Annotated in this window: 60 protein-coding genes and 1 pseudogene (2 of these 61 only partly in view); 55 read left to right on the forward strand and 6 right to left on the reverse strand. The window is 52.0% G+C overall.

Annotation, left to right across the window (positions count from 1 at the left end; all coding sequences use genetic code 11):
- Positions 1-98 precede the first annotated feature (98 nt).
- The 15 genes and pseudogenes from NFS35_RS22270 to NFS35_RS22335 all read left to right on the forward strand — a co-directional run bounded on the left by NFS35_RS22270 (position 99) and on the right by NFS35_RS22335 (position 7,970).
- Entirely contained in the window at positions 99-1,310 is a 1,212-nt protein-coding gene (locus tag NFS35_RS22270) for an FtsX-like permease family protein (protein ID WP_251209262.1), read from the forward strand.
- Between the two features lie 5 nt (positions 1,311-1,315).
- Positions 1,316-1,450 (forward strand): hypothetical protein, encoded by a 135-nt coding sequence (locus tag NFS35_RS29120; protein ID WP_275564726.1) that lies wholly within the window; start codon positions 1,316-1,318, stop codon positions 1,448-1,450.
- A gap of 22 nt (positions 1,451-1,472) precedes the next feature.
- Complete coding sequence (locus NFS35_RS22275; protein ID WP_251209263.1) at positions 1,473-1,676, forward strand: M56 family metallopeptidase; 204 nt, start codon at positions 1,473-1,475, stop codon at positions 1,674-1,676.
- Positions 1,677-1,699: 23 nt separating this feature from the next.
- Positions 1,700-1,900: pseudogene (locus NFS35_RS22280) on the forward strand (terminase TerL endonuclease subunit); the annotation flags it as partial.
- A 356-nt stretch (positions 1,901-2,256) separates the two neighbouring features.
- Positions 2,257-2,544 carry a DUF1905 domain-containing protein gene (locus NFS35_RS22285; protein WP_251209326.1) on the forward strand — a complete coding sequence of 96 codons (288 nt, stop codon included), beginning with the start codon at positions 2,257-2,259 and terminating at the stop codon, positions 2,542-2,544.
- Positions 2,545-2,558: 14 nt separating this feature from the next.
- The gene (locus NFS35_RS22290) at positions 2,559-2,969 is read left to right on the forward strand and encodes an iron chaperone (RefSeq protein ID WP_251209264.1); all 411 of its coding nucleotides are present in this window, start codon (positions 2,559-2,561) and stop codon (positions 2,967-2,969) included.
- Positions 2,970-2,997: 28 nt separating this feature from the next.
- Positions 2,998-3,171 (forward strand): DUF5655 domain-containing protein, encoded by a 174-nt coding sequence (locus tag NFS35_RS29760; protein ID WP_251209265.1) that lies wholly within the window; start codon positions 2,998-3,000, stop codon positions 3,169-3,171.
- 546 nt (positions 3,172-3,717) lie between these two features.
- Complete coding sequence (locus NFS35_RS22300) at positions 3,718-4,263, forward strand: RNA polymerase sigma factor (RefSeq protein ID WP_251209266.1); 546 nt, start codon at positions 3,718-3,720, stop codon at positions 4,261-4,263.
- 4 nt (positions 4,264-4,267) lie between these two features.
- Entirely contained in the window at positions 4,268-5,230 is a 963-nt protein-coding gene (locus NFS35_RS22305; RefSeq protein ID WP_251209267.1) for an RsiV family protein, read from the forward strand.
- A gap of 370 nt (positions 5,231-5,600) precedes the next feature.
- The gene (locus NFS35_RS22310; RefSeq protein WP_251209268.1) at positions 5,601-5,771 is read left to right on the forward strand and encodes a hypothetical protein; all 171 of its coding nucleotides are present in this window, start codon (positions 5,601-5,603) and stop codon (positions 5,769-5,771) included.
- Positions 5,768-6,034 carry an NADH pyrophosphatase zinc ribbon domain-containing protein gene (locus NFS35_RS22315; protein ID WP_251209269.1) on the forward strand — a complete coding sequence of 89 codons (267 nt, stop codon included), beginning with the start codon at positions 5,768-5,770 and terminating at the stop codon, positions 6,032-6,034. The genes NFS35_RS22310 and NFS35_RS22315 overlap by 4 nt, the downstream gene beginning before the upstream one ends.
- Positions 6,035-6,161: 127 nt before the next feature.
- Entirely contained in the window at positions 6,162-6,449 is a 288-nt protein-coding gene (locus NFS35_RS22320) for a DUF3879 family protein (RefSeq protein ID WP_251209270.1), read from the forward strand.
- Position 6,450: 1 nt separating this feature from the next.
- Positions 6,451-6,978, forward strand: coding sequence for a hypothetical protein (locus NFS35_RS22325; protein ID WP_251209271.1), 528 nt, complete (start codon positions 6,451-6,453; stop codon positions 6,976-6,978).
- A 61-nt stretch (positions 6,979-7,039) separates the two neighbouring features.
- Positions 7,040-7,393 (forward strand): hypothetical protein, encoded by a 354-nt coding sequence (locus NFS35_RS22330; RefSeq protein ID WP_251209272.1) that lies wholly within the window; start codon positions 7,040-7,042, stop codon positions 7,391-7,393.
- A 367-nt stretch (positions 7,394-7,760) separates the two neighbouring features.
- Positions 7,761-7,970 (forward strand): L-2-amino-thiazoline-4-carboxylic acid hydrolase, encoded by a 210-nt coding sequence (locus tag NFS35_RS22335; RefSeq protein ID WP_330640415.1) that lies wholly within the window; start codon positions 7,761-7,763, stop codon positions 7,968-7,970.
- A 7-nt stretch (positions 7,971-7,977) separates the two neighbouring features.
- On the opposite strand, the gene NFS35_RS22340 is transcribed toward NFS35_RS22335, so the two are convergent.
- A complete protein-coding gene (locus NFS35_RS22340; protein ID WP_251209274.1) occupies positions 7,978-9,057 on the reverse strand; it encodes a subtype B tannase in 1,080 nt (359 codons plus the stop codon).
- Between the two features lie 156 nt (positions 9,058-9,213).
- Between NFS35_RS22340 and NFS35_RS29125 the strand changes: the two genes are divergently transcribed.
- Entirely contained in the window at positions 9,214-9,339 is a 126-nt protein-coding gene (locus NFS35_RS29125; RefSeq protein ID WP_275564727.1) for a hypothetical protein, read from the forward strand.
- A complete protein-coding gene (locus NFS35_RS22345) occupies positions 9,336-11,363 on the forward strand; it encodes an ATP-dependent helicase (protein ID WP_251209275.1) in 2,028 nt (675 codons plus the stop codon). Before NFS35_RS29125 ends, NFS35_RS22345 begins: the two co-directional genes overlap by 4 nt.
- Positions 11,364-11,403: 40 nt before the next feature.
- Here the strand turns inward: NFS35_RS22345 and NFS35_RS22350 are convergent, their stop codons facing one another.
- From NFS35_RS22350 to NFS35_RS22360, 3 genes are all read right to left on the reverse strand, one after another.
- Complete coding sequence (locus tag NFS35_RS22350; RefSeq protein WP_251209276.1) at positions 11,404-11,640, reverse strand: hypothetical protein; 237 nt, start codon at positions 11,638-11,640, stop codon at positions 11,404-11,406.
- A gap of 96 nt (positions 11,641-11,736) precedes the next feature.
- Positions 11,737-12,075 (reverse strand): MGMT family protein, encoded by a 339-nt coding sequence (locus NFS35_RS22355; protein ID WP_251209277.1) that lies wholly within the window; start codon positions 12,073-12,075, stop codon positions 11,737-11,739.
- A 21-nt stretch (positions 12,076-12,096) separates the two neighbouring features.
- Positions 12,097-12,609 (reverse strand): AAA family ATPase, encoded by a 513-nt coding sequence (locus tag NFS35_RS22360; protein WP_251209278.1) that lies wholly within the window; start codon positions 12,607-12,609, stop codon positions 12,097-12,099.
- Between the two features lie 141 nt (positions 12,610-12,750).
- Between NFS35_RS22360 and NFS35_RS22365 the strand changes: the two genes are divergently transcribed.
- From NFS35_RS22365 to NFS35_RS22420, 12 genes are all read left to right on the forward strand, one after another.
- A complete protein-coding gene (locus tag NFS35_RS22365) occupies positions 12,751-13,824 on the forward strand; it encodes an MFS transporter (RefSeq protein ID WP_251209279.1) in 1,074 nt (357 codons plus the stop codon).
- A complete protein-coding gene (locus NFS35_RS22370) occupies positions 13,821-14,315 on the forward strand; it encodes a hypothetical protein (RefSeq protein ID WP_251209280.1) in 495 nt (164 codons plus the stop codon). Before NFS35_RS22365 ends, NFS35_RS22370 begins: the two co-directional genes overlap by 4 nt.
- A gap of 26 nt (positions 14,316-14,341) precedes the next feature.
- Positions 14,342-15,157 carry a hypothetical protein gene (locus NFS35_RS22375; RefSeq protein ID WP_251209281.1) on the forward strand — a complete coding sequence of 272 codons (816 nt, stop codon included), beginning with the start codon at positions 14,342-14,344 and terminating at the stop codon, positions 15,155-15,157.
- Between the two features lie 170 nt (positions 15,158-15,327).
- Complete coding sequence (locus NFS35_RS22380; protein ID WP_251209282.1) at positions 15,328-15,540, forward strand: aspartate dehydrogenase; 213 nt, start codon at positions 15,328-15,330, stop codon at positions 15,538-15,540.
- Positions 15,541-15,565: 25 nt separating this feature from the next.
- The gene (locus NFS35_RS22385) at positions 15,566-15,979 is read left to right on the forward strand and encodes a hypothetical protein (protein WP_251209283.1); all 414 of its coding nucleotides are present in this window, start codon (positions 15,566-15,568) and stop codon (positions 15,977-15,979) included.
- A 21-nt stretch (positions 15,980-16,000) separates the two neighbouring features.
- Positions 16,001-17,155 (forward strand): exonuclease SbcCD subunit D, encoded by a 1,155-nt coding sequence (locus NFS35_RS22390; RefSeq protein WP_251209284.1) that lies wholly within the window; start codon positions 16,001-16,003, stop codon positions 17,153-17,155.
- Positions 17,152-21,573: an AAA family ATPase gene (locus tag NFS35_RS22395; protein WP_251209285.1), complete on the forward strand. Its 4,422-nt coding sequence runs from the start codon at positions 17,152-17,154 to the stop codon at positions 21,571-21,573. The genes NFS35_RS22390 and NFS35_RS22395 overlap by 4 nt, the downstream gene beginning before the upstream one ends.
- A gap of 135 nt (positions 21,574-21,708) precedes the next feature.
- The gene (locus tag NFS35_RS22400) at positions 21,709-22,029 is read left to right on the forward strand and encodes a PadR family transcriptional regulator (RefSeq protein ID WP_251209286.1); all 321 of its coding nucleotides are present in this window, start codon (positions 21,709-21,711) and stop codon (positions 22,027-22,029) included.
- The gene (locus NFS35_RS22405) at positions 22,023-22,745 is read left to right on the forward strand and encodes a DUF2812 domain-containing protein (protein ID WP_251209287.1); all 723 of its coding nucleotides are present in this window, start codon (positions 22,023-22,025) and stop codon (positions 22,743-22,745) included. The genes NFS35_RS22400 and NFS35_RS22405 overlap by 7 nt, the downstream gene beginning before the upstream one ends.
- Positions 22,746-22,860: 115 nt before the next feature.
- Entirely contained in the window at positions 22,861-23,013 is a 153-nt protein-coding gene (locus tag NFS35_RS22410; RefSeq protein WP_251209288.1) for a hypothetical protein, read from the forward strand.
- Positions 22,997-23,983: an NYN domain-containing protein gene (locus NFS35_RS22415; protein WP_251209289.1), complete on the forward strand. Its 987-nt coding sequence runs from the start codon at positions 22,997-22,999 to the stop codon at positions 23,981-23,983. Before NFS35_RS22410 ends, NFS35_RS22415 begins: the two co-directional genes overlap by 17 nt.
- A 29-nt stretch (positions 23,984-24,012) precedes the next feature.
- Positions 24,013-25,362, forward strand: a complete 1,350-nt coding sequence (locus tag NFS35_RS22420; protein ID WP_251209327.1) for a replication-associated recombination protein A — start codon at positions 24,013-24,015, stop codon at positions 25,360-25,362.
- 219 nt (positions 25,363-25,581) lie between these two features.
- On the opposite strand, the gene NFS35_RS22425 is transcribed toward NFS35_RS22420, so the two are convergent.
- Positions 25,582-26,100, reverse strand: coding sequence for a DUF4364 family protein (locus NFS35_RS22425; RefSeq protein WP_251209290.1), 519 nt, complete (start codon positions 26,098-26,100; stop codon positions 25,582-25,584).
- 56 nt (positions 26,101-26,156) lie between these two features.
- Positions 26,157-27,311, reverse strand: coding sequence for an NAD(P)-dependent malic enzyme (locus NFS35_RS22430; RefSeq protein WP_251209291.1), 1,155 nt, complete (start codon positions 27,309-27,311; stop codon positions 26,157-26,159).
- Between the two features lie 348 nt (positions 27,312-27,659).
- Between NFS35_RS22430 and rho the strand changes: the two genes are divergently transcribed.
- Complete coding sequence (gene rho / locus NFS35_RS22435; protein WP_251209292.1) at positions 27,660-29,351, forward strand: transcription termination factor Rho; 1,692 nt, start codon at positions 27,660-27,662, stop codon at positions 29,349-29,351.
- A gap of 169 nt (positions 29,352-29,520) precedes the next feature.
- Positions 29,521-29,721: a 50S ribosomal protein L31 gene (rpmE, locus tag NFS35_RS22440; protein WP_251209293.1), complete on the forward strand. Its 201-nt coding sequence runs from the start codon at positions 29,521-29,523 to the stop codon at positions 29,719-29,721.
- A 190-nt stretch (positions 29,722-29,911) separates the two neighbouring features.
- Positions 29,912-30,877: a DUF1385 domain-containing protein gene (locus NFS35_RS22445; RefSeq protein ID WP_251209294.1), complete on the forward strand. Its 966-nt coding sequence runs from the start codon at positions 29,912-29,914 to the stop codon at positions 30,875-30,877.
- Positions 30,874-31,797 (forward strand): peptide chain release factor N(5)-glutamine methyltransferase, encoded by a 924-nt coding sequence (prmC, locus tag NFS35_RS22450; RefSeq protein ID WP_251209295.1) that lies wholly within the window; start codon positions 30,874-30,876, stop codon positions 31,795-31,797. Before NFS35_RS22445 ends, prmC begins: the two co-directional genes overlap by 4 nt.
- A 134-nt stretch (positions 31,798-31,931) precedes the next feature.
- Complete coding sequence (gene prfA / locus NFS35_RS22455; RefSeq protein ID WP_251209296.1) at positions 31,932-33,008, forward strand: peptide chain release factor 1; 1,077 nt, start codon at positions 31,932-31,934, stop codon at positions 33,006-33,008.
- A gap of 108 nt (positions 33,009-33,116) precedes the next feature.
- The gene (locus NFS35_RS22460; protein WP_251209297.1) at positions 33,117-34,022 is read left to right on the forward strand and encodes a hypothetical protein; all 906 of its coding nucleotides are present in this window, start codon (positions 33,117-33,119) and stop codon (positions 34,020-34,022) included.
- A 485-nt stretch (positions 34,023-34,507) separates the two neighbouring features.
- A complete protein-coding gene (locus tag NFS35_RS22465) occupies positions 34,508-36,865 on the forward strand; it encodes an ABC transporter ATP-binding protein (protein ID WP_251209298.1) in 2,358 nt (785 codons plus the stop codon).
- 137 nt (positions 36,866-37,002) lie between these two features.
- A complete protein-coding gene (locus NFS35_RS22470; RefSeq protein ID WP_251209299.1) occupies positions 37,003-37,653 on the forward strand; it encodes a DUF1854 domain-containing protein in 651 nt (216 codons plus the stop codon).
- Between the two features lie 18 nt (positions 37,654-37,671).
- On the forward strand, positions 37,672-39,894 hold the full coding sequence (locus NFS35_RS22475; RefSeq protein WP_251209300.1) for an ABC transporter ATP-binding protein: 2,223 nt from the start codon (positions 37,672-37,674) through the stop codon (positions 39,892-39,894).
- A 341-nt stretch (positions 39,895-40,235) separates the two neighbouring features.
- A complete protein-coding gene (locus NFS35_RS22480; protein ID WP_251209301.1) occupies positions 40,236-41,303 on the forward strand; it encodes a glycoside hydrolase family 172 protein in 1,068 nt (355 codons plus the stop codon).
- An 86-nt stretch (positions 41,304-41,389) separates the two neighbouring features.
- A complete protein-coding gene (locus NFS35_RS22485; protein WP_251209302.1) occupies positions 41,390-42,835 on the forward strand; it encodes a TldD/PmbA family protein in 1,446 nt (481 codons plus the stop codon).
- A gap of 40 nt (positions 42,836-42,875) precedes the next feature.
- Positions 42,876-44,180 (forward strand): metallopeptidase TldD-related protein, encoded by a 1,305-nt coding sequence (locus tag NFS35_RS22490; RefSeq protein ID WP_251209303.1) that lies wholly within the window; start codon positions 42,876-42,878, stop codon positions 44,178-44,180.
- Positions 44,181-44,262: 82 nt separating this feature from the next.
- Positions 44,263-45,015, forward strand: coding sequence for a response regulator transcription factor (locus NFS35_RS22495; RefSeq protein ID WP_251209304.1), 753 nt, complete (start codon positions 44,263-44,265; stop codon positions 45,013-45,015).
- A gap of 103 nt (positions 45,016-45,118) precedes the next feature.
- Positions 45,119-46,102 carry an ABC transporter ATP-binding protein gene (locus tag NFS35_RS22500; protein ID WP_251209305.1) on the forward strand — a complete coding sequence of 328 codons (984 nt, stop codon included), beginning with the start codon at positions 45,119-45,121 and terminating at the stop codon, positions 46,100-46,102.
- The gene (locus NFS35_RS22505) at positions 46,095-46,943 is read left to right on the forward strand and encodes an ABC transporter permease (RefSeq protein WP_251209306.1); all 849 of its coding nucleotides are present in this window, start codon (positions 46,095-46,097) and stop codon (positions 46,941-46,943) included. Before NFS35_RS22500 ends, NFS35_RS22505 begins: the two co-directional genes overlap by 8 nt.
- Positions 46,944-46,959: 16 nt before the next feature.
- Positions 46,960-47,850: a sensor histidine kinase gene (locus NFS35_RS22510; RefSeq protein WP_251209307.1), complete on the forward strand. Its 891-nt coding sequence runs from the start codon at positions 46,960-46,962 to the stop codon at positions 47,848-47,850.
- Positions 47,851-47,985: 135 nt separating this feature from the next.
- Positions 47,986-48,162, forward strand: a complete 177-nt coding sequence (gene rpsU / locus NFS35_RS22515; RefSeq protein WP_004222305.1) for a 30S ribosomal protein S21 — start codon at positions 47,986-47,988, stop codon at positions 48,160-48,162.
- Positions 48,163-48,299: 137 nt separating this feature from the next.
- Complete coding sequence (locus tag NFS35_RS22520; protein WP_251209308.1) at positions 48,300-49,460, forward strand: D-alanyl-D-alanine carboxypeptidase family protein; 1,161 nt, start codon at positions 48,300-48,302, stop codon at positions 49,458-49,460.
- 103 nt (positions 49,461-49,563) lie between these two features.
- A complete protein-coding gene (locus tag NFS35_RS22525) occupies positions 49,564-50,439 on the forward strand; it encodes a metallophosphoesterase (protein ID WP_251209309.1) in 876 nt (291 codons plus the stop codon).
- Between the two features lie 71 nt (positions 50,440-50,510).
- On the forward strand, positions 50,511-51,263 hold the full coding sequence (locus NFS35_RS22530) for a segregation and condensation protein A (RefSeq protein WP_251209310.1): 753 nt from the start codon (positions 50,511-50,513) through the stop codon (positions 51,261-51,263).
- Positions 51,264-51,369: 106 nt separating this feature from the next.
- On the forward strand, positions 51,370-51,939 hold the full coding sequence (gene scpB / locus NFS35_RS22535; RefSeq protein WP_251209311.1) for an SMC-Scp complex subunit ScpB: 570 nt from the start codon (positions 51,370-51,372) through the stop codon (positions 51,937-51,939).
- A gap of 84 nt (positions 51,940-52,023) precedes the next feature.
- Positions 52,024-53,364 (forward strand): D-alanyl-D-alanine carboxypeptidase family protein, encoded by a 1,341-nt coding sequence (locus NFS35_RS22540; protein WP_251209312.1) that lies wholly within the window; start codon positions 52,024-52,026, stop codon positions 53,362-53,364.
- Positions 53,365-53,449: 85 nt separating this feature from the next.
- Entirely contained in the window at positions 53,450-53,857 is a 408-nt protein-coding gene (gene zapA / locus NFS35_RS22545; RefSeq protein ID WP_251209313.1) for a cell division protein ZapA, read from the forward strand.
- A 64-nt stretch (positions 53,858-53,921) separates the two neighbouring features.
- Positions 53,922-56,258 (forward strand): peptidase U32 family protein, encoded by a 2,337-nt coding sequence (locus tag NFS35_RS22550; RefSeq protein ID WP_251209314.1) that lies wholly within the window; start codon positions 53,922-53,924, stop codon positions 56,256-56,258.
- 48 nt (positions 56,259-56,306) lie between these two features.
- Positions 56,307-57,671, forward strand: the 5' portion of a protein-coding gene (locus NFS35_RS22555; protein WP_251209315.1) for an FtsW/RodA/SpoVE family cell cycle protein. It continues 24 nt past the right edge of the window; the window shows 1,365 of its 1,389 coding nt (coding positions 1-1,365); the start codon lies at positions 56,307-56,309; its stop codon lies off the right edge, out of view.
- On the forward strand, positions 57,634-57,671 hold the 5' portion of the coding sequence (locus NFS35_RS22560) for a peptidoglycan D,D-transpeptidase FtsI family protein (protein ID WP_251209316.1). 1,459 nt of this gene lie beyond the right edge of the window; the window shows 38 of its 1,497 coding nt (coding positions 1-38); its start codon is at positions 57,634-57,636; its stop codon lies off the right edge, out of view. Before NFS35_RS22555 ends, NFS35_RS22560 begins: the two co-directional genes overlap by 62 nt.

Genomic DNA, 57,671 nt, shown 5'->3' on the forward strand with positions numbered 1-57,671 from the left:
GTGGAAGCCGGGCATCCTTTTTCGCCATCTTTCCCGCAGTATGCCTTATGCTGCTGGTGCTAACTTAATGACATTGACGGGCAAATAGTAACGTTTATTTGAGGGGGCTGAACACATTCCTCGTCCGTCAGGTTGGCAGTAAAATCCGCACGAATTACTTTATCATGACGATTGTCTGCGGATTGCTCACAGTGACAATCTGCGCTGTATCGGTTGGCGTAAGCACCGCGCTTGCCATGAATGAACTGTCCGGGTCTGCCACACCCTATGACTTGAATGTGCTGTCAAATGTCAGCGTGGACGGCGACAGCAGCATTTTGGAATATCTCGCATCCAAAGATGCCGACTTATCCGGCTATGCGGAGAATATGGAGCAGATCAGCATTTATGAAGCAGATTTTACTTATGGCAGTCTGTTTGAAGGTCAGAATGTGGAGCTGTGGCCCATTGACGAAGGGATTTCAGACAGCGGTGTTTCTGTACTTGCTGTTTCGGATTTTAACCGCGCCCTTAAAATGCAGGGAAAAGAACCTGTGGCATTGACAGAAAATCAATACCTGCTGAACTGTAATTACAAGGGCACTTTTCAGTATGTGGAAAAAGCATTGGAAAGCCATGCAGCTTTCGTGCTGGCAGGAATTCCTTTGCAAAGGGCATCGGACACGGTTTTAGAGGAAACCTACTTTATGACCTCTGTCGGGAACAATGACCGGGGGACGCTGATTGTCCCGGATGCGGTTGTTCACAGTCTTACGAAAGATGTAAATGTGCTTTTGGTGCAATACCGGCCAGATGCTGATTCGGACGCGGTTTTGCAGAAAATGATCCCGATTGGGCTGGATGATGCCCACGGCTACCGATATGCGGAAAAGAACATGATGTATGATATGTTCTATGGATTGAATGCGCTGGTTTCATTCCTCTGCTGCTATATCGGCCTGATATTTTTGCTGATCTGCGCCGCGTTGCTGGCTTTGAAACAGCTTACGGAAACAACCGATAACATTTACCGTTATGGTCTGCTCCAAAAGCTTGGGGCAAAGAAGGAACAGATCAACCGCGCCCTGCTGTCCCAGACAGCAATCTTCTTTGCGGCTCCGCTTGCAGTGGCGGGTATTTTTTCTGCCGTCCTGATGGGAAAAGCAATGGAAATCGCAGAGGAATTTATGAACATCCATATCTCAACAAACTTAGGCTTCACAGTTGTACTGTTCCTTGTGGTATATGGGAGCTACTTTCTTGCCACTTATCTGTCCTGCAAACGGATGGTAGTAGAACATCAGAATCAGAATAAACGAATGGAGGAATAAAGAATATGCCGGAAAATATTAAATGGGATGCTGTATTTCAAAGCATCGTTGATACATGGCTGCCGCTGTTTGGTGTCATTATCGCAGTTATTGTTATTACTGTGGTAGTCCGTATCATCAAGAAAAAACATAAAAAATGAAAAAGCCGGAATCCGCCGCACTATGGTAATCATACGCCATATGCGGCGGTCTGCCTTTTGCGTTACGGACATGAATGTCACGCCGCTTACCGTGGGACTGTTTGCACCGAAAATCGTCATCCCAAAGGTAATGCCGGAGAGCTACAGCAGGGAGGAATTAAGGTCTGTCATTCAGCATGAGCGGACACATATCCGGTTAGGGCATTTGTGGTTCGGGCTTGCATAACCGTTTTTCACAGTTTTGTTGACCACGGAGGGAATCCGGTTCTTCGGCGGATGATGGACAATATCTTTATCCGGACGGACAAGGCAAGGAATGTCAAGCCGGATAAGGAGAAGTCCACGGAGAAGATTGACGGCGCGGTGGCGGTCATGGCGCTTGACCAGGCAACCAGGCATGGCTGGAGTATGGGGAGCTTGTATGACGAGAGGAAGATTTTGAGCTTTTAATGTGGGTGGTTTTCTGGTATACTAAACAGTATAAATTTAGAGTTGGAGGGCAGTAATGAAGCGGGGAAGAATTATTGTGCTCACAGGATCACCGGGAAAACCACAACGTCAGCTATCATTGCAAGAATTTCTTTTATCGCTTATGTGACATCGGATGCACTGGATCTGGTGAAGCTGTACCTGGAGCAGGGAATATCCGTGCGGTTCAGGAAGAAGGGGCATGGGATTATCTGTACGTATTGCAACAGGCACGGAATATTCAAGACGATGGTATGACCTTAAGCCTGAACGGATTTTTTGGGAGTCAGGTGTATTCCAGGTATACTGTAGGAAACAGGCTGGGCGGGGTGAAAGCAGTGGATGGTAAAGTGTATGAATATGAGTCCCTGATCTATGAAGCCGGGGAGACCGGCGGCGCTTATGTTCTTTTTCCTTATGATATCAGGAAAGAGTTTGGGCGGGGACGGGTGAAAGTGCATGCCACGTTTGACGGGGAGCCGTATGATGGCAGCATTGTAAATATGGGGGTAAGGAACGCTGACGGGAGCGTCTGCTATATCATAGGCGTGCGGAAAGAGATTCGCTCCCGGATAGGGAAACAGCCGGGGGACAGTGTCCTGGTGAAAGTCAGGGAACGGGAATAACGGAGGGATGGACGGTGTGGACATGTCCGAAATGCGGGCGTACTTTTAAGAGACAGGAACAGGGGCATTACTGCGGGAAAGCGCCGGAGACGGTTGAGGAATATATCGCGGCACAGCCGGAAGAAGTACGGCCGTATCTGAAAGAAGTAAGGGACGCGCTGCGTACGGCGCTGCCAGAGGCGGAGGAACAGATCTCATGGAGCATGCCGGCTTATTGGAAGGGGCATAACATCATCCAGTTCGCCGGGTTTAAGAACCATGTGGGGTTGTATCCGGGGCCGGAGGCTGTCCGGGAATTTGCTGAACGGCTGAAAGACTATAAGACCTGCAAGGGGACCATACAGCTTCCGTACAGCAGGGCGGTTCCGGCAGGATTGATTTCCGATATTGCAGGATGGTGTTATGAGACAGGGAACCATCCGTAAAATAAGGAATATTCGAAAGGCGCAGGGAATGGACCAGGATGTATTATATTTTTTTGACAGGAAGCCGGAAGCGCTGCCGCTGTATGAGGCTTTTGAAGAAAAAGTCTTGTCCGGGGTGGACGGCGTGAAAGTAAAGGTACAGAAAACGCAGATTGCTTTTTCCAACAGACATAATTTTGCTTATCCTTTGGCAACCGCATAACTGCTTTACCCTCTGAATTGCTGATGCCTTTGTTGCATTCCCCGGACATAGTTCTAACCAGTATTCCGGTCTGTATTTGTCTTGTTGAAAAATACAATTAATTCCCTCTATATTTTTTACACGTTCATAAAGGGGGTGTAATTCATTTTTTGGAGCAATAAATGTAAAGTAGCAGGTTTCCCCTTCATACAATTTATCTTCTGTATCAACCATATGGATACGCCTGTCCGCAGAATGGTTTTGCAGATAAGCCTGAAAACCTTCATTCGTTCTTCCTGCCAGGCATAATCTTACTTCATTCGGGCCAAAATAACAGTTCATCCTTTCCGCAATCAAAATATCCATACAATGCTGATGTGGAATTCCGCCGCTATTGCAGTTAAAAATGATTTCTTCTGTCTTACGCATTTTCCAATCATAATAGAGCATAAAAAGTTCTCCAGATTTCCATCGAAACCGGTTGACATAGATTTTTTGCACAGAATGAAACTATTATCCTGTATGAGATATCTAATATAACAGAAAGGCACGAAGGAGGTGAACAGAATGCGTTTTTTCCCTGAAAAAAGAGACTGGACGAACAGAAAGCTGATAGAAGAGATAATCCTGAAAAAATATAATCAATACTACCGCCTGGCATACAGTTATGTACACAATGAGGCGGATGCCGGCGACATTGTGCAGAATGGCGCATACAAAGCATTGAGGAATGGACATACCCTGAAGTATACTGAATATGCGGAGACCTGGGTATACAGAATCATGCTCAATGAATGTCTTCGCTATGTCAAACAGGCCAGGCTTCTCTCTTATGAAGCGATTCAGGAAGAAAATGGGATGGAGGCAGGCTATCAGGAAGATGATTACGTTAATATAGATTTGCAGAGGGCCCTGGATACACTTCCTGATAAGGATAAGGCGATTGTCATATTAAAATATTTTGAGGACAAGACCTTGGAAGAAATATCAGAGATACTTGGCGAAAACATCAATACAGTCAAGAGCAGACTATACCGCAGCATGAAAAAACTGAGAAGCGTTCTTTCGGACAGGCCGGGCAGCGATATGCAGAACCAGGAAGCAAGGAGGTGACAGCATGATTTATAATTTTTCTGAAATGAAAAAGCAGAATGAACAAATGGAAGAGGAACTTCAGGCATTGAAGCAAAATTACCAGAGCCCCCGGATGTCGGAAAGGCAGCTGGCTGGACTTCGGAAAAAGATGGAGGAAGCAAATATGGCAAACAGAAAAGACAGGAGCAAAAAACGAGTGGCAAAGCTTGCGGCAACGGCTGCCGTGCTTGCAGGAGCAGTCATGATCCTGCCCAATACATCAGCAGCCATAGCCCATGCAATGGAGCAGATACCGTTAATCGGGCAGCTCGTGGAGGTTGTCACTTTCCGGAATTATGAGTATGAAACAGACAGGAATATGGCGGATATAGAAGTACCGGAACTGAAGATACCAGAGATGAAGATTGATGAACTGGCAGCGGACGCCGCGGTCAAGGAGAACCTGGAGCGTTCCACCGAAGAGATAAATGAGGAGATTCAGAAGATTACAGATGAGCTGGTGGAGAACTTTGAAGCCAATTTGGAATATGAGGAGGGCTATCAGGATGTCATCGTGAAGAGCGAAATCCTGGCGACCGGAGCGGACTATTTTACGCTGAAGCTGATCTGCTATCAGGGAGCGGGCAGCGGGTATCAATGGAATTATTATTATACCATTGATTTGAATACGGGAGAGCGTCTGCAGCTGAAAGATATTTTTAAAGAGGGAGCGGATTATATTACGCCGATTAGCGAGAATATCAAAGAGCAGATGCAGGCGCAGATGGACGCGGATGAACAGGTATATTATTGGCTGAATGATGAAATCGAAGAATGGAATTTTAAGGCCATCACCGAAGAAACCTCATTTTTTATAAATGAAAAGGGGAATGTGGTGATTGGCTTCGATGAGGGAGAAGTCGCTCCCATGTATATGGGGACGGTGGAGTTTGAGATTCCTGCGGAGGTGTTGCAGGATATACGGAAATATAAACCGATTATTTGATGCAAAGGGCATGAACAGAATATCGGGAAAACCGCTGAAAACAAGGGGTTCCGGCACATAGGGTGTTGCCGGAATCCCTTGTTTGACTTTGGAGTCGTGCCAGGGCAGTATGGAAGCGGTGATTGCGAAAGGCCACAGTGGTCGCAAGTCTGACCCCTCTGTGGTTGGTTTGACACGAAGGTCATTGTGAACATATGCGGCAGCACCGTGGCGGATTATCTGGAAGTGGTGGAACGGCTGCGCTCTCGCTGATCAACACCATCACGGGCATGAGGATTATGGGAACCGGACGGAGGAAACGGAGACTGAAAAACTGTATGAATTAAGGACGCTGATCGGCAGCCTTGACATAGACACCTATTTTGCAACGATGGGCGCATCGGACTGCATCAACGTGGAGGGGCATCTGCCGAAGGACAGGGAACGGATGGTCAAGTGGCTGGATGAGGTCATCGGCGCCGTGGATGAAAAGAAGCTGCGCAGATACCTGCTTTTTCTCTTTCCGCGGAGAGTATGTGCTTTTGCGGGATATGGGGGATGAGTGCAGGAGTGGCTTTCTTTGCCGGGGCCACGGCCCTGCACTTAAGCCGCTGGTATGAAGGGAACAGGTATTGCGGCAGGTGCGGCGGGAGGATGGAAAGGAAGTCCGGGCAGAGGGCGCTTGCCTGCCCGGAATGCGGGAACACGGTATATCCCGGCATCGCCCCGGCGGTAATGGTGGCGGTCGCGGATGGGAACAGGCTTGCTCTTGGGACAGATTGCGGGCTGTTCTATATTTCCTTATTTTGCTGCCGATTGTTTTAGACTTTTGTATACAATAATCTATAAAAATATGGAAATTTGCCGATAAAATTTGTAAAGACTTTGAAATACGAACGTATCTGCCGGTATGTTCGGCATTAAGAATGAAGCGTAGAGGGAGGTAAAGGATATGCTTATAAGCAGGGACTTCAGTAACAGGTTCCAGCAGATATCGGGAATGCCCATAAACAGCAATGGCGGTAAGGATATGATGAAAAGGGCAGGCATTGATACGAACAGCAAACAGTATCAGGCAGTAATGAAAAGTATGTCGGCGGCGTGTTCCGGTGTCGGGTACACAAATGTCCAGGCAATCAAAAACAGAATGAGCCGTTATGATAAGGATGGCGCCTATATCAGTCCTGTTACGGGTTTGGCAGGTCTATGGCATTCTGGCAAAACAGAGAGGGGCGATTGAAATGGATATAACAGGAATAGCAAAAAGCCATCAGGCAAACAGCACCGCAACAGGAAAGGCATCATCCGGGAGGGGATGGAAGCTGTCTGACTCCCTCCGGAAGAGGATAACGGAATACGCCAGAGAAGATGCGGCACAGAACGTCTATATGGGGAATAAGTTCCTCGCCCTGCGGAAAAGCGAGGTCGCCAAAGTGGCGCCGGACAGGGCGGCGCTGATGGGGAAGGTCAGTCAGGAAATGGCGGACATGAAAACGATACGGGAGGCTGACAGGCGGTGGCTGTGCCTCCTGTTCGGGGAGCCGTATGGGACAAGGTTCCAATCAGATGGTATGGGCTCTGCCGTCCATGTGTATGACAGGAACGGCGACGAGGTACTGACCTACACGGCGGGCGTGGGCTGGCATGAGAAGGAATCGAAGGCGGAGACGCAGGTTCACGGGGCTTTGAAGGCTGCCTACTATGATGCGTTCCGGGCGGCAAGGCAGGATGCTGTGGAAGCGCAGGACGGCTTTGACGCGAGGGCGTGAGATAACACGTAAAGATTAGCTGGTATTGTTCCGGCAGACCGGGGAACAGGGAGAGAAGATTATGAAAAAGGTATGGGGTTTGGGAATTGTCATTTTGACAGCAGTTATATTTTGTGCCTGTGGCGGGCAAGAACTGGCGGACATAAGCACCGCAGAGGGTGACGGATATATGGCAATCATATGGGAGGAAAGGACGTATGTGCCGTTCTGCGCAGTTTCCAAGAATGACTGTGGGACGCTGATCGGCTATGTCAATGGGGATACGGGCGACAGGGTATGTGAATACAAGGATTATCCGTCAAATGAATGGATTGCAAATTACCTTACAGTGGATGGTGGCGCGCTCCTGTATAAAGAGGTAAATGTCACTAATATTCCAGATGGACTACAGTCAGAATATAAGTGGAATGATTAAGAATTTATGAGGACACCAATGAGAAATAGAAGCAGTGCGGCATGAAGGGAGAGGCGTTTATTGGGAGATACCTATATGACGGATTTTTGATATCGGCATAACGCGGTTCAGGATCATAGTAGAACCGAAATGCCCGCACTGCGGCGAAGTGGTACGAGTGTACTGGAAACCAAAGGAGAAGAAAAAATATACATAGATAAAAAGAACGGCGGGAGGATGGAAATTCCATTGTACACAAAGCTGAATAAGTACCGTGCGAGCGGGACCGCATTGCGTCGGGTCACGGATGGCCGGAGTAAGGCAACGCCCTGTTCGACAGCCCTTTCAACTGGAACACGGAAGTAATCCTGGGCCGTGACGAGGACGAATATACAATCATCGCCGCTGCGGCCTGTGCGCCCTGGGAGGACAGGAGGGGCTGTCCCATCTGGTGCCGCATATGTGCATGCTGGATATCCAGTCGGCGGAATGGACGAGCGGCGTACTGCACCGCACCAGGACGCTGGTTTCCGGCGGCGACTGCTGTGACTTCCATCTCTGTAAAAAGGGTTCCAAATGGGACAGGGAGCGCCGCTGACGCCCCCTTATCTGCAGATGCCGTCAATCCATGCAAACAGCGCGTCTAAATCATAGTCGCCGCTGTGAGGCAATCCCCATGGCAAACAGAAATCCACGTCATACCCTTTGTTTTCCAATAGCGTAGCCAGGATAACAGGTATGGCCAGTGAAGTATCCCTGTCAAATGCCCCATGGCGGATGCGCCAGTGCTTTGCAGTGTCCGCTTCTCCGATATAGTTTAGGGGATTCAGCAACCTGATAATCTGCGCATCAGCTAATTCGCCCCCGACCTCACTGTTTTTCTGTGCAAAAGCGGTAAAGTGCTTTGCCCGGATCTCTTCTGTGCCAAATTCCTCATTTTCCGGACTGCTCAAATCCAGTGCGTCAAAAGACGGCACAGGTTTCATGCGGGTAATGGTCTTCACAAAGCCGTCCCAATCCAATGCAGTCGCCTTGCCGTCCTCAATGGTCAGGCAGGGCTGCTCCTCGACTTCGCTTCCCTTCACGGCAAGCGTGCGCAGACGGTTGGCAGAATCATGAGTATCCAGCTCTTTTTGGGCCGATTTCAGGATATGGCTGCGTACATGCTCCCGGAAGCTGCCCTCACCATTTTCGTCTAATGTCAGAAGGTTTCCCGCACGGTCAGTCAAATGCAGGCCATTCAGATAGGCCGGAAAAAGCTTTTTCAGTTCTTTGGACAAGGCTATCTGCTTTTCCGTGAGCTGCCCGGTCATCGTTGTCCTGCGGACTTTGCCATCCACTTTCGCGAAGGTGGGGATATTGTATTCATTGCATCCTGAAAACAGCCATTCATAAGCTGCGTCTGCATGTTCGAGATTGTGGATCGGACAATAGCAGCTGGCGGCAAAGATGTCATCCCTCTCATCAGCGGCGCCGATTGCGGCAAGGTAAGGAACGTAATCAGGGCTGTTTCCGGTGGCCCCGGCCAGGGCGGACAAAGCGCCGCCCGCACTGGTGCCATTCGTGACGATCCGCTCCACATCACCGGGCACGATGCCCTTATTATGGCGCAAATACCGCACGACTGCTTTCATATCCACGATCAGGGCCGATCCGGCCGCTTTCCATGGGGCTTGGGATATCATTGAAAAGTGATTCCTTGTCTGGATGTTTTGGCCATGCTGTATACGGACTGGTTTCGGAGACGAGCTGATTCTGACATTCCCTGACGCCCCGGTTTTTTTACTGTAGTGATTACAATACCCGGGGTTCGGGCGCAGAACCATAGCCAACCGGAGCAGATGGATTTTCACCGGGATGGGAACATGATGCTGCGGATTCTGAAGATTGCGGTTCCAAACGAGATGAAAAATACCCTAAAACAGATTGAACGGAGCGTCAGGCTCCCGGAAAACGAGAGAATATGACATACGAAGAATTCTGCCAAAAATTTCATATCCACCTGACCAGTCAGCAGACAGAAGCCGTCCGCTCCATAGAGGGGCCAATCTTACTGCTGGCTGTTCCCGGCAGCGGGAAGACCACAGTTCTGGTAACCCGGCTGGGATATCTGGTGCACTGCGCGGGGATTGCGCCTGAAAATATTCTGACACTGACCTATACCGTGGCCGCCACCCATGATATGGCGGCCCGGTTCGCGTCATATTTTGGAAAGGAATTAGGCTGCCGGATGGAATTTCGCACCATCAACGGAATCTGCGCCAAAATAATTGACTACTACAGTCAATTAATAGGAAAGAAATCTTTTGACCTGGTGACAGAAGATAAGCTCATCGCAGGGCTTCTTTCCGCCATCTACCTGAGAGTAGAGGGCAGCTATGCCACAGAGGGCGATTTAAAGGGAATCAGGACTTTGATAACCTATATCAAGAACAGGATGCCAGGCAGCAGCGAAATCAACGAACTGGATAAGGAGGCCGATTGCCGGATATCGGAGATTTACAGGATTTATCGTGAGGAACTGCGCGGCCGGGGGCTGATGGACTATGACGACCAGATGCTCTACGCCCATAATATCCTCTCAAAAAGTCCCGAGACTTTGGGGTATTTCCGCAGGAGATATCCCTATATCTGTGTAGATGAGGCACAGGATACATCCAAGATCCAGCATGCAATCATCCGGCTGCTCGCCGGAGGGCGGCAGAATCTGTTCATGGTGGGGGACGAGGATCAGAGCATCTATGGATTCCGGGCGGCTTATCCTCAGGCCCTGCTTTCCTTTGAGCAGAATCATCCAGGGGCGACAGTGCTCCTGATGGAGGAGAATTTCCGCTCCAATGCACTGATTGTGGAGGCTGCGGACTATTTTATACAGAAGAACACCCTGCGCCATGAAAAGCATATGAGAGCAGCCAGGGAGGCCGGAGCGGATATAAGGGAAATCCCTTTGACCAGCCGCGGCGCCCAGTATGCCTATCTTGCGAAAGTGGCGGAAGAGTGCCGGATACAGACAGCAGTCCTGTACCGGGACAATGAAAGCGCACTGCCTCTTCTGGATCTGCTGGAGCGGCGGGAGATTCCCTACCGGATCCGGAATACGGACATGGTCTTTTTCACCCACAGAGTGGTGCAGGACATTCAGAACATCATTCTTTTTGCCCTGAATCCTAAGGATACGGAAAGGTTCCTGCAGATTTATTACAAGCTTTCCACCTATATCAACAAGCAGGCGGCGCTGCGTATCTGTGAAATCAGCGCCGAAAAAGACATGGCTGTGCCGGAGGCGGCTGTCCGTTTCGGCCATCTGGAGGAAAAGACAGAATACAGCTGCAGAGCGGTCTGGCTGCACTTACGGCGGCTTCCTCTGGACCAGGCAGAGCAGGGCCTGGACAGAATCGCCCAGGATATGGGGTACCGGGATTATCTGAAGCGCGCAGGCATCAGCGACAGCAAACTGTTCATTTTAAAGGCCATCGCGCGCCATGAGGACAGTTTACAGGGACTGCTGGAACGGCTGGCAGTGCTTCGCAGGACGATTGAGGAAAAAAAGTACGATGCGCAGTGCAGCTTCATCCTGTCAACCATTCATGCCAGCAAAGGCCTGGAATATGACAGGGTTTATCTCATGGATGTGGCAGACGGTATCTTTCCCGAGACCGTGCCGGAGCGTATGGAAAATATGGAGGAAAAAGAACGGCAGAATTATGAAGAAGAACGCCGTCTGTTTTACGTGGCCATTACCAGGGCAAAAGACATGCTTTCTGTCTTCCATCTGAACAGGAAATCGGTTTTCCGTACAGAATTGTTCTCCCAGATGAAATATATGAAATTCTGTGACGCCATAGGAGAGGGCCTGATTGTAAGGCATAAAAAATTTGGAGAGGGCGTCATCGTGGAAGCCGGGCAGACCCAGGTCCTCATCCAGTTCGGCAATAGACAGAGACGGCTTGATTTGAAGACGCTCTATGAAAATGACCTGCTGGTTCTGTAGGATGGCATAAAAAACGCGGGAATCTTAACTGTTCAGCAGTTTAAAACATTGAACCCATCATACCGATCAGCTGATCCCTCTGTACGGCATCCTCTGAACCTTTGACCCTGGAGGCCATGCCGTCCAGTTCCACCTTGCTGGCGGCAGCGCGCATGAGTTTTTCCTGAAATTCTCTTTTTTCTTCTTCCGCTTTCCGTGCCCTTCTCTCGGCTCTGGCCCGGTTCTGCAGGCGCAGATTGCTTTCCATGGTATACAGCATCTGAGTCATGTCAGTCATAGATTTACCTCCCAAACGTCAATGGTTTCCTGTTGCATATAATATCGGCTGCCTTTCCTCTTTCCTTAAGCGCGGAGAGAACCGAAAGCCTGCCGATTACTCCAAAACCGCATCCTCGAAAGTATTGTCCCATCCATAGCGTTTCAAATCCACTTTCCAGCCCTGGTCTGTCCGTTTTACCTCCACGCCCTCCGACTCCAGAAGAAGCTTCTGCAGGTCAGGAGTGTCAAAATAGGCGGCTCCGGCAAGCAGGCCCTTCGCGCTGACCACACGGTGGGCCGGGATATCCTCACCGGCAAGCCCGCATTTCAGGCCATAGCCCACCTGTCTGGCATTCTTTGGTTTTCCGCATAGCAGGGCAATCTGCCCATATGTGGCCACTTTGCCTTGAGGGATGCGCCTGCAGGCGATGGCCATTTTCTGATAAAAATCCATTGATGTCCCTCTTTTTATATGCTACAAATCAATCTCGACCTGGTATTCGTCATCAATCAGGATGTAATCATTGCCGTATTTTTTGCACATTTCCAGATTGCGGGCATTTTCCTCCACGAATGTGGTCTCATTGTACCAGGAATCATCCAGACGCTTTTCGATGACAGAGGCATACTTTCTGATATCGTCAAAATGGTTCCGGATATACCTTTCGGTCATGACGAGACAATAGTACCGGATTTCTTTCAGGTAATCTTCCTCAAAATCATTTTTCCAGTCACAGGGAATATAACAGCCTTCCACGATAAGGTTCTGGCTGTTTTCAATGGCGGTCTTTGCCATCTCCCTGACAACCGGCCACAGATAGGGTACCAGTTCATCGTCATCCGATGGAGTCAGATTGGTATAACCGCTTCTGATAAGGCCCATCTTCAGATGGTCAATAGACAGATAGGGGTATTGATATTTCTCCAGAAGCTTCTGGGCCAGCGCGGTCTTTCCCGTATGGGACGTGCCTGTAATCAGAATGATCATTTTTTCGCTCCTTGTACTATTATGATAACATTTTACCACAGATTTACCTTTTTGTGGTAAAATGATGGAAAAGAAACAGAACTATTTTGCGGCGATTTCGTTTCCTTATTATAAAGGACAAAATCGGAGGGAGGCCGGATTATGACAGCAATCTATTCGGTTTTACATTTGCTGGTGGACGGCATGTGCGCACTGGCCATGTTCGGCAGATTCCTTCCCCGGGGGAATGGACATCTTTACATATTGCTGTACAATTTCTGCGCGTTTTCGCTGCAGATGCCTTTCGGAGTGGCTCTGGATGCGCTGTGCGGGAGCGGAAAAGAGCGGCGTGGGGAAGTTCCTTTTCTGTTCGCGGCGGCAGGAGTGCTCTGTACGATTTCGGGAGTTTTCACACATCCTGTGGTTCTGGGGATTGGGAATGCGCTGTTCCATGTGGGCGGCGGTGTGGGAACGATACGGGAGGACGCGGCGAAAGGCCAAAAGGGCAGATGGCTGGGCATCTTTGTGGCACCGGGCGCTCTGGGGCTTTATCTGGGCACCTTATCAGGTAAAAATGGTTCCTGGAATCTGTGGATTCCCGGCACAGGTATTTTGATGCTGATGCTATGTGCCCGGGCAGTATATCAGTTGAAACGGCGGGACAGACACAGCCGGAAGGGCAGTCTCCGGGAAAGCAGCCTGCAGGAAAATGGCAATGGGGAAGAGGCCGACGGAGGGCAGGCTTCAAAGGGAATCGCAGCCGTGGCGGCCTGCTGCATGGCAGTGGTCATACTGCGTTCCTATGTGGGAATGGCGGTTGCTTTTCCCTGGAAAACGGGAATCCTGGCGGGCACATTGGCAGTTCTCGCCGTAGCAGGAGGAAAGATAGCGGGAGGATTTACAGCCGCGCGCTATGGGCTCCCTGGGACTACGGTAATCTCCCTGGGGCTGGCGGGAATCTGCTTTCTGCTTTCTTCTTCCTGGCTCCCGGGACTGGCAGCGCTGTTTTTGTTCAATATGACCATGCCGATTACCCTGTACTGGATGGTATGCAGTGTGCCCGAAATGCCAGGCTTTGCCTTTGGGTTCCTGACATTTGCGCTGTTTCTGGGGTTCCTGCCCGCGTATTTTGGGCTGATTCCGGCGGCAGGAGGCAATCTTGCGGGATGTGCGGGCAGCATAGTGTCCCTGCTGGCGCTGGCTGCGGGATATCGGCTGACAGGGAGGGACAGATGAAGACTTATCTGGTGAGGATGTTCGGCATTTCGCTGGCACTGACCATATTCGCGGAACTGATAGTGGCATTTCTGATACGATGGTTCATGAAACATATGGGAAAGGGCAGACGGAATGCGAAAGATACTTCCGTCGGTTCCGGCAGCCCGCAGCAGGGCGGGATAGTCCTGGGCAGCAAGAGGCATCTGGCTCTTCTGGTGGTGCTGGTGAATCTGCTGACGAATCCGCTGGCCGTGCTGCTGTGCTGGCTGGGCCGGATATATCTGCCGCCGTTTCTTTCCTTTCCGCTGCAGCTCGCGGTGGAAATGGCAGTGGTGGCGGCGGAGGCATGGATTTACCGCTGCTTTACGGAGAAGCCCGGCTGGCAGACAGGACGGCCAGTCCTGTTGGCAGTAATGGCAAACATATGTTCATGTTCATTGGGAGTCGTCTGCGCGAGACGGATTGATTTTGCGCTGTCGTTTATCCTGCGGATTAGACAGACGTGGTAGAGAGGATGGGGAACAGGAGGATGAATATGAGGAAATTGAATTATCTGCTGGCGGCGTTGGCGTGCTGTGTCTTATGCTCTTTTCCGGTGAGGGCTGATGTGATTATGGAGCCCATGGACTCCTTCTATGAGGAACATTCCGAGGAATGCTCCTATGTGGGGAGGGCGTTCACCGCCAACGGGCCGGACGGAAAAGTGTTCCTGTACAAGAGCCCTGAGCTGCCGGAGGTGGTGGACACATGGGAAAATGGCTACGAAGTGTATATTCAGTTCACCTATGAGGACAGGGACGGCGTCCTGTGGGGCGTGTATGACGATTATTCCGGCACCGTGGGCTGGATGCCCATGGATTATATGGAGCTGATTTATGACAGTATTTCCTTTCAGGAGGATCATGCGGAAGAGATAACATACCAGACAGGCACTCTGGGCGGCACATATCAGGGAGAGGCCGTCTTCCTCTGGAAATATCCCGGCTCTGAGGAATATGAACCTGTGCAGGAGGAGGCCGGCCTTCCGGATTACAACCGCGTCTACGAGGACGGGGAGGGGCACCGCTGGGGCCTGGTGAATTATTATTTCGGCTACAGGAACGTCTGGATCTGCATCGATGCCCCTGTAGCTGACTACGGGCAGCTCTATCCTGACGGTGCGCCGCAGACAGAAATACGGCCAGCCGATAGAGACAGTGACGCGCGGAATGGTACAGACCGCATCGTGCCGAAAGCGGACAAGGGTGTGATGGGGCTGGCGATAATCCTCGTGCTCTCAGTCGCAGTCGCTACGGCGGTTCTGCTTCTGGTTTTGCGTAAGAGAGGCGTTTCGGAGAAAAAGGAAGACTGAGGATTTTCAGTTGTATTTGCGGACATGATGTGGTACGCTTGGTATGGATGAAAATGAATCTATATGTAGCGATTAAATCTTGCCAATAAACCGGATAAACGGCATGACTTGCTGTGCTATGTAACCGGCAAGAATTAAATGCCGTTTATATACGAATGCGGGAGGGACAGATGTTTGGGAAAAAACGGATACAGCGGGCGGATTACGACAGGGAGAACTGGCGGCCGGTTTTAAAATGCAGCATCTGCAATGGAGAACAGGTGGCAGGCTTCAAGAACATCCACACAGGGGAGTTCAAAGAGGAATGCCTTATCCAGAGCAGTTCGGAACTGGAAGAGTTCAAACAGAAATACGGAATTTCGGAAATAACCAAGGAATATTAAGGAAACTCAGGAGAACGGAATACATATGAAAAGATTTTTATACGCAATTGTGGAAATTATAGCACGGATACACAGCCGTCTTCTGGAGCTGAACGATGCCTATGAATACAATTTTACCGACAAAGAGCTGCATTTCCTGATAATCGGCGCACTGGGGATGGCAATGATTTTTGTAGTACATCCTGTGTTCAAGTGGCTTGCCAGAAACAATCACATCATGATCATCAGTTGGATTTATGTATTCACTCTGATCATCGTCATAACTTTCGCTATCGAAATCGGCCAGAGGGTGACGAATACAGGAGCCATGGAATTTGCGGATATTATGTTCGGCGTACTGGGCTTTATCAGCATGTTCCTGGTATTTTCCGTGTTCCGCGGAATCTACCACCTGATTTTGAAACTGATTCGGGGCCAAGATGAAGAAGAGCGGGACTAGAAAACATAAAAGAGGGAATCCATGAAATTTTTACATATCTCAGATTTGCATATCGGAAAGCGTGTCAATGAATTCTCCATGATTCCGGACCAAAAATATATTCTGAAGCAGATATCGGATATCGCTGTTTCGGAAAGTGTGGACGCAGTGCTGATTGCGGGGGACATCTATGACAAGCCGGTGCCCTCTGCGGAGGCCGTGCAGATATTTGACAGGTTCCTGACAGGCCTTGCGGACTTCGGGAAAAAAGTCTTTGCGGTGAGCGGCAATCATGACTCGCCGGAGCGGATCGCGTTCGGTGCGCAGTTGATGAGCGGAAGGGGCGTGCATGTTTCTCCGGTGTACGAGGGAGAGGCGGCGTGCCGGATGTTGTCAGATGCCTATGGAGAAATCGGCGTATATCTCCTCCCTTTCATAAAGCCCGCTATAGTCCGGCATGCGCTGGAGGGAGAGCCGGAGTGCCCGGTGCCGGAAAGCTATCAGGACGCGGTGAAATTAGCTGTAGACCGTATGGAAATAGACGGCACAAGACGCAATATCCTCATAGCCCATCAGTTCGTGACCGGGGCGGGGCGCTGCGATTCGGAGGAAGCGGCAGTGGGAGGCCTGGACAACGTGGACGGTTCGGTCTTCGACCGTTTTGACTACGTGGCTCTGGGACATATCCACAGCCCCCAGTCCGTGGGCAGAGAGTGTGTCCGATACTGCGGCACGCCTCTGAAATATTCTTTTTCCGAGGCAGAGCAGGAGAAATCCGTCACAATCGTGGAGCTGCGGGAGAAAGGACAGATTCAGCTTTCCACAGTGCCTCTGCGTCCGCTGCATGACATGCGGAAAATCAGGGGCGCCTATCTGGAAGTGATGTCCAAAACCTTTTATCAGGATACGGACACGGAAGACTATGTGCAGATCACGCTGACGGATGAGGAGGATATTCCAGACGGCCTGCAGAGGCTCCGCACAGTCTATCCGAATCTGATGCGTCTGACTTACGACAACAGCCGCACCAGACAGGACCAGGATGTGGATGTGGCGGAGATGGTGGAACAGAAATCGGAACTGGAACTGTTCGGAGAGTTCTATGAATTGCAGAACAACCAGCCCATGAGCGGGGAACAGCATAATTTCGTGAAAAAGATGATAGAGAACCTGGCGGGGGGAGGTTATGAGGCATGAAACCAGTTAAACTTGTCATGAACGCATTCGGCCCCTATGCGGACAGGACGGAAATAGATTTTGACAGTTTCGGCGGACAGGGGCTGTACCTGATCACAGGGGATACCGGGGCGGGAAAGACCACGATATTTGATGCCATAACTTTCGCGTTGTATGGGGAGGCCAGCGGCGACGTGCGCCGTTCGGATATGTTCCGCAGCAAGTATGCGAAAGAAGATGTTCCCACCTATGTGGAATATACCTTTATCTGCCGCGGCAAAAAATATACGGTAAAACGTAATCCGGAATACATGAGGCCGAAAGGGCGGGGAACAGGCTATACGACTCAGAAAGCCGAGGCGGAGCTGATTTATCCGGATAAAAGGGCGCCGGTCACGAAGACAAAGGATGTGACAAAGGCTGTGACAGAGCTGATTGGACTGGACCGAAAACAGTTCACCCAGATTGCCATGATAGCCCAGGGGGATTTCCAGAAGCTGCTGCTGGCAGGGACAGAGGAGCGGGGGGACATCTTTCGCCAGATTTTCGGCACAGGCCTTTACCGGAGGATTCAGGAACAGCTGAAAGCGGCGGTAAAGCTCCAGCGGGATGAATATGAGGAGCTGAAACGCAGCATGAACCAGTATATGGACAGTATCGTCAGTACAGACAGTGCGGATGCCGGCATCTGCGAAAGGCTTCAGGAACTGCAGAAGACGAAGTTCGACGGTACGGTCGAAGAGGGGATAGAGCTGCTGGCAAAACTGTGCGCGGAGGATGCCGCCGCGCTTAAGATGATAGACGGTCAGCTGGAGCAGCTGGATGAAGAAATCAGGAAGAAAGACCGGCTCATCATAGACATCAGACACCGGGAGGAGCAGCGAAAGACCCTGTCGGAGAACCAGAGGAAACAGGAGGAGCTCCAGGAGGAGCTTGCCCGCAGGAAAGATATTTTTGTGCAGGCCGGCCAGAACCGGGAGAAGTGCGGTCCGCTGGAGGAGCAGATTCAGGCAGCCAGGAAAATCCTGGAGACATTCGACAGCCTGGAGGCCTTGCAGGAAGCCCGGAGAGCTGGTGAACAGGAAATCCAGGCAGAAAAAAAACGCTGCGGGGATATTGCTTTAAGGAGGCAGGCGCTGGAGACCGCTTTGCTGGAGGAGCAGGAAACCTACCGGCTGCTGGCAGGCGCCGGAGAGGCAAAAGAGCGCCTGGAGCGGAGGCGCAGCGACATCCTGCGTCAGCTGCAGAATATCCAGCGCCAGAACGAAGACCTGGGACAGGAGATAGCGCGTCTGCGGAAGACAGAGCAGGCCCTTACCGATAATCAGAAGAACCAGCAGGAACTTTTGGCGGACATTGCGGATAGGCAGAGCAGAATAGAGGCCCTGAATAACCGGGATGCAATGCTTTCTTCAGTGGAGCAGATAAGCGGAAAGCTTGCAGGCCAGCGGGAGCTTTTGCAGAGGCTGATCAAAGAACGGCAAGAGGCAGAAAAAGAGGGGGCCCGGATAAGGACTGTGCTGGGCGAACTGTCTGAGCGCAGCGAGACTTTGAGCGCAAGAAAAGATACCTATGAGAAAGAGCGGCAATCTCTTAAAAATATCGGGGAAACCGTCCTGGCATTCCGCCATGAGGCGGATGAGGCTAAGCAGAGGATACGTCTGTGCGAAGAGCATTCCCATGCCCTGGAAGCATCTGGCAAGGCTGCGGCTGCCCTGGAAAAGACCTATGAGAAAGAGCGGGAAAGCGCAGAGGCGCATCAGCGGGAGTGGAACTGCTGTCAGGAAGAGTGGGAGTCGCTGGGAGACACAGAATCCCGCAGGCTGCTGGCGCAACAGCGGCAGGAAAAGCTGCGGGAGGCGAAGCTTGCGCGGGACAAGCTGAGTGCGGAAACGGAAAATCTGGAGATGCTTCAAAAAGAGCTGTTCTCCGTAAGGGAAGAGTATCTTACAGCAGCAGAGGAAAAGCTTCGGCTGGGAGATGCGTATCGGAGAATGGAGCAGCAGTTCCTGGACGCCCGGGCGGGAATGCTTGCCAGAGGCCTGGAGGAGGGGGCGGCCTGTCCTGTGTGCGGTTCTGTGCATCACCCGGTTCTGGCCCGTGTCCCTGAGTCTGTGCCGGAAAAAGCGGTTCTGGACAGGAAAAAGAAAGAACTGTCTGCCGCTGAGGCAAAGGCTGAGCGGCTCAGCGAGAGAGCCGGACATCTGGGGGAACAGCTCCGGAGACAGTTGTTTCAGATAGAGGATATGGCTCATGGGCTGCTCTGCATGGCTGTGCTGTGGGAGCAGGCTGACGGACAGGAAAAGCCGGACTTTGTCCTGGAAGAGGAATCCGGGGAGGATGCAGGGTTCCAGAAAAAGCTGAACGGATTTATTGATGAAATACAAAATAGAATAAAATGTTTTGAAGAATCCCTGGAAACGGAAATGCTCAGAGCCCAACAGGCATGCGGCAGGAAAAAGGAACTGGATGAACTTCTGAAAGCCGCGGGACAGAGACAGAAAGAATTGGATCAGAGGCGGCAGGATGCATTGCTGAAGCTGAATACTGCCAGGGGCCAGCATTCCGAAAAACAAACGCAGTGGGAAAGATTTTTATCGGAGCTGCCCGACAATCTCCTGCCCGGGCCCAAAATGCCCCGAGCGGAATGGCCTGCGGAGAAAATATCATCCTCTCTGCGCCGGGTATATGAGAACAGCTGCATGAAATTGGAGCAGGCCGAAACGGGAAGAAAGCAGCTGGAGAGTTTAGAGGCGCACATCGCAGAGGCAGAAGAGAGGAAAAAGCAGCTGGAAGAAATGATAGCACAAAACAGGGAGCAGGCCGCCAATCTGCTGGGCCGCGAGGAATCTGCCGGAAAACAGTTGGCCGGGGAATTACAGAAAACGAGGACAGTAACGGCGGAAACAGACGGATTGTTTGAGGAATATGGTCAGGACAATCCAGGAATCACGACTGCTGAGATATCTGAAGACAATCAGGAGAAAGAAATTTCTGTATCTTTGGCTCAGATAGAATCCTATCTGACCAGTCTGACCCAATGGGAAAAGAGGATACAGGCTGAGATCATGCTCCGTCAGCAGTTGGCAGAGAATCGCCGGCAGAAAGAAGAGCAGCTGTCCCGGATACAAACCCTGCTGGGCGGACTGGAAAAGGAGCTTGCGGGCATCCAAAGCAGAAAAGCGGACCGTGCAAGGCAGCTGCGGGACAGTCTCATTGCTTTTTGCGACAGCCAATCCGGAAACCCGGCAGACATGGAACTTTCTCCAGGCTGTCAGCCGGAGGAGGCAGCTTTGCAGAAGCTTGCCATACAGGCGCTGGAGAAGCTTTCGGATGCCATGCTTCTTTTGGAGGAAGATATCCGGCGAAACCGCACAGAACTGGAGAGACGGCAGGAACTGGAACAGAGCATCCCGCAGAAAGAAGCGCTCAGGAATCAGCTTCTGGAGGAATGCCGGGAACTGGAGCTGGCTCTGGCCGGGAAAGCTGCGGAGAACGCGGCAAGGCAGGAGCAGATAGCGGCTCTCACAGAACAGCTTGGCGGAGAGACCAGAGACAGGACGCTGGAACGCATTTCCGTCCTGCAGAAGCAGAAAACAGAGCTGGAGGAGGCCTATCAGCTGGCAGAACATAACTTTTCGGAATACCGAACCCAGAACGAGCGCCTGACCGCAACAATCGAGACATTGCGGCAGCAGCTGGCTGCGGCAGGAGACATCCGGCTTCAGGAGGAAACAGTGGCCGCGGAAAGAGAGGAGAGGCAGCGCGCCAAAAGAGAGAGCAGCGCCAGAAGGGACCGGATATACACAGCTCTCACCCGAAACCAGGATATCCTGCACAAGGTCAGAGGCAGACAGGAGGATATCGCCGCGGTGGAGAAAAAGTATATATGGATGCGCGCTCTGGCCGACACTGCCAATGGCAATCTGACCGGTAAACAGAAGATAGAGCTGGAGACCTATATCCAGATGACTTATTTCGACCGTATCATCAGAAGGGCGAATCTGCGTCTTCTGACCATGAGCGGCGGACAATATGAACTGAAGAGGGAGCAGGGAGACAATCTGAAAGGAAAAGCAGGACTGGAACTTGGCGTGATCGACCATTATAACGCCACTGGGCGCAGCGTGAAGACCCTGTCAGGGGGCGAGTCCTTTCAGGCATCCCTTTCTCTTGCGCTGGGCCTGGCGGACGAAATCCAGTCTTACGCCGGAGGAATCCAGATGGAGTGCATGTTCGTGGACGAGGGCTTCGGCTCCCTGGACGAGGAGGCCCTGGCCCAGGCCATGAATGCCCTCCGGCAGCTCACCGAGGGCAGGCGTCTGGTAGGCATCATTTCCCATGTATCCGAGCTGAAAGAGCGCATCGACAGGAAAATCCTGGTCACCAAATACAGAGACAGGGACGGAATCGGCAGCAAGGTGAAGATAGTGATATAAATGGCCATATAAAAGTCGGTTTTACAGCACTTGACAAATATATCGGCAGGTGATATATTGATAGTATGATATATCGCCTGCCGATACGTTGTGCTGCGATATGACGATCTGCGGCAGGAAACGGAAGGAGAGAAAATGGAGAAGCAGACCCCATTGACGGAAGCGCTGTTCTATATTCTATTGTCCGTTCGAAAGCCCAACCACGGCTACGGAATCATCCAGGAGGTGCAGGAACTCACGGACGGGCGGGTAGTGCTGGGCCCCGGCACCCTTTATGGGGCCATGCAGACCATGACGGCCAGGGGATGGATCCGGATTTACAGCGAAGAGACAGATTCCCGGAAGAAAAAGGAATATATCATCACGGAGACCGGCAGAAAAGTTTTTGCGGAAGAAAAAAGGCGTCTGGAGGAACTTCTGCGGAACGCGGAGAGAATGGAGGAGGGGACATGGTAAGATTTCGGCTGTATGCAAATAAGGACGAGGAGACGGCATACCTGAATGAAATGGCGGCGAGAGGCTATGCGATGACAGGATTTTTCGCAGGTTTCTACTCTTTTGAAAAATGCCGGCCCGGGGAGTTCATCTATCAGGTGGACATCACGGAGGGGTGGTTCCGGGTGAGCAGCGACTACAGGGAATTCATGCAGGAAATGGGCGTGGAAATCATATGTCCGTGGGGGATGTGGGTGATCCTGCGGAAGAAAGCGGCGGAGGGCCCTTTCGTGCTCTATACGGATGTGGAGTCCGGCATCGAGCATTATACGAAGATCAAGAAAATGTTTAAGACGGCTACGATGCTCGAACTTATCTGTCTCATCATGGAGATTGCGCTTGCCGGCAGCACCACGGATAAGGCCACAATCGCTATGGCCCTGGCTTTCATTTCCCTGGTGGGAGCAATCGTCATTGTTTTCTTACGGGAGATAGCCCGGGTGAACGGGATTCTGGCACAGCTCCGGGAAAGGGCAGGACAGGATTCTCCCGGGAATCGATGCGGGAAGTCCAATGTGTCGCTTCTTCTGTCTCTGGGGCTTATCCTGAATGGAATTGGCTATCTGATACCGACGGGGAGCACCCTGTATGCAGCGGTGAGGGGTATCCTCCACGGCCTGGCCATTGTCTTTATGGGCCTGGGAATCATAAGCACATTGTGGAAGAGAGGAGACTGAGGATTAACGCGATGGAAAGCGGCGGACGGACTGCTTGACATCCCCTGGCGCGGACGGTATAATCAAATCAGTAATGAGGAACCGAAAACGCAGGAATACAGAGGGGAGAGGCCGCATGATTCGTTTTGGAACCGGCGGCCGGCTGGCCGTCATAGGGGACGGATTTACAAAGCAGAACATTCAGATTCCGGCCAGGGCATTGTGCGGGTCACCACGGGCGGTGAAACAGGGGGATAGCTATGGAAGAAATCATGGAATCATTATCTAATGAAAAAATGCAGTTCGCGGTGCTGATCGATGCCGACAACATCAGCTCGAAATACGCGGTCACAATATTTGAAGAACTGGAAAAGTACGGTGTCACCAGCTACCGGCGCATCTACGGCAACTGGTCCAAGGGAAACGGCTGGTCAGAGGGCATGCTCCTGGAGTATTCCATCATGCCCGTGCAGCAGTTTTCCTATACTACAGGGAAAAACGCCACGGACATGGCTATGGTAATCGATGCCATGGACATTCTTTACAAAAACAAAGTGCAGGGCTTCTGCCTGGTCACCAGCGACAGCGATTTCACAAGGCTAGCCATGCGCCTGCGGGAGGAGAACATGTTCGTGCTGGGTATGGGGGAATCCAAGACGCCTCTGGCGCTGACAAGGGCCTGCAATAAATTCATCCATCTGAACCTGGTGGCAGACGCAGGAGACAGCGCCGCCGAGGTGAGGACTTCTTCCGGAGAGAAAGGTTCCAGAACAGGCGGATACGGCGGACAGACGGATACGGCGGCCGCCGACGAGCAGAACGTGACATCCCTGGCCGAGGTGCGCCAGGTGATTCTGGCTTTAATCAACGAAAACGGCGGAAAGCATGTGGATCTGGCCCAGCTGGGCAATCGCCTGAATGACAAATTTTCGGATTTTGATGTGCGAAATTACGGTTATTCCAAGCTGAGCACCATGATAGATCAGGAACTCACCGACCTGCATGTGAAGAAAATCAGCAACCAGTATTATGTGGAACGCCGCTCCAACCTGACCAAGGAAGAGCTGGAGCGGGAAATCTGCCGCATGATTGAGAAGAACGGCGGCATGGTGGAGAATCTGGCCAGCCTGAACGACGAACTGCACAAGAAATACAAGCAGCTGGACTTCAAGCAGTTCGGCTACAGCAGGATTTCCAGTTTCCTGCGGAGCCTGAACTCCGTGACAGTCCACGAGAACGAGGTATCTTTGAAAAAGTAGAACGGAGACGGTATCAGACAAAAATGGATTTGAATATATTTGACTACATGCGCAGCAACGATATGGAAAAGGAGGCTCCGCTGGCTGCCAGGATGCGCCCCAGGACGCTGGATGAGGTAGCGGGGCAGGAGCACATCATCGGAAAGGACAAGCTGCTCTACCGGGCCATCAAAGCGGACAAAATCAGTTCCGTCATCTTCTACGGGCCTCCCGGCACGGGAAAGACCACGCTGGCCAAGGTAATCGCCAGCACTACCAGCGCCGAATTCACCCAGATCAACGCCACTGTGGCCGGCAAGAAAGACATGGAGGAAGTAGTGGCAAAGGCCAAAGAGATACAGGGGATGTACGGAAAGCGCACCATCCTCTTTATCGATGAGATACACCGCTTCAACAAGGCCCAGCAGGATTATCTGCTGCCCTTCGTGGAAGACGGAACCGTGATATTGATTGGCGCCACCACGGAGAACCCTTACTTCGAGGTGAACGGCGCTCTGCTGTCCCGCTCCATCATTTTTGAGCTGAAGCCCATTCCCATGGAGGCTGTGCGGGAGCTTCTGAAAAAAGCCGTCTACGATACGGAGAGGGGCATGGGCGCTTATGAGGCGGTAATCGACGAGGACGCTCTGGATTTCCTGGCGGACATTTCCGGCGGGGATGCCAGACATGCCCTGAACGCCATCGAACTGGGCATCATGAGTACGGGCCGCGGCGATGACGGAAAGATACATATCACTTTGGATGTGGCCCAGGAGTGCATCCAGAAGAGGGCGGCGCGGTACGACAAGTCCGGCGACAACCATTATGATACCATTTCCGCGTTCATCAAGAGCATGAGAGGGTCTGACCCGGACGCCGCGGTCTACTATCTTGCCAGGATGCTCTATGCGGGAGAAAATGTGGCGTTCGTGGCCAGACGGATCATGATATGCGCAGCGGAGGACGTGGGGAACGCGGATCCGCAGGCGCTGGTGATAGCCACCAATGCCTCCCTTGCGGTAGAGCGCATCGGCATGCCGGAGGCCCAGATTATCCTGGCCCAGGCCGCGGCCTATGTGGCCAGCGCGCCCAAGAGCAATTCGTCCAGCGAGGCCGTCTTCAGAGCGATGGAGGAAGTAGGCCGGACAGGGAATCTGCCGATCCCCACCCACCTGCAGGATGCCCATTACAAGGGAGCGGCGAAGCTGGGCCGGGGGACAGGCTATAAATATGCCCATGACTATCCCAATCATTACGTGAAGCAGCAATATCTTCCCTATGAGCTGGACGGAAAAGAGTTCTACAGGCCCAGCGGAAACGGCTATGAGGCGAAGATACGGGAGCACATGCAAAGAATCAAAAAAGAGGAAAACGAAAGACAGAAGACACAGAACGCATGAAAGAAAAGGTGCGGCATCCTCATTCAGAGGAAACTGCACCTTCTGTGAAGAACATGACAGATTATCAGATATACTACATAACGCCAGAATTTACCGTATTGCCTTGGTTAAACGTATATGGCTGGCGTTATGTAGTCAGGTTACTCGGAAATTTTAACTGTTAAGCAGTACAAATCAAGTATAGCATGGTTCAGAGGTAATGTCCATTCGGATTCCGTTTCAAAAAAGCTCCCCCACCAGATACTGGTATATCTCCTGGTTCTTTTCCTGCCATTTATTACAGATGTTCTCGGCAATTTCCTCCGTGGGGACAGATATCCGGATGTCCACCAGGTTGATGTCCCTGTCCTTTGCCACCAGATGGGCCTCGTATCCTCCGGCTCTGGCAGTGTAATAATAATCTCCCAGCACGGAAACCTCATTGCGGAGCACATACTCGTTTTCCCGGAAGTAGTCATCGATATCCTGTTTGATACTGTAATTAATCAGGTTCCGGAAAAAGTTCAGCGTCTCCCGCCCCTCCGCCGTGATGGACAGATGGGTGCGGTTGCGGATGGTCTCCTGGGAAATCATATGGGCCTCGGTGAGCGCATTGATGACCTGCTGGAGGGTCAGATAGTTCGTATATTCCTTTTCCAGGATATAATCGCTGACCTGCGCGTTGGTCAAAGGGAAATTGACCCGGTTCAGCATGTATAGCACGATTAACTTATACAGAGTCAGTGGATCCTGTAGCATTTTCCCGCTTCCTTTCATTCAGCTTTTAAACAACCCGGAATCTGTATGTACTGGGCTCAGTCCCGGATGTGGGACTTCACGGCCTCCGCCACCAGCTCCGCCACTTTCGGATTGAAAGCCTCCGGCATGATATTGTCTTCACTAAGCTCGCTTTCAGGCACAAGTCCGGCAATGGCCTCCGCGGCTGCCAGCTTCATCTCTTCCGTAATCTGCGCCGCGCGGCCCTCCAGCGCGCCCTTGAAGATGCCAGGGAACGCCACCACATTGTTCACCTGGTTGGGGAAATCGCTGCGGCCCGTACCCACCACCCGGGCACCGGCAGCCCTGGCGATATCCGGCATGATTTCCGGCACCGGGTTAGCCATGGCAAACAGGATGGCATCGTGGTTCATGGCGCTTACCATTTCCGCTGTGACGATATTGGGGGCGGATACCCCTACGAAGATATCGGCTCCTCTCAGGGCATCTGCCAGAGTGCCCGTCTCGCCTGTCAGGTTGGTGACCTCTGTCATTTTCCGCTGCATCCAGTTCAGGCCCTCCGTGGATTTGGAGAGGATGCCCGCCTTGTCGCACATCAGGATATTGGGGAAACCATAGGTCAAAAGCAGCCTGGTGATGGCCACGCCGGCGCTTCCGGCCCCATTTACCACGACACGGCAATCCTCTTTCTTTTTGCCCACGACCTTTAACGCGTTGATGATGCCGGCCAGCACCACGATGGCAGTGCCGTGCTGATCGTCATGGAAGACCGGGATGTCCAGCGCCGCTTTCAGCCGCTCCTCAATCTCAAAGCACCTGGGAGCGCTGATATCCTCCAGATTGATGCCTCCAAAGGCGGGGGCAAGCCATGTGACGGCCTTGATAATCTCCTCCGTGTCCTGCGTGTCCAGACAGATGGGCACCGCGTTGACACCGCCGAATTCCTTGAAGAGAACGGCTTTTCCCTCCATGACGGGCATGGCGGCATGGGGACCGATGTTGCCCAGCCCCAGGACGGCGCTTCCGTCGGAGACCACAGCCACAGTATTGGCTTTCATGGTATATTTATAGGCGTTCTCCTTGTCCTCGGCGATAATCTTACAGGGCTCTGCCACGCCGGGAGTGTATGCGATGGAGAGATCCTCCCTGGATTTCACCGGGGCCTTGGATACGATTTCAAGCTTGCCGTTCCACTGTTCATGCATCATAAGAGCCTTTTCGTTGTTCGTCATGATTCTACCTCTTTTCCTGCTGTTTTATAAACCGGCATGGGCTGCCAGTGTTTTTCCCGGACAATGCCCGCTTGCCTGAAGATGCAACCGGACTACCAGTATCATATAATAGTTTGCGGTCTTTCGCAAGTTTTTTATAAAATAAGACATTTTTGTCATAATTATAAATTGGGGGTTCCTATTTTTGGAAAAGTGTATTATAATAGGAACATAAAGTATGGGTTCGACCATACGGATCAAGGCTGCACATCAATGACTGATCTGGCTGTGCCCCCCTTTTATCTATGACAATAGAATGAATCAGGTGTTTTTCTGTTGTCTTGCGACAATTAAAATCAGGAGGAATCTATGAAAGAAAAGTATGAATCACTGGCACTTGTACAGTTAAGGGAGCTCGCGAAAGTACGCGGGCTTAAAGGTACATCTTCCATGAAAAAAGCCGATTTGGTGGAGGCCATGCTGGCTGAGGACGAACGGCAGAAGAAGCAGGAGACAGAAAATGCCCCGAAACGCGAGGCGGCACAGCAGAAAGAGGAGAGCGCTCCAAAGACGGTACAGCCAAAAGCGGAGAGTGCCCCAAAGCGTGAGGCGGCGCAGCAGAGCAATGAAAGCGCCCCGGAATCTTCGCGCAAGAAGAATATTGTGACCAATAAGCGCCCGGCCTCCTCCCAGCAGAGGAATCTCCGCGCACAGAAAACAGTGATGGATGAGAGCAGTTACAAGGCGGAGCCCGCTGCAGCGGCAGAGAGTCCCAGAAAAGCGGACGAGCCTCTTAAGGCAGCGGAACAACCGGCAGCGCCTCAGAGCGCGCCCGCGGCCCCGGCAGCTCAGAATAATACAGCCGCACCCACAGCACAGCGTACTCCCCGCTCCACGGAGGTCTATGATGAGAAGACATACCCCAAGGAGCTCGACAGCGGCGAGGAGGCCAGCGGCATCCTGGAGGTCATGCCTGACGGCTACGGTTTCATCCGCTGCGAGAATTACCTGCCCGGAGAGAATGACGTCTATGTGGCCCCCAGCCAGATACGCCGTTTCGGATTAAAGACCGGCGATATCCTGCGGGGCAACAAGCGCATCAAGACCCAGCAGGAGAAGTTCAGCGCATTGCTGTTCATCCGGACCATCAATGGCTATACCATCGAAGAGGCTTCCAAGCGTAAGGCCTTTGAGGATATGACGCCTATCTTTCCCGATGAGCGCATCAAACTGGAGACTCCGGGCTGCAGTGTGGCCATGAGGGTCATGGATCTGGTCAGCCCTATCGGCAGAGGACAGCGCGGTATGATCGTGTCACCGCCCAAGGCCGGCAAGACCACCCTGCTGAAAGAGGTGGCGAAGTCTATCCTGCGCACAAATCCGGATGTGCATATGCTGATACTGCTGATAGATGAGCGTCCCGAGGAAGTGACGGATGTGAAAGAAGCCATCATCGGCACCAATGTGGAGGTCATTTATTCCACTTTCGATGAGCTTCCGGAGCATCACAAGAGAGTGTCCGAAATGGTCATCGAGCGCGCAAAACGCCTGGTGGAACATAAGAAAGATGTCATTATCCTGCTGGACAGCATCACCCGTCTGGCGAGAGCCTACAATCTGGTAGTGCCTCCCAGCGGACGTACCCTTTCCGGCGGTCTGGATCCCGCGGCGCTCCATATGCCTAAACGGTTCTTCGGAGCGGCGCGAAACATGCGAGGCGGCGGAAGCCTGACCATCCTTGCCACGGCTTTGGTGGACACCGGCAGCAAGATGGACGATGTGATATATGAGGAATTCAAGAGTACAGGCAACATGGAGATGATTCTGGACCGGAAACTGTCCGAGAAGCGCATCTTCCCGGCTATCGACCTGGCGAAGTCCGGCACCCGGAGAGAAGACCTGCTTCTGAGCAGCGAAGAACTGGATGCCATCAACATCATGCGCAGAGCTCTGAACGGCCTGAAATCCGATGAGGCCACGGACCGCATTTTGGACATGTTCGCGCGGACGAGAAACAACAACGAATTTGTCCAAATGGTAAAAAGAAACAAATTTATTTAAAATAGGACTTGCAACTCCATACTCTATATGCTACAATAATAGCGCTGTTTGTGGTTCCATAAGCAGTGCGGATGTGAACAGGGAATAATATGGAAGAGAAGCATTCCAATGGAAGAATCTTTCCAATGAAGTTTCGCAGCTGCGAATCTATTATAAAGAGGTGAATGAGATGAAGGAAGGAATCCATCCTAAGTACTATCAGGCAACCGTGACTTGTAACTGCGGCAACACTTTTGTGACCGGCTCCACGAAGCCCGAGATTCATGTAGAAGTTTGCTCCAAATGCCATCCGTTCTACACTGGCCAGCAGAAAATGACCAGAGCTGACGGACGTATTGAGAAGTTCAATAGGAAATACGGCGTAAAATAGGAATCGCAGGAAAGGTTGAGGTGATTGCATCTCAACCTTTTTTACACCGATGTTCAAAGCAGCTTTAGCTGACGGCTTTTGATAAAGGGCCGGAGCTAAAGCTATTTGACATGGAATTGAGGAATCGCATTCGAATTGAAGAAATGCAAAATGCATTTGCGTGGAGAAATGCGCTCATTGGAGGAAGAGTATGGCATCAAAAAGAATTTGCCGCTATTCCGGCATAGGCGGGCAGGCCGTGCTGGAGGGCATTATGATGAAAAATAAAGAAAAATACGCCGTGGCCGTGAGACGTCCCGACGGGGGCGTATCCGTGGAAGTGGATAATTATCCGGGAATCCTGAAAGGCAGCAAGATAAAGGAGATTCCGTTCATCAGGGGAATCTTCAATTTCATAGATTCGCTGGCGCTGGGCATGAAATGCCTGAACTTCTCAGCCTCCTTTTATGAGGAGGAAGAAGGCGGGGAGCAGAAACCGAAGAACGAGACCGGGGAAAAGCTGCTTTCTGTTTTGGTCACCTGTTTTGCCGTAGTGCTGGCTCTGGGGATTTTCGTAGTGCTTCCTTACTACCTGACCTCTCTGCTGAAGAGTTCCCTGCGGAACCAGTCCCTGATGGCCATCATCGAGGGCGTGATGCGCATCCTGATTTTTATCCTGTATGTGGGCGGCATCAGCCTTATGAAAGATATCAGGAGGCTATACCGTTACCATGGGGCAGAGCATAAATGCATCAACTGCATTGAGAGAGGCCGTCCGCTGACTGTGCCGAACGTGATGAGGAGTTCAAGGCTCCACAGAAGATGCGGCACCAGCTTTATCTTTTTTGTGTTTCTGGTGAGCATTATATTGTTTTTCTTTATCAGGGTGGAGAATCCTGTGGCCAGAGTGGGGATTCGGATTCTGCTGATGCCTGTGGTGGCCGGGATTTCCTATGAAATCATCCGTCTGGCCGGGCGCAGCAACAATATCCTGATACAGATTATATCCGCGCCCGGGATGGCAATCCAGCGCATGACCACCAAGGAGCCGGATGAGAGCATGGCAGAGGTGGCGATTGCGGCGGTAGAAGCCGTGTTCGACTGGAAACAATATCTGAAAGATAATTTCGGATATGAGACAGAGGATCCTGACACAGAGGAGCAGGCCGACGCATGATAAGTGAAGAAAAGCATTCGTACGAGGAATTGTACCGCCTAGGAAAAGGCGAGCTGGAATCTGCGGGAATTTCCGAGGCGGAGCTGGATGCCAGACTGCTGCTGGAGCATGTCTGTGGGACGAACAGGAACGATCTGCTGGTGCATGGGGACAGAGAAGTGGCCGCAGCGGAGCAAAATGTTTACGAAAGGCTGCTTGCCGGACGTAAGGAACGGATACCTCTGCAGCAGCTCACGGGCAGGCAGGAGTTCATGGGACTGGAATTCGCGGTGAATGAGCATGTGCTGATTCCCAGGCAGGATACGGAGATTCTGGTGGAGGAAGTGCTTCGCAATCTGTACGACGGTATGCGGATATTGGATCTGTGCACGGGGTCTGGCTGTATTTTGATAAGTCTTCTGCATTATTCCAATGATTGCGAGGGTGTGGGGACGGACATCTCTGCGGAGGCCCTGGATGTGGCCAGGCAGAATGCACAGAAGCTGTTGGGCATACAGGCCGGAGCAGGTGATGCTCTGACATTCCATGGCACAGAGGAGAGCGCGGAAAACCGGGATGGGAGAATTTCTTTTATACAGGGTGATTTGTTTGAAAAGGTGGAAGGAAAGTTTGACATCATTGTGTCAAACCCACCCTATATCTGCAGGAATGTCATCGAGACCCTGATGCCGGAAGTGCGGGAGCATGAGCCTTTGCTTGCGCTGGATGGCGGAGAGGATGGCATTTCTTTCTATCGCAGGATAATGGAGGAATGCGGCTCATATCTGTGCGGGGGCGGAATGCTTTTTCTGGAGATAGGGTACGATCAGGCCGCAGATGTCAGGAAACTGATGGAAGATGCAGGATTCCTGGAGGTAAGTGTAGTAAAGGACTATGGGGGACAAGACCGGGTGGTCTATGGGACAAAACCATTTGCCTGACAGAATTGCCTTTGAAAAGCAGGGCCTTTGAAATAAGCGGCATTTGTGGCACGGAATGGCGAATAGTGAATGGAAGAAGAACTTTCCATGGAAGATTTGCGACAGGCCGCGGCAGCGGCAGAATGTGAGGATATATGTTTGACAAGTTAGAGGATTTATTGATTCGGTTTGAAGAGATTTTGAGCGAACTCCATGAGCCTACGGTAACCTCCAATCAGGAGAGGTTCCGAAAGCTGATGAAAGAGCAGAGCGATTTGACTCCCATTGTTGACGCTTACACGGAATACAAGAAATGCAATCAGGAAATTGCGGATTCTCTGGAATTGCTGGATGTGGAAAGCGATGAAGAGATGCGGGAGATGATAAAGGAGACCCTGAACGAGAACAGGAAGCGGGTGGAGACGCTGGAGCAGGAGCTGAAGATTCTGCTTCTTCCCAAAGACCCGAACGATGACAAGAATGTAATCGTGGAAATCCGCGCAGGCGCAGGCGGGGATGAGGCAGCCTTATTTGCGGCGGAAATCTATCGGATGTATGTGCACTACGCCGAGAGCCAGCGGTGGAAAGTGGAGACCCTGAATGTAGATGAAATCGGCATAGGCGGCATGAAAGAAGTGCAGTTCACCATTGACGGCCAGGGCGCTTATTCCAAGATGAAATATGAAAGCGGCGTGCACCGCGTACAGCGGGTGCCGGAGACGGAGAGCGGCGGACGTATCCACACATCCACGATCAGCGTGGCCGTGATGCCGGAAGTGGATGAAGATATCGATATAGTCATTGATGAGAAAGATATCCGCATTGATGTAATGCGGGCATCCGGAAACGGCGGACAGTGTGTAAATACCACGGATTCCGCGGTGCGCCTGACACATTATCCTACGGGCATCGTGGTGTACAGCCAAACGGAAAAGTCCCAGCTGCAGAACAAGGCGAAAGCTTTCGCGCTGCTGAAAGCAAAGCTGTATGATATCGAGCAGCAGCAGCGCCATGACGCGGAGGCGGAACTGCGCCGCAGCCAGATAGGTACTGGAGACCGTTCCGAGAAGATTCGCACCTACAATTTCCCCCAGGGGCGCGTCACGGATCACCGCATCGGTCTGACGATTTATAAGCTGGATAAAGTCATGAACGGAGACATTCAGGAAATCCTGGACGCCTGTATCGCAGCAGACCAGGCGGCTAAGCTGGTGAAAATGGGTGAAAACTAGATAGAAAAATTAGAAATAACTATCAAATTTCACTATTGATTTCCTGAAGGATTCTTGTATAATTATTCTCGACATATGGGTATACCCATTTGAAAGAGGAGGATAATCATGAAAAAATTAACATCATTTCTATTGACAGCTGTATTGGTATTTGCTTGTGCAGGCTGTGGGTCTGAGGGTGGTTCCGGCAGCGATGCGGATACCAGTTCTGATGCCGTGGAAAGCTCTGAGAGTGTAGCGGATGAACAGTCCGATGCCGAGGAGAGCTCTGAGGAAGAGTCTGACGCTGAGGAAAGTTCTGAGGAGGACGCAGATGCGCAATCTGAAGCAGAAAGCGGTTCTGAGGGTGAGACAGAGGCGAAGTCTGAGGGCGTCATGACCTATGCGGAATATGATGCTGCCGCTCTCGAGTCCGAAGTCGTAATCGAGACTTATGTGCAGGCAAAGCAGTCCTGGTGGGAGGACAAGGCCACCGTTTATACCCAGGACAAGGACGGCGCTTATTTCGTGTACAATATGGTCTGCTCTGAGGAGGATTATGCGAAACTGACCCCTGGAACCAAGATTAAGGTAACCGGCTACAAGACCGAGTGGTCCGGAGAAGTGGAAATTGCTGAGGGAGCTACTTTTGAAATCGAGGAAGGAAATTACATAGCGCCTGCTGAAGATGTCACTTCTCTTCTGGGAACCGATGACCTCATCAAGCATCAGAACAAGTTCGTCACATTCAAAGGCATGACCGTAGAGGCCACCAAGGATGCAGACGGCAACGACGCAGCGTTCCTGTACAACTGGGACGGTTCCGGCCAGGAGGGCGACGACCTGTACTTCAATGTCTCCCTGAACGGAGAAACATATACCTTTACCGTAGAGTCCTATCTGTGCGACAGCAGCACTGATGTCTACAAGGCAGTGCAGGGACTTAAGATTGGGGACAAAATCGACATGGAAGGTTTCCTGTACTGGTACGAAGGTGTCAACCCCCACATCACTTCTATGACAGCAGCAAATTAAGCGGAACAGCCAGTCCGTGATTCTTTCCGGACTGGCTGTTTTTTTGCATGAAAGATATATTTAAGGAAAATAAAAGCAAAAAATATTTTCGCAGAAGAGTCTGTATGAGCAGGAGACAGACAAGAGAGAATTCGTAGAAAACTGCAAAGCTGAAAATCAGAGCTGAAATCTTAAAATAGATGTTGACATTCCCCATGAATGTGCTTATACTAGAAAATGGTCTGAAAATAAAATTTGAGGAAAGGAGGCAGCAGTCATGAAGACCAGGATAAGAAATACGCAGTTACAGGAAAACAGAATCAGAAAATTGCCTCCCGGGGATATAGTAGATTGAGTTTATCAATGCACTATGTTTTATCAGCAGAACAGAACGCGTAGAGTAGACCATGATTCCTGCTATTTGCCGGCAGATATCATGGTCTTTTTGTATCTCTAAATTCAACGGGAGTTCTGTTCTGTGCGGGGGCAGAAGTGGGAGGAGTGAAATGAAGTTACCTAGAAGTTTTGTCAGCATTGCCGGAAAATACGGTATAAAGGAAGAAGAAATCATCTTTGCGGCGATGGCTGACTTTGATATGGAGTATCGTTTTGCGGATACTATCGTGGCGTTAAGTACGGGAAAGGAATCTTCCAGAAAAAAACTGCTGATTGCCGCCTATCCTTACAGGAAAAAGACTGAAAAAGGCCGTTTTGTAGAATACCGCTTCGGCGGGTATGGCGGCTGGCAGATAAATGAGGACGCAGTCCATGCCGCGGAGCCAGCACTGCAGATATATGATTTGGATCAGGTGGAAAAGATTGAGGTGCTGCGTCAGGTGGCCACAGGTGTGCTGATGGCTGAAATCGATGGCATAGAGCGCAACCTCTGCCATTTCTCCAACACCAGGTTGGGAACATTCCTCAAGGTATGCAGTATTTTCCAGAAAATGAAGAAGGGAGAGGAAATCTCTAAGGAAGATTTGGACGTGGAGAAAGGAAAGGAATGCTGTCCCAAATGCGGCATGATTTATCCCGATCAGGAACGTAAGGTCTGCCCTAAATGCATGGATAAAAAGTCGATACTGTTCCGGGTGCTGTCCTATTTCAGGCCTTATAAGAAATATCTGGCAGTCATGATCGTGTGCTATCTGGGGACAGCGGCGCTGAATCTGGTGTGGCCGTACTTAAGCGGAACCATCCTGTACGACAAAGTGCTGGCCCGGGACGAGGCGTTCCTTACCTTTCTGCACATACCGGCCGGACGCTTCGTCACGGCATTGACCATGCTGGTCATCTCTATGGTTTTGACCAAGATAGTGATTCAGGGGCTGGGAATCCTGCAGGGCGTGCTTACCGCAAGGATTGCTCCGTCGGTGGTTGCTACCTTAAAGAGCCAGGTCTTTTCCTCCATGGGGAGGCTGTCCATCAGCTTTTATTCCAAAAGGCAGACCGGCGGCCTGATGACCAGGGTTTCCGATGACGCGGAGGAGATTTCCAGTTTCTTTATAGACGGAATACCGTATTTTTTCATCAATGTAGGGACGATACTGGCCACCATCGTAATCATGTTCTGCCTGAATCCCCTGCTTGCCCTGGTGTCCGTCATCCTGATGCCGGTGCTGGTAGTCATCAGCTATCGGATGATGCCTCATCTGTGGCATTATTATGGGAAAAGGCATCGGGCCAACCGACGCCTTAAGGGCCAGATGAACGAGAACTTCACCGGGGCCCGTGTGGTAAAGGCCTTTGGACAGCAGGACCAGGAGATGAACCGTTTTGCAAAGAACAACGGCAAGGTGAGGACGGCGGAGATGGATCTGGCCCGCTATGACAATAAGTTTTTTGCGCTGTACTGTTCGGTGGAGGATACCATCAGTTTCCTGGTATGGGCGGTAGGCGGCGCCATGATTATCGGCGGCTCCAATACCGAACTGGGAATGCTGATTACCTTTTCCGGTTACGTGGGACAGCTTCAGGGCCCGCTGAATTTCTTTTCCCGCATTATCAGATGGTATACCGAATGTATGAATTCGGCACAGCGTATGTTTGAAATCATCGATGCGGTGCCGGAGGTGAAAGAAGCGCCGAATCCTCTGCGGCCGGAAGAGTTTAAGGGAGAGATAGAACTGCGGAATGTGACTTTCGGCTACGAGGCCCATAAGCCTATCCTGAAAGATATCAGTTTCCATGTGGATGCGGGAGAGGTATTCGGCATCGTGGGACGTTCCGGCGCCGGCAAATCCACGCTGGTGAACCTGATATCCAGACTCTATGACACCCAGGAGGGCGAAGTGCTGGTGGACGGAGTCAACGTAAAGGAGTTTGGATTTAAAGAGCTTCGCAAAAATGTGGCCATGGTTTCCCAGGAGACTTATATCTTCATGGGAACGGTAGCGGAAAATATCGCTTACGCCAGACCGGATGCCACAAGAGAGGAGATTATCCGGGCAGCGGTCCAGGCCAATGCCCATGATTTCATCTGCAAGATGCCGGAGGGATATGATACGCTCTTAGGCTCCTCCAGCCGCTCCCTGTCGGGCGGGGAGAAACAGCGGATTTCCATCGCAAGGGCCATACTGGCAGATCCGAAGATTCTGATTCTGGACGAGGCCACATCCGCGGTGGATACGGAGACCGAGCTGGCTATCCAGAAGTCTCTGGAGAAACTGGAAAAGGGAAGGACGGTGCTGTCCATCGCCCACAGGCTCTCTACGCTGCGCAATGCCACGCACTTGATCGTGCTGGATGACGGCAGGCTTACAGAGTCGGGAACCCACGAGGAACTGCTGGCGAAGAAAGGGACATTTTATAAACTGAGCGAATTGCAGACCAAGGCTCTGGCCATGCGGGGCATCGAAGTATGAGAATCTAAATGATTCTTCCAGACGCGTCTTTTGTGCTTTGCGTGTATTATCGGAGAGATTACAGGAAAGTTCCACCATCGTTATGAGGATATTGACACGAAGCCAAAGAGGCTTTGTTACGGAAAGGGACAGACATTATGGAAAGACAGGATAACAACAGACAGGATCTCCTGGATCTGCAGGAGTTTGACGAGGAGGCTCTGAAGAAGGAATCGGAGGAGCTTCTGGAGATGCGTTTCCTCACAAAGAAGAATGCGGAATTCTCCCGGACAGAAGGCGGATTCGTAGCGCTGAAGATAACGGGTGCGGGAGAGAAATGTACTGCGGAAAATGAGCGTTCCGAAAAGGGAGAGCGTCCCGGAGAAGGGGAAGATTCCAGGAAATATGACCGGGTGGGCGTGTATCTGACATTCCCGCTGACCAATCCCGAGGAGTTCATCTCCATCCGGGAGGCAGACGAGAAAGCGAAAGAAATCGGCATCATTGAGAAGCTTTCGGACCTTGAGAAAGACCAGCAGGAGATGCTGCGGGAGCAGATTAAGCTCCGCTACTTCCGGCCCGTCATCACCAAGGTGCTGGATGTAAAGGATGAGTACGGATATGCTTACTGGAATGTAGTCACCAGTTTCGGCGCATGCCGTTTTACCACCCAGATGAGCGGCGACGCGGTGATTCATTTAAGCGATTCCAGGCTGCTGGTGACGGATATCGACGGGAACCGGTATGAGATTCCCGACTTCTATCAGCTGGGCGTCATGGAACGCAAGAAGCTGGATCTCTTTATTTAAAGAAAGGCATGAGAATTTATGAAACTTTTGTATTCGTTAACGGGGCCCCAGCGGGAGGCCCTGAAGTTAAGGCCGGGAGAAGAGCCTGTATACTGTGTGCCGGTGGATCTGGAATTCGATAACCGGAAGATGCAGCCCCGGGAGGCTTACGCCGGGAAAGTCTTTCTGGTGGTGACCGGGGAGCGCTTTCTGGTGCTGGAGGGGGACAGGGTATCGGCAGAATTTCTTCTGGCGGAATGTGAAAAAATCAAATGCGAGCATCAGGTTCACTGCGGCATCATCCTTGTGACGAAGAAAGACGGGCGGTTAGTCTGTGCGGCGCGGTTCTCCATGCGGCATATCGTCCGTGTGGCCTATGCGGCCAGGGGAGCCCAGGCAGTCATCGAGGCGCTGCGGACCGGGGAAGAGCCGGAAAAGGTGGTCAGCCTGGAGTATGAAAAATATTGTGACAAATGCGGAAGGGCGCTTCCCGGGACCAGTAAATGCCCTTACTGCGAGGGAAAAGCGGACATCCTGAAGAAATTTTTCGCGCTCTGCGGGGATTATGTGGGAAAGCTTTTGGTGATTTCCCTGCTGATGGTGCTGATTTCGGCCATGAATCTGGCGATACCTATGGTGCAGCGTGAATTTATCGACGGTACACTGTCTACGGGAAATGGCAGCTGGAAAGACCTGTGGATTTTCATCGGCATTACCTTTGCCATGCTGATAGGCCGCATTTTACTGGATGTCTATCGATACTGGCAGTGCGTGTCCCTGGGGAGCGCATTGAGCATGAGCATGAGGCGCAAACTTTACTATAAGATACAGTCCCTGTCGCTTTCCTTTATCAACAACAGAAAGCCGGGCGAACTGCTCAACCGCGTCTCCCGGGATACCAGACAGATTCGGGAATTTATGGAAGAGGTGTTCGGAGACATGTTCTCCACCTTGCTGACCATGGTGGTGTCTCTGATTGTGATGTTCATGATCAGCTGGAAGATGACTCTGCTTTCCACGGTCTTCATCTTCATCGTCTTCGCTGTGACAAGGGCCTTTTGGCATTATATCCACAATATATACCATAAGCAGTGGCTGAAGTCGGATGATTTGTCCAGCAGCCTGCAGGATATCATTTCGGGCATGCGCGTGGTGAAGTCCTTTGGAAAAGAAGAAAGAGAGGCTGCGCGCTTTCAGAAAAAAACGGTGGAGTATGCCGATATCAGCAGGCGGAATGAGACTTTCTGGGCAATCTTTTTTCCGATTCTGACTTTCCTGCTGGGAGCCGGCTCCTATATAGCGGTATATTTCGGCGGCATCGATGTGCTGCACGGGGATATGAGCCTGGGTGAGCTGGTACAGTTCATCACTTACTGCGGCTATCTGTTCGGACCTTTGAGCTGGATGACCCATCTGCCCAGAATGGTCATGCAGATGATCACCAGCCTGAACCGGATTTATGACGTGCTGGACGAGGAACCTGTCATCGCCGACAAGGAGGACAGCAGGGAATTTTCCATTGAAGGTTCCTTTGATTTCCAGAGGGTATCTTTCGGCTACCATACCTATGAGCCGGTGCTGGAGAACATCAGTTTCCGGGTAAAACCCGGGGAGATGATTGGGCTGGTGGGCGCTTCGGGAACGGGAAAATCCACATTGATTAACCTGATCATGCGTCTATACGATGTGGATCAGGGGAGGATTATGTTAGACGGCATAGACCTGCGGGATATCAAGGCGGAGAGCCTGCATTCCCAGATTGGGGTGGTGCTGCAGGAGACATTCCTGTTTTCCGGGAGCATCCTGGCCAATATCCGCTTCGCCAGACAGGACGCTACCTTAGAGGAAGTCATACAGGCGGCGAAAGCGGCCAATGCCCATGACTTTATCTGCAAGACGCCGGACGGCTATAACACTTATGTAGGCGAGCACGGCTACAATCTGTCCGGCGGAGAGCGGCAGAGGATTGCCATCGCAAGAGCCATCCTGAACAATCCAAGGCTCCTGATTCTGGACGAGGCCACCTCGGCGCTGGACACGGAGAGCGAGTTCCTGATTCAGCAGGCGCTGGACCGGCTGGTGAAAGGACGGACTACATTTGCCATTGCGCACAGACTCTCTACTCTGCGGAATGCCGACAGACTTGTAGTAATCGATAAGCATGGAATCGCTGAAATCGGCACACACAATGAGCTGCTGGAGAAGAAAGGAATTTATTATGGGCTGGTGACGGCGCAGCTGAAGATGGCGGAGGGGAAATAGAACATGTCCAACAAGAAGCTTCCGGGCTGGCCGGGGAGCCGCGTCTGTACTTCCCACGGTTGCGAAAATATCGAGGAACTGCCGGATGCCGGACTGATTGCCCGGACCGTATCCAGGGGAAATGCAGGCGGACGGAACGCGGCAGCCTGTTCTATAGTCAGAGACGCCAGCGCTTTCACATATGAATATCAAGGAGGACAACATCTCCCAGGCCGTCCGGTCAGCAGGAAAACTGCCGGGACATTTCCATACCGGAGATTGCAGCCGGAAAATGCCGGACAGGGAAGCGAAAGCTATTGCCGAATGGCAGACAGGAGAGCGAAAAAGAAAGGAGAATGGAAATGCTTGATTTATCTACACTCTACCAGGTAAGCGATGTAAAGTCCCGCTCCATCAGCGCGGAGAACTTTACGGGAGAACCGGGAAAGGGCGGAATGTGCCCGCTGGAAAAAGGGGTTGCCAGCAGCGCGGCAAGAGATCTGGGAATGGGATGGAAAGTGAATCCCTATATCTTTATCGAACCGAAGAGCACCTTTGAAATCGCCAATATTGACGGCCCCGGAATCATCCGCCATATCTGGATGACGCCTCAGCACCGCTGGAGGGATACGATATTACGTATTTATTGGGACGGCCAGAAGAATCCGTCCGTGGAATGCCCTATCGGTGACTTCTTCTGCATGGGCTGGAACGAATATGCCCAGATTAATTCTCTGGCGGTCTGCGTCAATCCCGGGAGCGCTTTCAACTGTTACTGGCAGATGCCGTTTCGCTCCAATTGCCGCATGACCCTTGAGAACATTTCCGATATCAGACAGGTAATCTACTTCCAGATTGACTATACACTTGAGTCTCTCCCGGAGGAAATATCCTATTTCCACGCCCAGTTCCGCAGGGTGAACCCGCTCCCCTACAAGGAGGTCTACACCATCGTGGACGGCATCGAAGGCAAGGGACAGTATGCGGGGACCTATCTGGCCTGGGGCGTGAACAACAATCAGTGGTGGGGAGAAGGGGAAATCAAGTTTTATATGGACGATGACACGGAATATCCCACCATCTGCGGCACGGGCACCGAAGATTATTTCTGCGGCTCCTATAATTTTGAAAATCCCGTCACCCATGACAGGTATCAGTCTTTCAGCACGCCTTACACCGGGCTGCAGGTAGTCTCGCCTAACCAACTCTACAGGAGCCAGTTCCGCTTTGGCATGTACCGCTTCCATATCCCGGATCCTATCCATTTCGACACTAAGCTGAAAGTGACGATTCAGGCTCTCGGGTGGAGAAGTGAAGGACGTTATCTGCCGCTGCAGGACGACATCGCCTCCGTGGCGTACTGGTACCAGACGCTGCCTACCGTGAAATTCCCCGGGCTGCCGGACAGAGATTATCTGGAGGTCATCTGATTTCGGGAAAAGGAACCTCTTCCCATCCGGCCGGTTCAATGGTATACTGAAATCACGAAAAACAACAGAAAGGAAATAATCAGGATATGACGGAAACAAAACATTCAGTAAAATCAAGCAGCTACCTGAGCGGGATAAAGCCGGTACTCGTCCGGCTGCGGGACAGGCTGCTGGAGGAATACCCATATGCGTCCATACTGGCTACGGATTCCCAGGCAAAGCAGTACTCTGTATCCAAGACTGCCACCTCTGTCGGCATGATCGGCCGCTGGTCCGGCAGGGGATTCGTGGTGAAAGTCTATGACGGCTACGGCTACGGAGAATACTCTTTCAATGAGATTTCCGAAGACCGCATCGAGGAAATCGCGGCGAAAATAAAGAATGAGCTCACGCCTATGTCGGACCATCTGCCCGAGGGCGTGAAGCGCAGCATCTATGCCATGCTGGAAGACGAACCTTTGGTATTCGCGGGCAGCACAGAATATGAAGTCGATCCGGCGGAATACGGCGATGAAAATATCATCCGGGAACTGACCCGGATCAGCGAGACAGGAAGGGCCTACAGCGAGAAAATCCTGGACTGCGCCGCCTTTGTCAATTATCAGAAATACAGCAAGCTGTTCCTCTCCAGGAACCGTGACATGGAGCAGAACGTGCTCTGGGCGGCAGGAGGCTTCAGTGTCATGGCCTCCAGAGGCGAAGAAATCAAGGACAGCTACAAAGGATTTTCCAACCTGGGCGGAATGGAACTTCTGGCGAAAATGCGTGAGGGCGTGTGCGATGTGGCGAAAGTGGCGTTGGAACTGCTGGAGAGCGAGCCCATCACGCCGGGCGAATACGACTGCATCTGTACGCCGGAGGCTACGGGCATGATCGTGCATGAAGCATTTGGCCATGGGGTAGAGATGGATATGTTCGTCAAGAAGAGGGCGCTGGCGGAACGGTTCGTGGGCAGACAGGTGGCGTCGAATCTGGTCACCATGCATGACGGCGCCAGCGCGGCAGAAGAAGTCGCCACCTATTTCTTTGACGATGAGGGCGTGCTGGCCAAAGACACTGTCGTCATCGACAAGGGTGTCTTAAAGGCAGGCATCAGCGACGCCCAGTCCGCCATGCATCTGGGCACGGTTCCCACCGGCAACGGCAGGCGGGAGAGCTATCAGCGCAAGGCCTATACCAGGATGACCAACACTTTCTTCGAGGGCGGTACGGACAAGCTGGAGGACATGATTGCCTCTATCTCCTATGGTTTCCTGCTGGAAGAGCCCTCCAGCGGCATGGAGGATCCGAAGAACTGGGGCATCCAGTGTATGGTCAGCATCGCCAGGGAGATTCGGGACGGAAAGCTCACCGGGAAGATTTTCTCCCCTGTGGTCCTCACGGGTTATGTGCCGGATTTGCTGAAATCCATCAGCATGATATCGGAGAAAGTGGAATTAGGCGGCGGAGGCATGTGCGGCAAGGGCTACAAGGAATGGGTGAAAGTGTCCGACGGCGGCCCTTATATCAAGGCCAGGATACGGCTCGGATAAGCGTTCTTCCCATAAAATGAAATTGAAACAGGAGACAGATATGACAGAAAATTTCATGGAAAAAATATTGTCCGCCCTGAAAAAGAGCGGAGCGGAATTATACCAGATTACAGAGACCACAGAGGAGTCCGCGGAGCTGTTCTTCATCCGCAAGTCTCTTGACATGCAGCGCCAAAAAGAGGTTCATCAGGCATCGGTGACTGTGTATAAAAAGTTCTCGGAGGGAGAAAAGCACTGCCTGGGCTCTGCCGCCGTTCAGGTTCAGGACAGCTATACACAGGAGCAGATGGAACAGATGTTCCGGGATGCCCTGTATGCGGCCGGATTCGTAAAGAATCCTTACTATGAGCTGTACAACGGAACAGGAGAGCCCTCCCCGGAAGTGGTGGAGAAATCAAAGCGCCTCTCCGACAAATCCCTGACGGAGATCACAGGCTGCTTCGCGGATGCCCTGTTCGCGGAGGATACAGAGAAGGATGTCTTTTTGAATTCCGCGGAAATCTTTGCCACCAGGACCACATGCCATATTCTGAATTCCAGCGGCGTGGACGCGTCCTACTGTAAAGGCAGAGTGTGGGGTGAATTCGTGGCCCAGTGTACCGCGGGGCAGGACGTGGAGACCTATCAGGATTTCGCCTGTGAGGACATGGACACACAGGCGCTCCGCAAAAAAGTGCGGAACGTCCTTGAGATGACCCGGGCAAGGGCACAGGCCCTGACGGCGCCTCCCGCGGGGGAATACCGCGTGATACTGTCCGGCTCCTATGTAAGGGAGATATTCAGCTATTATGTGAGCCGTTCCGACATGTCCATGATTTACCCGAAATATTCCACATTCCAGGTGGGCTGCGATGTGCAGGGAGACGAAGTGGCAAAGGAAAGAATCAATCTCACCCTGAAAGCCACGGTTCCTTACAGCGACGAGGGCATTCCCATGAGGGACAGGGAACTGGTCAGGGACGGAAAGCTGATGCTGCTTCACGGAGGCAACCGTTTCGCCTATTATCTGAAACAGGAGCCAACTGGTAACTACCGGGGGTATCAGGCTCCCGCCGGAAATGTGCCCCTGGAGGATATGAAACGGGGGCCTTATCTGGAGGTGGTAAATTTCTCGGATTTCCAGATGGACGTCTTCAGCGGACATTTCGGCGGCGAAATCAGGCTGGCTTTCCTGTATGACGGAGAGAAGAGGATTCCGGTCACGGGAGGCTCCATCAACGGAAGCATCCTGGAAGCCCAGAAGAACCTGGTATTTTCCAGAGAGACCCAGGTGGAAAAGGAATTTGAGGGTCCGGCTGCCGTCTGCCTGGCACAGGTGAAAGTGGCGGGCAGCACACAGGAGTGACCGCAGGAGGCATATGTACAGGGGAGGAAAGCCGTTTTCCTCCCCTGTACGTCCGATTCCAACAGAGAGGATCACATTATTCATGAAACGTTTGCTCATAGTGGAAGACGATGCGGAAAACAATCAGATGATCAGGGAATACCTGGAGTCCCACGGCTATGCCTGTGTTCAGGCCTATTCCGGCAGCGAGGGGAAACTGTTGTTCTCCCTGGAGAAATTCGACCTGGTGCTGCTGGATCTGATGCTGCCGGGAGTGCCGGGGGAGGAGCTTGTAGGCCTTTTTTCCGGAAAAGCGCCTGTCATCGTGCTGTCGGCCAGGGACGGACTGGACAGCAAGGTAAAGGTGCTCTCGGACGGCGCTGACGACTATATCTGCAAGCCTTTCGATCTGCCGGAACTATTGGTGCGGATTCAGGTGCAGCTGCGCAGACAGGACAGGGCGGCGGAGACAATGGGGGAAAGGCAACCCATGGAAAAGGATCATTCCATGGAAAAGGAGCATTCCATGGAAAGGGAACGCTCCAGGTCAGATTCCGGCGGGCAGGTTTACAGGTACAGAGAATGGACGCTGAATCCGGATACCCAGGAAATGACAGCCGCCGGAAAGCCGGTTGCCCTGACGCGTCATGAATTCCTGATACTGGAGCTCTTCATCCGCAATCCGAAACGTGTGTTCTCGAAGCAGATGATATATGAATACGCCTGGAGCGAGGAGTATCTGGCCGAGGACAAGACCATCAATGTCCATATCAGCAATATCCGCGGGAAGCTGAAAGAGAGCGGCACGGATACATACATCCAGACGGTATGGGGGCTTGGGTTCAAGCTGACCTGAAACTACAGCAGATAAATCTTTAACCTTTCTTTACCTTTTTTGAGCGATTTTTTAACTTTTATGGTTCAGAATGAATCCCAGAACAAGAAAGGAGAAATGTCAGATGGAGAAAGGACAGGAAACGTTCGCTGTAGAGACCTTATCGCTGACCAAAGTCTATGACGGCAAGGCCGCAGTGAACCATTTGAACATGCAAGTGCGGGAACGGGCCATCTACGGATTCATAGGAAGAAACGGGGCCGGAAAGTCCACTACCCTGAAAATGATTTGCGGCCTGGCCAGGCCTACGGAAGGGGAAATCCGGCTGTTCGGAAAGACCGCGGACAATCCCTGCGCCGCCAGACGGATCGGGAGCCTGATTGAATCCACAGGCCTGTATCCCAAGATGAGCGCAAGACAGAACCTGATCATGAAAGCCAGGTGCATGGGGCTGACGGATGAAAGCCAGGTGGACGCGGCTCTAAACATTACAGGGCTGGCGGATACCGGCAAGAAAATGGTGAGGCATTTTTCCATGGGGATGAAGCAGCGGCTGGGCGTTGCGCTGGCCCTTTTGGGGAATCCGGACCTGCTGATTCTGGACGAGCCTATCAACGGCCTGGATCCCGAGGGAATCAGAGAGGTGCGCCAGCTCCTGCTGACCCTGTGCGAGGAGGGGAAGACCATCATCGTCAGTTCCCATATCCTGGGGGAACTGAGCAAAATCGCCACCCATTACGGCATCATCAAGGAAGGAAATCTGGTAGAGCAGATAGACCAGGAGAGTCTGGAGCGGAAGTGCAAGGATTATTTCCAGATAGAAGTGGACGACTGCAGGCGGGCTCTTCCGCTTTTGCTGGAGCGGATGCCGGGACTTCAGACCGAGGTGCCGGAGGGAGGCCTGATTCGAATCTATGATCTGAGCGACAGCGCCTGGGTGAATAAGCTTCTGATTGAAAATCAGGTACAGGTCTATGCATCCGGCTTCCATCACATGGATCTGGAGGAATATTTCCTGAACCGTATGGACGATCCGGAGAACGGAAGAAAGGCATTCCACGGAAAAAAGGCATTCCGTGGAGAAAAGGAGGGCGAGAGACATGTTTAATCTGCTGCGTATGGATTTGTACCGGATGAAGAGGAGTAAGTTCATTTATATATGCTTTGCCTGCCTGCTGCTTGTGATTCTGCTGTGCTATGTGATGGTCTATCTGGTCATCACGCCCAAAGGGCAGGAGATTGCGACGAAAATCGGGATGGTGGAAATCGATACCGGGCATGAAATATCCCTGGCAGTAGCGGATGAAAAAGAGAGTTTCAATGAAAAAAACGCATTGCTGGAAAATGTGACTTTGCTGGATATGTACAGGGAGTCCAACATGGACGGCGGGGGGTATCTTGTCGTTTTCGGAATCGCTGTGACCCTGCTGGTGTGCGGCGATTATCAGGGAGGCTTCATAAAGAACATCATGACGATTCATAAGGAACGCTGGACCTATATCGGCGGCAAGCTGATGGCGGCAGGCATCCTGAATTTCCTGTACCTGGTCCTGAGCTTTGTCTTCAATATGCTGATGAATCTGCTCTTCGGCAATCTGGTGCCGGCAGCCCCCTGGGGCGGGCTAGTTTTTTATCTGGTATGGGTGTGGCTGGTGTCCATGGCCTTTGCCGCGCTGATTATCATGCTCTGCGTATTCAGCCGCAGCACTGCCATAGGCGTGACAGGGGCTATATTATTGGGAAGCGGTCTGGTGGTATCGATCCTTTCCTCCATCACGAATCAGTTCAATCTGAGTGGCTGGACGGAATATACGCTTTATTATAATATTACTTACGGCCCTTCCGCATATACATCCATGGCGGATCTGCGGGCGGCGGCAGTGGGGCTGGTATTTCTGGTTCTTTATTCCATAGTGGCGGGAATCGCGCTGATGAAACGTGATATCTGAAAAGGAGAAAGATAACATGTGGATACTTCTGGCAGTCGTCTGTTCGCTCTGTCTTGGTATGGCTTTCAGCCTTATACGGAATCAAACAGAACTTCGCTCTTTTTGCCGTCAATTGGACGAGATTTCGGAAGGGAGCCATATGGAGCTGACGGCAAACTGCCGTCAGAGGCAGCTGCTGGCTCTGTGCCGGAAGCTGAACCATATCCTGCGCGGCAAAGACAGGAACCATCTCCAGTACGAGAAAGCGGAGACGCTGCTAAAGCAGAACATCACCAGCCTGGCCCATGATATACGGACGCCCCTCACCGGGGCGCTGGGGTATGTGCAGCTGGCGCAGGAATGCGGGGATTCCGGCAAAAAAGCCCATTATCTTCAGTCAGCGGAAAAAAGGCTGGTGCAGCTGGAGGATATGCTGGAAGAAATGTTCCTGTACACAAAACTCGCCGCCGGAGATTTCCATCTCTCCGAGGAAAAGATACAGCTGCTGCCCCTTCTCGGCGACTGCATGCTGAGCATGTACGCGGAATTTGAAGCGCTTGGGGTCTCCCCTGAAATCAGCTTTGAAGCGGAGAGCTGTTATGTCCGGGCGGACGAGGAGGCCCTGCGGCGGGTGTTCCTGAACCTGATACAGAATGCGCTGCTCCACGGAAGCGGAGGAATCTCTGTCCGGCAGAGCGGGAACAGTCTGGTATTTGAAAATCCCATCCCGGAAGGAACTCATCCTGACACGGAACAGCTTTTTGACAGATTCTATAAGAGCAGCCCGGCCAGAGGCAAAGGCTCCTCCGGTCTGGGTCTGTTCATCGTCCGGGAGCTGATGAGGAAGATGGGAGGGGACGCCGAGGCGGACTTGGGCCAGGATCAGCTGCATATCACGCTCCATTTCCCGGAAATAAAATTTTTATAGTAAAATCTGTAAAAAACTGTTGACGCGCGGAAGTTTTATGATATAATAAAAGTTGTGTATAGGCTATATGCGATACATAAAAAATAACCCAATCAGTCATGTTGCTTGAGGGACTGAAGGGAGGGTCGGGTGGACATGTCAAACGTAATCGTAAAAGAAAACGAAACATTGGACAGCGCATTGCGCCGTTTCAAGAGAAGTTGTGCGAAAGCTGGAATCCAGCAGGAGATTCGCAAGCGTGAGCATTACGAGAAACCGAGCGTCAGACGCAAGAAAAAGTCTGAAGCTGCCAGAAAGCGCAAATATAATTAACCTGCTTGTCCCCAGCCCCCCAAGGGCTGGGGATTTTGTATTCATGCTTTTATCCGATTCTGAGGAACAAGGCATATATCCGGCTGCATTTTCATATTCTAGTGACAAAGATATGGAATATGGAGTGTGGCATTTTTATGTTGAGAAAGAAATCTTTGGCTGCAGCTTTTCTGGCGCTTGCCATTTTCCTCTCTGCCATATTGCCTGTAAGCGCTAACGTAGCGGTCTCTGCCCCGTCTGTCATCCTGATAGAGAGCTCCACCGGCCAGGTGATTTACGAGCTTAATTCCACGGAGCGCAGGAGCCCGGCCAGCATCACCAAGATCATGACGCTCCTGCTCACTTTCGAGGCCATTGACAGCGGCAAGATAAGCCTGACGGATCAGGTAATCACCAGCGAGCATGCCAGTTCCATGGGCGGCTCCCAGGTATATCTGGCAGAGGGAGAGACCCAGACGCTGGACACTATGATAAAGTGCATCGCAATCTCCTCCGGCAATGACGCCAGCGTGGCGGTGGCGGAGCACATAGCGGGCAGCGAGGAGGCGTTCGTGGCCCTGATGAACGAAAAGGCCGCCGAACTGGGCATGGCAGATACACATTTCGAGGACTGCTGCGGCCTGAGCGATTCCGACAATCATTACACCTCCGCCAAAGACGTGGCCATCATGTCAAGGGAACTGACCACCAAGTATCCGGATGTCTTCCACTATACCACCATCTGGATGGAGGACATCACCCATGAGACCAGACAGGGTACGTCGAACTTTACCCTGAGCAGCACCAACAAGCTGCTGAAGCAGTATCAGTGGACGACAGGCCTGAAGACAGGATCTACTTCAAAGGCGAAATACTGCTTTGCGGCCACGGCCTCCAAGGACGGCATTGACCTGATTGCCGTGGTGATGGGGGCTCCGGACTATAAGACACGCTTTGGAGACGCCCAGACGCTGCTCACCTACGGCTTTAGCGTGTGCAATCTGTACATAGACGGGAATCAGGAAACTCTTTCCTCTCTGCCTGTGGAGGGCGGTGTTGCGGAGGAAGCGCCCATCGCCTATCAGGGGGAATTCCGCTATCTGGACACGGCGGGCAATGATTTAGGCGCGGTGGAAAAAGTGCTGGAACTGCCGGAGATGGTGCGGGCGCCTGTTGAAAATGGCACAGAAGCAGGCAGGGCGCGCTATCTTCTGAACGGCACGGAAATCGGCAGCGTTCCCATCCTGTTTACGGAAGATGTGGAAAAAGCCGGATATCCGGATTATCTCAGAAAAATATTCGGCTTTTTCCTTTTGTGATTTTATGATATAATGTCCTTGTTCAGGGCAGGGAACGGCCGGACGGCTTCGGCTGCCAAGAGAAGAACCTTAGTCGTCCGGCAGGCTCAAAGAAAGGAAATCCATGACAGATATCTTGTTTACTATCATTATAGCTGCGGCACTGATTTTATTCTGGGTCATGCTCTACGACACGAACCATTTCGTGGTCAGGAAGCATACCGTGACGGATTCGCGCATCAGACGCAGCTGCAGAGCAGTTCTTTTGACGGATTTACATAATAAATGCTACGGAAAAGAGAACGAAAGGCTTCTTGCGGCGATTCATGACCAGAAGCCGGATTTCATTCTGATTGCAGGCGATCTCCTGACCGCCAACACGAAAGCGCCGCTGGAACCTCCCCTGCTGCTGCTGCAGAATCTGGTAAAGGATTACCCCGTATATTATGCCAACGGAAACCATGAGCAGCGGCTGCGCATATCGCCCAGATTTTATGGAAAAATGGAAAAGCGGTATCGAAAGGCATTAAAGCGGATAGGCTTAGAGCCCATGGTCAACAGTCATGTGAACCTGCCGGAATTCGGAATCGCCGTCTACGGAGCTGAAATCGATATGGAGTACTATAAGCGTTTCCATATCAGGAAGATGCCCCCGGAGTATATGCCTCGGATTTTAGGACAGGCCTCCGGGGACGCGTATACCGTACTGCTGGCCCACAATCCGGATTATTTCCCCCAGTATGCCGCCTGGGGCGCCGATCTGACGCTTTCCGGCCATGTACACGGCGGAGTGGCCAGGGTTCCCGTCTGGGGAAAAGGCGTGCTTGCGCCCAGCTGGCATGTCTTCCCCAAATATGACGGTGGAATCTTCCGGGAGGGGAGCGCCGTCATGGTACTGAGCAGGGGACTTGGAAGCCACACCATCCCTGTGAGGGTCTTCAATCCCGGAGAGCTCTGGGTGCTGGACTTCCAGCCGGAGGAAACGGATGTTCTTTCTTGAAAAGCCGTGTCAAAAGAGGTAAAATGATATCTTGGGCCGCAGAATAAAAAAGGCCCCCGTGCGAGGAGACAATGGCGATACCGATAAAGCTGGAAGCATTCGAGGGCCCCCTGGACCTTCTGCTTCATCTGATTGAAAAAAATAAGATTGACATCTATGATATCCCCATCGTGGAAATCACAGCGCAGTATCTGGACTACATCAAGCAGATGGAGACGGACGACATGAACGTGATGAGCGAGTTCCTTGTGATGGCGGCTACTCTGATTGACATTAAATGCAAAATGCTGCTCCCCAAGGAAGTGGACGAGACCGGCGAGGAGGAAGACCCCAGGGCCGAGCTGGTGCAGAAGCTCCTGGAATACAAGCTCTATAAATATATGTCGCTGGAGCTGCGGGACCGCCAGGTGGACGCGGCGAAGAATCTCTACCGGGAGCAGAAGCTTCCGCCGGAAGTGGCGCTGTACAAGCCTCCGCTGGACTATGAGCAGCTAATCGGGGATATGACGCTGAACCGTCTGCATGAAATCTTCAAGACGATCATCCGGCGGCAGGAGGATAAGATAGACCCTATCCGAAGCCGCTACGGCAATATCGAAAAGGAAGAGATTGATATGGACGTAAAGCTGCTTTACGTGGAGGCCTATGCCAGGGAGCACGGACATTTCAGCTTCCGGAAGCTGATGGAGAAGCAGGCCAGCAAGATGGAGGTTATCGTTACCTTTCTGATTATCCTGGAGCTCATGAAGACGGGACGGATCACTATCAGCCAGGAGAATCTTTTTGACGATATCATGATAACGTGGATGCCTGTTCCCGCCTGACATAAGAAAGGCTAAAGCACAGGCCGGACAGAATCCAGGGCCTGCGCAGAGAATCCGGTACATATCATCTGTGCCCGAAAGACCGGGACAGGAAGGAGCTGCGGAAATGAAGAGGACAAGAGCGGAGGCGGTCATCGAGGCGGTGCTGTTCACCATGGGAGAATCCGTGGAAATCAGCCGCCTGGCCGATGTGATAGAAGAAGACGTAAAAGCGGTAAAAGATATCCTGAAAGACATGGAGAATCGCTACGCCAGAGAGGACAGAGGCATTACCCTGGTTCATTTCGAGGATGCCGTGCAGCTGTGCACCAAGGAGGATATGTACGAATATCTGGTGAAGATTGCCAAAGCCCCGAAGAAAATGAACCTGACCGACACTGTGCTGGAGACCCTTTCCATCATTGCCTACAAACAGCCCGTCACCAGAGTGGAGATAGAGCGGGTGAGAGGCGTCAACTGTGACCACGCTATCAACAAGCTGCTGGAATACGACCTGATTACGGAGCTGGGGCGGCTGGACGCGCCCGGGAGGCCGCTGTTGTTCGGCACCACGGAACAGTTCCTGCGCTGCTTCGGCGTAGGGAAGCTGGACGAGCTGCCGGAGCTGAATCCTGTCCAGATAGAGGAGTTCAAGCAGCAGGCCGAGGCCGAGGTGCAGCTTCAGCTGGATGTCTGAAGATATGGAATAAAGTGCATTTCAATAAAAAAAGCCTCATATATTATTAAAAATCCCATTGGAAGTAAAACGATGAAAATGCGGATGAAAAAAATAATAGGAGGCTTTTTTTGTGTCTGCTGCCTGCTGTTCTCCCAGATGACCTTGCGGACGGAAGCAGCAGAACCGGTCTCAAGCCCTCCCGAGGAGACTTCTCTCTATGCCACGGCCGCAGTCCTGATGGACGCCGATTCCGGGCGGGTGCTCTACGGAAAGAATGAGGACGCCGTCATGGCCATGGCCAGCACCACGAAAATCATGACCTGCATCCTAGTCCTGGAGAACGCCTCCCTGGACGAGACCCTCACTGCGTCCGCCTATGCCGCCAGCATGCCGAAAGTCAAGCTGTACATACAAAAAGGAGAGCGGTATACAATCCGCGACCTGCTCCACTCCCTGATGCTGGAATCCCATAATGACACTGCGGTGGCCCTGGCCGAATACATAGGCAAACAGCATCTGCCTGCGGAGCTTCGGGATAAGGATACGGCTGAATATACGGCAGAAGAGAGCAAGCTGGCCGTGGCGGCATTCGCCGCCCTGATGAATGATAAGGCTGCGGAGCTGGGCTGCGAAAATACCTGGTTCATCACGCCGAACGGCCTGGATGCCACCGAGAGCATCTCGCTCGAAGACGGAAGTATAGTACAAAAGGAACATTGCACCACAGCCGCGGAGCTGGCACGCATCCTGTCCTATTGTATCAGGGAATCGCCTAAGAGTCAGGACTTTCTGGACATCACACGCACACAGAATTACAGCTTTTCTGCCAACAGCCGCAGCTATTCCTGTGTCAACCACAATGCTTTCCTGACTATGATGGACGGTGCGCTCACCGGAAAGACGGGTTTTACCAACAAAGCGGGATACTGCTATGTAGGCGCGCTGACCCGGGACGGCAGAACCTTCGTGGTGGCGTTGCTGGCCTGCGGCTGGCCCAATAATAAAGGCTATAAATGGGCGGATACCAAGAAACTGATGCAGTACGGCCTCGACAATTATTTCTACAGAAGTTTATCCGCGGAGGATGCTGCCTTTGATGAAAATGTCCTCTCGCCCATCCCTGTGCGGAACGGGCAGACCGCCGTCCTGAACGATACCGCTTACACATCTGTCGGCAGAGGGGACAGCGAAACGGAAGGGGAAGAGGAAAAATGGCCGGAGGGGCTGTTGCTGCGCCCGGACGAGAAGATTTACGTGAAATACAGCGCCAAAAATGTGCTGACAGCTCCTGTGGAGCGCGGCACTGTGGTTGGGAGTATCGATTATATCGTGGACGACACCATATATAAGAGAGAAAGCATCATCACAAAGGATTCCGTGGAAGCCATTGATCTGAAATGGTGCGCGGTACAGATCTGGAACCGATTCCTGTGCACCAGATGAAAATTATACTTGCCTGTAAACGCAATATGATATATAATGTGAATGAACAAAAGGGAAACGTATTTTCACAAAGGGGTGTGGGGGCATGGCTTCGTCTTCCAAGACAGATACAGAAGTAATTATCGGCGGCAAGGTTTTTACTTTGAGCGGATACGAAAGTGAAGAGTATTTACAAAAGGTTGCGTCCTATATCAACAACAAGATAAACGAATACAGTAAGCTGGACGGCTTCAAAAGACAGCCCTCAGATACCCAGGGGGTGCTGCTCCAGCTGAACATCGCGGATGATTATTTCAAGGCGAAAAAGCAGATTTCCGCTCTGGAGGAGGAGCTTCAGGCCAAGGACAAGGATTTATATGATTTGAAGCATGAACTGATATCCGCCCAAATCAAGCTGGAGAGCGTCGAGGAACAGGTAAAGGCGCTGCAGAAAGCACAGAATGAAGGCGAGAAAGAAATCGTGCGGCTGGAAACAGAGTTGAAGAAAAAGTAATAGGGGCTGTCCGGATCCCGGGCAGCTTTTTCTTTTACAGATCAGCTGTTATATGGAGAAATTTATGGAAAATCATCGCAGAATTGAGCTGCTGGCTCCTGCCGGGAATGCCGCCGGTTTCTATGGGGCTGTCCGCGCGGGAGCGGATGCCGTCTATCTGGCCGGGAATCAGTTCGGGGCCAGGGCTTATGCCGAGAATTTCAGCACAGATGAGCTTTTGGAGTGCATCCGTTACGGGCATCTTTTGGGGCGGAAAATCTATCTGACCGTAAACACGCTCTTAAAGAATCAGGAGATGAATCGGCTCTATGATTATCTGGCTCCTTTCTATGAGGCCGGACTGGACGCCGTGATTGTACAGGACTTGGGAGTGCTTCGCTTTATCAGGACGCATTTTCCGGGATTGAAGATTCATGTCAGCACGCAGATGACTATCTGTGCCGGGTGGGGAGCCTCTCTGCTGAGGGATATGGGCGCAAGCCGGATCGTCCCTGCCAGAGAGCTTAGCCTGCGGGAACTTGCTGCCATGCGGCGGCAGTCCGGCACAGAGGTGGAGACTTTCATACATGGCGCGATGTGCTATTGCTATTCGGGTCAATGCCTGTTCAGCAGCATCCTCGGGGGCCGGAGCGGCAACAGAGGGCGTTGTGCCCAGCCCTGCCGTCTGCCTTATTCCGTGAGCGCGGGCGGAGCAGAATGTAAGGAATGCTATCCGCTGAGCCTGAAAGATATGTGCACCATCGAACATGTTCCACAGCTGGTGGAGGCGGGTATCGATTCCTTTAAAATAGAAGGGCGCATGAAGCGGCCGGAGTATGCGGCCGGTGTAACGGATATTTACAGGCGCTGTATCGATAAGTATTATGAGCTGCGGAGCAAAATGGCTCCCCGGGAGGCAGCAAAGACTTATCGTGTCAGCAGGGAGGACCAGAAAGCGCTGGCGTCTCTTTATGTCAGGAGCGGTCTTCAGGATGGATATTATTTCAAGCGCAATGGGCGGGATATGGTCACGATGGACAGTCCTGCTTACCGTGAGAGCGATGAGGAACTGCTGGCAAGGATACGGGAGAAATACACAGACTCTCATTTAAAGCTTCCCGTGACGGTCAGGGCCTCTTTCCATGCGGGCAGGCCGGCAAAAGTGGAGCTGGAATATGAGGAAATATCCGCAGTCGCAGAAGCTGACCCGGTGGAACGGGCCATGAAACAGCCCATTACCGAAGAAAATGTCAGAAAACAGCTCTGCAGGCTGGGGGACAGCGTCTTTTACGCGGAGAAGACCGAGATTTCCCTGGATCCGGACTGTTTCTATCCCCTGAAGCAGATGAACGAGCTGCGCAGGCTGGCTGTGGCTGAGCTGGAACAGAAAATTCTTCTTGCGGGAAAATGCCAGGACAGACAGGAGGCAGCGACAGAGACGAAAGTTATTGCGGATAAGTCAGCGGCACTGTCCGCTGAAGCAGCAACGGATAATATATCGGATATGCCTGGAAAGATTTCTGACAAAAATGCGGCAAAACATGGCTATGCGTTTTATGTTCGTACCCTGGAGCAGCTGGAGGCAGTGGGAGAGTGGATTGCCGAAAATCCCCCGAATCTGCCCTGGCGTATATATATTGACGGAGATTTGATTACAGAAGAGTGGCCCGGGACAGAGACATTCTGCCGAAAACTTATCCTGATATCGTCCGGCGGGACATTATTCGCGGCATTTCCCTATATCCTCCGTGAGACGGACAGGGAATATCTGGAGACATTGTATACAAAGGTAAAGGAGAGCGGAATCTTTCAGGGATTCCTGGTCCGTTCCATGGACGGCCTGGGATTTCTGCACGAAACGGAAGAGAGGCTTTCCATGGGAACGGCCATGTCCTGTAGGACTGACGCCGGCATATATGCATGGAACGATTCCTCCCTGGAGGAACTGTCCGCCCTGGCGGACGGCTTCTGCCTGCCCTACGAACTGAACGCCTCCGCCCAGAGGCATCTCTGCGAGAGGCTTAGTCAAAATAGCTTGACGAAAAAGCTTTCCTGCGAGAAAATCATATACAGCCGGATTCCCATGATGATTACGGCGAACTGTCTGCGCAAGACCGTCGGAGAATGCGGGAGAGGCCCTGATATCGTCAGCCTGAAAGACAGATACCGCAAGGAATTTCCTGTCTTGACAAACTGCCTCCATTGCATGAACATCATATACAACAGCGTGCCTTTTTCGCTGCACATGGAAGGGAGGCTTTCCGGGGAACTTGCCAGGGTGAAAGGGCATGTGGATCTGCGCATGGACTTCACACTGGAATCTCCCGGAGAGATAAGGCAGCTTTTGGACGCATTTTTTAAAGGAGCGGCGTTTCCCCAAAAAGACTATACCACGGGACATGAAAAACGTGGTGTCGAATGAGTGAAATAAAGAATCTGTCCTGAATGAATGTAAAAAAGAAGGAGTACAATGCGGGAGTATATTACAGAACTTTCCAAATATATCATACCGGCTCTGATGGCAGTCTATACCCTGTGCAGCTTTGCGTGCCTCGCGGACAAACTGGAAAAGAAATCATCCATCTACGTATTGCAGGATGTCATCATGTTCTTCATGCAGCTGCTCATGTTCACGGACCTGGCGCTGACCAGCACAGGCGAGAAAAAAGGTAACTCCATGGAATACATATTCTTCTATGTATTCGTGCAGATATTCCTCCTGGCCGCTGCCGCCATGGTCCCTGTCATATATGACCAGGTCAACCGGCTGCTGCTGAACAACATGTGCATGCTGCTGGGGACCGGCCTGTGCGTCATCTCCCGGATTTCCTTTAACCAGGCAGTCAGACAGTATATCATCGTGCTGCTGTCCCTGGCGGTGGCTCTGTTCATCCCTTGGATTCTGTCTCAGATACATTTCCTGAAAAAGCTCACATGGGTGTACGGAATCGCAGGCATCGCAATGCTGGCAGTGGTCCTCCTTTACAGCGAGGTCACTTATGGCGCGGAGATTTCCTTCACCATCGGCGGCGTGACCTTTCAGCCCTCGGAGTTCGTGAAGATTATCTTCGTCTTCTTCCTGGCCAGCGCCCTCTGGGAGGACGCCTCCTTTATCAGGGTGGCTGTGACGGCGGTCTTTGCCGGAGCCCATGTGGTGATTCTGGTGCTGTCCAAGGATCTGGGCAGCGCGCTGATATTCTTTGTGGGCTACGTGTTCGTAGTCTTTGCCGCCACCAGGAATTATCTCTATCTCCTGGCCGGCGCTTTAGGAGGGAGCGGCGCGGCTTGGGGGGCCTATAAGCTGTTCGCCCATGTTCGGGACAGAGTCATCACCTGGCGCAATCCCTGGACCTATATCGACAATGAGGGCTATTCCATCACCCAGTCGCTGTTCGCCATCGGCAGCGGCAGCTGGTTCGGCATGGGGCTGCTCAAGGGCAATCCCACGGCGATTCCCTTTGTGGAGAAAGATTTCATCTTTTCGTCCATATGCGAGGAACTGGGCGTGATATTCGGCATCTGCATCATCCTGATTACCATCGTGTGCTTTCTGGAGATGATGAAGATGGCCGCTTTGATCAAGGACAGATTCTACCAGCTGATTGTATATGGGATCGGCATCATGTATATTTTCCAGATATTCCTGACCATCGGAGGCGGCATCAAGCTGATTCCGCTGACCGGCGTGACGTTGCCTTTCATCAGCTATGGCGGCAGCTCCGTAATGACCACGATGATCATGTTTTTCCTGATTCAGGGAATCTACATCAGACTGCAGCAGGGAGGAGGCAGACGCAGTGGCAGAAAGACCAAACAGCACTCAGGCGGCAGCGGC

It is taken from the genome of Acetatifactor aquisgranensis (assembly GCF_943193215.1).
In the GTDB taxonomy this organism is placed as follows: Bacteria; Bacillota; Clostridia; order Lachnospirales; family Lachnospiraceae; genus Acetatifactor; species Acetatifactor aquisgranensis.

Coding starts and splice junctions, on each gene's coding strand:
- NFS35_RS22315 (WP_251209269.1), top strand. CDS start 5,768: ATGAGTGCAGGAGTGGCTTTCTTTGCCGGGGCCACGGCCCTGCACTTA.
- NFS35_RS22275 (WP_251209263.1), top strand. CDS start 1,473: ATGGTAATCATACGCCATATGCGGCGGTCTGCCTTTTGCGTTACGGAC.
- NFS35_RS22325 (WP_251209271.1), top strand. CDS start 6,451: ATGGATATAACAGGAATAGCAAAAAGCCATCAGGCAAACAGCACCGCA.
- NFS35_RS22410 (WP_251209288.1), top strand. CDS start 22,861: ATGATTCGTTTTGGAACCGGCGGCCGGCTGGCCGTCATAGGGGACGGA.
- NFS35_RS29120 (WP_275564726.1), top strand. CDS start 1,316: ATGCCGGAAAATATTAAATGGGATGCTGTATTTCAAAGCATCGTTGAT.
- NFS35_RS22365 (WP_251209279.1), top strand. CDS start 12,751: ATGACAGCAATCTATTCGGTTTTACATTTGCTGGTGGACGGCATGTGC.
- NFS35_RS22320 (WP_251209270.1), top strand. CDS start 6,162: ATGCTTATAAGCAGGGACTTCAGTAACAGGTTCCAGCAGATATCGGGA.
- NFS35_RS22485 (WP_251209302.1), top strand. CDS start 41,390: ATGACGGAAACAAAACATTCAGTAAAATCAAGCAGCTACCTGAGCGGG.
- prmC (WP_251209295.1), top strand. CDS start 30,874: ATGATAAGTGAAGAAAAGCATTCGTACGAGGAATTGTACCGCCTAGGA.
- NFS35_RS22480 (WP_251209301.1), top strand. CDS start 40,236: ATGCTTGATTTATCTACACTCTACCAGGTAAGCGATGTAAAGTCCCGC.
- NFS35_RS22510 (WP_251209307.1), top strand. CDS start 46,960: ATGTGGATACTTCTGGCAGTCGTCTGTTCGCTCTGTCTTGGTATGGCT.
- NFS35_RS22520 (WP_251209308.1), top strand. CDS start 48,300: ATGTTGAGAAAGAAATCTTTGGCTGCAGCTTTTCTGGCGCTTGCCATT.
- NFS35_RS22430 (WP_251209291.1), bottom strand. CDS start 27,311: ATGACGAACAACGAAAAGGCTCTTATGATGCATGAACAGTGGAACGGC.
- NFS35_RS29125 (WP_275564727.1), top strand. CDS start 9,214: ATGGATTTTCACCGGGATGGGAACATGATGCTGCGGATTCTGAAGATT.
- NFS35_RS22375 (WP_251209281.1), top strand. CDS start 14,342: ATGAGGAAATTGAATTATCTGCTGGCGGCGTTGGCGTGCTGTGTCTTA.
- rpsU (WP_004222305.1), top strand. CDS start 47,986: ATGTCAAACGTAATCGTAAAAGAAAACGAAACATTGGACAGCGCATTG.
- NFS35_RS22395 (WP_251209285.1), top strand. CDS start 17,152: ATGAAACCAGTTAAACTTGTCATGAACGCATTCGGCCCCTATGCGGAC.
- NFS35_RS22540 (WP_251209312.1), top strand. CDS start 52,024: ATGAAAAAAATAATAGGAGGCTTTTTTTGTGTCTGCTGCCTGCTGTTC.
- NFS35_RS22445 (WP_251209294.1), top strand. CDS start 29,912: ATGGCATCAAAAAGAATTTGCCGCTATTCCGGCATAGGCGGGCAGGCC.
- NFS35_RS22355 (WP_251209277.1), bottom strand. CDS start 12,075: ATGGATTTTTATCAGAAAATGGCCATCGCCTGCAGGCGCATCCCTCAA.
- NFS35_RS22305 (WP_251209267.1), top strand. CDS start 4,268: ATGATTTATAATTTTTCTGAAATGAAAAAGCAGAATGAACAAATGGAA.
- NFS35_RS22425 (WP_251209290.1), bottom strand. CDS start 26,100: ATGCTACAGGATCCACTGACTCTGTATAAGTTAATCGTGCTATACATG.
- NFS35_RS22310 (WP_251209268.1), top strand. CDS start 5,601: ATGGGCGCATCGGACTGCATCAACGTGGAGGGGCATCTGCCGAAGGAC.
- NFS35_RS22345 (WP_251209275.1), top strand. CDS start 9,336: ATGACATACGAAGAATTCTGCCAAAAATTTCATATCCACCTGACCAGT.
- NFS35_RS22495 (WP_251209304.1), top strand. CDS start 44,263: ATGAAACGTTTGCTCATAGTGGAAGACGATGCGGAAAACAATCAGATG.
- NFS35_RS22300 (WP_251209266.1), top strand. CDS start 3,718: ATGCGTTTTTTCCCTGAAAAAAGAGACTGGACGAACAGAAAGCTGATA.
- scpB (WP_251209311.1), top strand. CDS start 51,370: ATGAAGAGGACAAGAGCGGAGGCGGTCATCGAGGCGGTGCTGTTCACC.
- NFS35_RS22330 (WP_251209272.1), top strand. CDS start 7,040: ATGAAAAAGGTATGGGGTTTGGGAATTGTCATTTTGACAGCAGTTATA.
- rho (WP_251209292.1), top strand. CDS start 27,660: ATGAAAGAAAAGTATGAATCACTGGCACTTGTACAGTTAAGGGAGCTC.
- NFS35_RS29760 (WP_251209265.1), top strand. CDS start 2,998: ATGGACCAGGATGTATTATATTTTTTTGACAGGAAGCCGGAAGCGCTG.
- NFS35_RS22505 (WP_251209306.1), top strand. CDS start 46,095: ATGTTTAATCTGCTGCGTATGGATTTGTACCGGATGAAGAGGAGTAAG.
- NFS35_RS22370 (WP_251209280.1), top strand. CDS start 13,821: ATGAAGACTTATCTGGTGAGGATGTTCGGCATTTCGCTGGCACTGACC.
- NFS35_RS22400 (WP_251209286.1), top strand. CDS start 21,709: ATGGAGAAGCAGACCCCATTGACGGAAGCGCTGTTCTATATTCTATTG.
- NFS35_RS22415 (WP_251209289.1), top strand. CDS start 22,997: ATGGAATCATTATCTAATGAAAAAATGCAGTTCGCGGTGCTGATCGAT.
- NFS35_RS22500 (WP_251209305.1), top strand. CDS start 45,119: ATGGAGAAAGGACAGGAAACGTTCGCTGTAGAGACCTTATCGCTGACC.
- NFS35_RS22380 (WP_251209282.1), top strand. CDS start 15,328: ATGTTTGGGAAAAAACGGATACAGCGGGCGGATTACGACAGGGAGAAC.
- NFS35_RS22530 (WP_251209310.1), top strand. CDS start 50,511: ATGGCGATACCGATAAAGCTGGAAGCATTCGAGGGCCCCCTGGACCTT.
- zapA (WP_251209313.1), top strand. CDS start 53,450: ATGGCTTCGTCTTCCAAGACAGATACAGAAGTAATTATCGGCGGCAAG.
- NFS35_RS22385 (WP_251209283.1), top strand. CDS start 15,566: ATGAAAAGATTTTTATACGCAATTGTGGAAATTATAGCACGGATACAC.
- NFS35_RS22465 (WP_251209298.1), top strand. CDS start 34,508: ATGAAGTTACCTAGAAGTTTTGTCAGCATTGCCGGAAAATACGGTATA.
- NFS35_RS22525 (WP_251209309.1), top strand. CDS start 49,564: ATGACAGATATCTTGTTTACTATCATTATAGCTGCGGCACTGATTTTA.
- NFS35_RS22550 (WP_251209314.1), top strand. CDS start 53,922: ATGGAAAATCATCGCAGAATTGAGCTGCTGGCTCCTGCCGGGAATGCC.
- NFS35_RS22460 (WP_251209297.1), top strand. CDS start 33,117: ATGAAAAAATTAACATCATTTCTATTGACAGCTGTATTGGTATTTGCT.
- rpmE (WP_251209293.1), top strand. CDS start 29,521: ATGAAGGAAGGAATCCATCCTAAGTACTATCAGGCAACCGTGACTTGT.
- NFS35_RS22475 (WP_251209300.1), top strand. CDS start 37,672: ATGAAACTTTTGTATTCGTTAACGGGGCCCCAGCGGGAGGCCCTGAAG.
- NFS35_RS22350 (WP_251209276.1), bottom strand. CDS start 11,640: ATGACTGACATGACTCAGATGCTGTATACCATGGAAAGCAATCTGCGC.
- NFS35_RS22405 (WP_251209287.1), top strand. CDS start 22,023: ATGGTAAGATTTCGGCTGTATGCAAATAAGGACGAGGAGACGGCATAC.
- NFS35_RS22360 (WP_251209278.1), bottom strand. CDS start 12,609: ATGATCATTCTGATTACAGGCACGTCCCATACGGGAAAGACCGCGCTG.
- NFS35_RS22340 (WP_251209274.1), bottom strand. CDS start 9,057: ATGATATCCCAAGCCCCATGGAAAGCGGCCGGATCGGCCCTGATCGTG.
- NFS35_RS22490 (WP_251209303.1), top strand. CDS start 42,876: ATGACAGAAAATTTCATGGAAAAAATATTGTCCGCCCTGAAAAAGAGC.
- NFS35_RS22390 (WP_251209284.1), top strand. CDS start 16,001: ATGAAATTTTTACATATCTCAGATTTGCATATCGGAAAGCGTGTCAAT.
- NFS35_RS22470 (WP_251209299.1), top strand. CDS start 37,003: ATGGAAAGACAGGATAACAACAGACAGGATCTCCTGGATCTGCAGGAG.
- prfA (WP_251209296.1), top strand. CDS start 31,932: ATGTTTGACAAGTTAGAGGATTTATTGATTCGGTTTGAAGAGATTTTG.